The organism is Micromonospora sp. DT233, assembly GCF_049841815.1.
Classification (GTDB): domain Bacteria; phylum Actinomycetota; class Actinomycetes; order Mycobacteriales; family Micromonosporaceae; genus Micromonospora.
In genome coordinates this window covers 1-56,819 of the sequence record NZ_JBNCLB010000006.1, presented here as the reverse complement: position 1 = coordinate 56,819, position 56,819 = coordinate 1, and the positions used below count along the sequence as shown (strand labels likewise).

General features: G+C 74.1%; 49 protein-coding genes. 24 read left to right on the top strand and 25 right to left on the bottom strand.

Annotated features, from left to right (window positions below; all coding sequences use genetic code 11):
- The first annotated feature begins 15 nt into the window (after positions 1 to 15).
- From ACLQ2V_RS15975 to ACLQ2V_RS15965, 3 genes are all read left to right on the top strand, one after another.
- Positions 16 to 873, top strand: a complete 858-nt coding sequence (locus tag ACLQ2V_RS15975; RefSeq protein WP_425719265.1) for a hypothetical protein — start codon at positions 16 to 18, stop codon at positions 871 to 873.
- Between the two features lie 260 nt (positions 874 to 1,133).
- A complete protein-coding gene (locus ACLQ2V_RS15970) occupies positions 1,134 to 1,955 on the top strand; it encodes an HAD family hydrolase (protein WP_425719264.1) in 822 nt (273 codons plus the stop codon).
- Complete coding sequence (locus ACLQ2V_RS15965) at positions 1,955 to 2,767, top strand: HAD family hydrolase (RefSeq protein WP_425719263.1); 813 nt, start codon at positions 1,955 to 1,957, stop codon at positions 2,765 to 2,767. Before ACLQ2V_RS15970 ends, ACLQ2V_RS15965 begins: the two co-directional genes overlap by 1 nt.
- Before the next feature lie 121 nt (positions 2,768 to 2,888).
- Here the strand turns inward: ACLQ2V_RS15965 and ACLQ2V_RS15960 are convergent, their stop codons facing one another.
- Positions 2,889 to 3,491, bottom strand: a complete 603-nt coding sequence (locus ACLQ2V_RS15960) for a bacterial proteasome activator family protein (protein ID WP_425719262.1) — start codon at positions 3,489 to 3,491, stop codon at positions 2,889 to 2,891.
- Positions 3,492 to 3,619: 128 nt separating this feature from the next.
- On the opposite strand from ACLQ2V_RS15960, the gene ACLQ2V_RS15955 reads away from it, so the two are divergent.
- Both ACLQ2V_RS15955 and ACLQ2V_RS15950 read left to right on the top strand, forming a co-directional pair.
- Positions 3,620 to 4,417 (top strand): alpha/beta hydrolase family protein, encoded by a 798-nt coding sequence (locus ACLQ2V_RS15955; RefSeq protein WP_425719261.1) that lies wholly within the window; start codon positions 3,620 to 3,622, stop codon positions 4,415 to 4,417.
- 79 nt (positions 4,418 to 4,496) lie between these two features.
- Complete coding sequence (locus ACLQ2V_RS15950) at positions 4,497 to 5,699, top strand: ABC transporter substrate-binding protein (protein WP_425719260.1); 1,203 nt, start codon at positions 4,497 to 4,499, stop codon at positions 5,697 to 5,699.
- 145 nt (positions 5,700 to 5,844) lie between these two features.
- On the opposite strand, the gene ddaH is transcribed toward ACLQ2V_RS15950, so the two are convergent.
- A complete protein-coding gene (ddaH, locus tag ACLQ2V_RS15945) occupies positions 5,845 to 6,717 on the bottom strand; it encodes a dimethylargininase (protein WP_425719259.1) in 873 nt (290 codons plus the stop codon).
- A gap of 20 nt (positions 6,718 to 6,737) precedes the next feature.
- Here ddaH and ACLQ2V_RS15940 point away from each other — a divergent pair, with 20 nt between their 5' ends.
- Positions 6,738 to 7,193 carry an Lrp/AsnC family transcriptional regulator gene (locus ACLQ2V_RS15940; protein ID WP_425719258.1) on the top strand — a complete coding sequence of 152 codons (456 nt, stop codon included), beginning with the start codon at positions 6,738 to 6,740 and terminating at the stop codon, positions 7,191 to 7,193.
- A gap of 101 nt (positions 7,194 to 7,294) precedes the next feature.
- The gene (locus ACLQ2V_RS15935; protein ID WP_425719257.1) at positions 7,295 to 9,178 is read left to right on the top strand and encodes a beta-propeller domain-containing protein; all 1,884 of its coding nucleotides are present in this window, start codon (positions 7,295 to 7,297) and stop codon (positions 9,176 to 9,178) included.
- Positions 9,179 to 9,212: 34 nt separating this feature from the next.
- On the opposite strand, the gene ACLQ2V_RS15930 is transcribed toward ACLQ2V_RS15935, so the two are convergent.
- The 5 genes from ACLQ2V_RS15930 to mobA form a co-directional block, all read right to left on the bottom strand.
- Entirely contained in the window at positions 9,213 to 12,029 is a 2,817-nt protein-coding gene (locus ACLQ2V_RS15930) for a hypothetical protein (RefSeq protein ID WP_425719256.1), read from the bottom strand.
- Entirely contained in the window at positions 12,026 to 12,511 is a 486-nt protein-coding gene (locus ACLQ2V_RS15925) for a hypothetical protein (protein ID WP_425719255.1), read from the bottom strand. Before ACLQ2V_RS15925 ends, ACLQ2V_RS15930 begins: the two co-directional genes overlap by 4 nt.
- Positions 12,512 to 12,585: 74 nt before the next feature.
- Positions 12,586 to 13,713 carry a T3SS (YopN, CesT) and YbjN peptide-binding chaperone 1 gene (locus ACLQ2V_RS15920; RefSeq protein WP_425719254.1) on the bottom strand — a complete coding sequence of 376 codons (1,128 nt, stop codon included), beginning with the start codon at positions 13,711 to 13,713 and terminating at the stop codon, positions 12,586 to 12,588.
- A gap of 72 nt (positions 13,714 to 13,785) precedes the next feature.
- Entirely contained in the window at positions 13,786 to 14,064 is a 279-nt protein-coding gene (locus ACLQ2V_RS15915) for a DUF6457 domain-containing protein (RefSeq protein ID WP_425719253.1), read from the bottom strand.
- Positions 14,061 to 14,660 (bottom strand): molybdenum cofactor guanylyltransferase, encoded by a 600-nt coding sequence (mobA, locus tag ACLQ2V_RS15910; RefSeq protein WP_425719252.1) that lies wholly within the window; start codon positions 14,658 to 14,660, stop codon positions 14,061 to 14,063. Before mobA ends, ACLQ2V_RS15915 begins: the two co-directional genes overlap by 4 nt.
- Before the next feature lie 392 nt (positions 14,661 to 15,052).
- Between mobA and ACLQ2V_RS15905 the strand changes: the two genes are divergently transcribed.
- On the top strand, positions 15,053 to 17,977 hold the full coding sequence (locus ACLQ2V_RS15905) for an AAA family ATPase (RefSeq protein ID WP_425719251.1): 2,925 nt from the start codon (positions 15,053 to 15,055) through the stop codon (positions 17,975 to 17,977).
- A gap of 40 nt (positions 17,978 to 18,017) precedes the next feature.
- On the opposite strand, the gene ACLQ2V_RS15900 is transcribed toward ACLQ2V_RS15905, so the two are convergent.
- From ACLQ2V_RS15900 to ACLQ2V_RS15890, 3 genes are all read right to left on the bottom strand, one after another.
- Entirely contained in the window at positions 18,018 to 18,524 is a 507-nt protein-coding gene (locus ACLQ2V_RS15900; RefSeq protein WP_425719250.1) for a flavin reductase family protein, read from the bottom strand.
- A gap of 176 nt (positions 18,525 to 18,700) precedes the next feature.
- Complete coding sequence (locus tag ACLQ2V_RS15895) at positions 18,701 to 20,839, bottom strand: tetratricopeptide repeat protein (protein ID WP_425719249.1); 2,139 nt, start codon at positions 20,837 to 20,839, stop codon at positions 18,701 to 18,703.
- Positions 20,840 to 20,897: 58 nt separating this feature from the next.
- Entirely contained in the window at positions 20,898 to 22,100 is a 1,203-nt protein-coding gene (locus ACLQ2V_RS15890; protein ID WP_425719248.1) for a hypothetical protein, read from the bottom strand.
- Between the two features lie 355 nt (positions 22,101 to 22,455).
- Here ACLQ2V_RS15890 and ACLQ2V_RS15885 point away from each other — a divergent pair, with 355 nt between their 5' ends.
- The 3 genes from ACLQ2V_RS15885 (at position 22,456) to ACLQ2V_RS15875 (ending at position 24,885) form a co-directional block, all read left to right on the top strand.
- A complete protein-coding gene (locus ACLQ2V_RS15885; RefSeq protein ID WP_425719247.1) occupies positions 22,456 to 23,031 on the top strand; it encodes a flavoprotein in 576 nt (191 codons plus the stop codon).
- Between the two features lie 170 nt (positions 23,032 to 23,201).
- Positions 23,202 to 24,056 carry a formate dehydrogenase accessory sulfurtransferase FdhD gene (gene fdhD, locus ACLQ2V_RS15880; RefSeq protein ID WP_425719246.1) on the top strand — a complete coding sequence of 285 codons (855 nt, stop codon included), beginning with the start codon at positions 23,202 to 23,204 and terminating at the stop codon, positions 24,054 to 24,056.
- A gap of 277 nt (positions 24,057 to 24,333) precedes the next feature.
- Positions 24,334 to 24,885: a hypothetical protein gene (locus ACLQ2V_RS15875; protein ID WP_425719245.1), complete on the top strand. Its 552-nt coding sequence runs from the start codon at positions 24,334 to 24,336 to the stop codon at positions 24,883 to 24,885.
- On the opposite strand, the gene ACLQ2V_RS15870 is transcribed toward ACLQ2V_RS15875, so the two are convergent.
- The 3 genes from ACLQ2V_RS15870 to ACLQ2V_RS15860 all read right to left on the bottom strand — a co-directional run bounded on the left by ACLQ2V_RS15870 (position 24,857) and on the right by ACLQ2V_RS15860 (position 27,729).
- Entirely contained in the window at positions 24,857 to 25,570 is a 714-nt protein-coding gene (locus tag ACLQ2V_RS15870; protein WP_425719244.1) for an HNH endonuclease, read from the bottom strand. The genes ACLQ2V_RS15875 and ACLQ2V_RS15870 overlap by 29 nt on opposite strands.
- A gap of 54 nt (positions 25,571 to 25,624) precedes the next feature.
- Positions 25,625 to 26,509: a DNA adenine methylase gene (locus ACLQ2V_RS15865; protein ID WP_425719243.1), complete on the bottom strand. Its 885-nt coding sequence runs from the start codon at positions 26,507 to 26,509 to the stop codon at positions 25,625 to 25,627.
- 185 nt (positions 26,510 to 26,694) lie between these two features.
- Positions 26,695 to 27,729: a DUF4192 domain-containing protein gene (locus ACLQ2V_RS15860; protein WP_425719242.1), complete on the bottom strand. Its 1,035-nt coding sequence runs from the start codon at positions 27,727 to 27,729 to the stop codon at positions 26,695 to 26,697.
- 320 nt (positions 27,730 to 28,049) lie between these two features.
- On the opposite strand from ACLQ2V_RS15860, the gene ACLQ2V_RS15855 reads away from it, so the two are divergent.
- The 5 genes from ACLQ2V_RS15855 (at position 28,050) to ACLQ2V_RS15835 (ending at position 34,947) form a co-directional block, all read left to right on the top strand.
- Entirely contained in the window at positions 28,050 to 28,967 is a 918-nt protein-coding gene (locus ACLQ2V_RS15855) for a fructosamine kinase family protein (RefSeq protein ID WP_425719241.1), read from the top strand.
- Positions 28,968 to 29,052: 85 nt separating this feature from the next.
- Positions 29,053 to 30,066, top strand: a complete 1,014-nt coding sequence (gene moaA, locus ACLQ2V_RS15850; protein ID WP_425719240.1) for a GTP 3',8-cyclase MoaA — start codon at positions 29,053 to 29,055, stop codon at positions 30,064 to 30,066.
- Positions 30,063 to 30,335 carry a MoaD/ThiS family protein gene (locus ACLQ2V_RS15845; protein ID WP_425719239.1) on the top strand — a complete coding sequence of 91 codons (273 nt, stop codon included), beginning with the start codon at positions 30,063 to 30,065 and terminating at the stop codon, positions 30,333 to 30,335. The genes moaA and ACLQ2V_RS15845 overlap by 4 nt, the downstream gene beginning before the upstream one ends.
- A gap of 9 nt (positions 30,336 to 30,344) precedes the next feature.
- Positions 30,345 to 31,634: a metallophosphoesterase gene (locus tag ACLQ2V_RS15840; RefSeq protein WP_425719238.1), complete on the top strand. Its 1,290-nt coding sequence runs from the start codon at positions 30,345 to 30,347 to the stop codon at positions 31,632 to 31,634.
- Between the two features lie 118 nt (positions 31,635 to 31,752).
- Complete coding sequence (locus ACLQ2V_RS15835) at positions 31,753 to 34,947, top strand: UvrD-helicase domain-containing protein (RefSeq protein WP_425719237.1); 3,195 nt, start codon at positions 31,753 to 31,755, stop codon at positions 34,945 to 34,947.
- A 92-nt stretch (positions 34,948 to 35,039) separates the two neighbouring features.
- On the opposite strand, the gene ACLQ2V_RS15830 is transcribed toward ACLQ2V_RS15835, so the two are convergent.
- Both ACLQ2V_RS15830 and ACLQ2V_RS15825 read right to left on the bottom strand, forming a co-directional pair.
- Positions 35,040 to 35,690, bottom strand: coding sequence for a prepilin peptidase (locus ACLQ2V_RS15830; RefSeq protein WP_425719236.1), 651 nt, complete (start codon positions 35,688 to 35,690; stop codon positions 35,040 to 35,042).
- Between the two features lie 10 nt (positions 35,691 to 35,700).
- A complete protein-coding gene (locus ACLQ2V_RS15825) occupies positions 35,701 to 36,738 on the bottom strand; it encodes an EamA family transporter (protein WP_425719235.1) in 1,038 nt (345 codons plus the stop codon).
- Positions 36,739 to 37,338: 600 nt separating this feature from the next.
- Here ACLQ2V_RS15825 and ACLQ2V_RS15820 point away from each other — a divergent pair.
- Together ACLQ2V_RS15820 and ACLQ2V_RS15815 are read left to right on the top strand one after the other, a co-directional pair.
- A complete protein-coding gene (locus ACLQ2V_RS15820; protein ID WP_425719464.1) occupies positions 37,339 to 37,785 on the top strand; it encodes an LppU/SCO3897 family protein in 447 nt (148 codons plus the stop codon).
- A 171-nt stretch (positions 37,786 to 37,956) separates the two neighbouring features.
- The gene (locus tag ACLQ2V_RS15815) at positions 37,957 to 39,192 is read left to right on the top strand and encodes an ATP-binding protein (RefSeq protein ID WP_425719234.1); all 1,236 of its coding nucleotides are present in this window, start codon (positions 37,957 to 37,959) and stop codon (positions 39,190 to 39,192) included.
- Between the two features lie 51 nt (positions 39,193 to 39,243).
- Here ACLQ2V_RS15815 and ACLQ2V_RS15810 read toward each other — a convergent pair whose 3' ends face one another.
- A complete protein-coding gene (locus ACLQ2V_RS15810; RefSeq protein ID WP_425719233.1) occupies positions 39,244 to 39,789 on the bottom strand; it encodes a GNAT family N-acetyltransferase in 546 nt (181 codons plus the stop codon).
- A 155-nt stretch (positions 39,790 to 39,944) separates the two neighbouring features.
- Between ACLQ2V_RS15810 and ACLQ2V_RS15805 the strand changes: the two genes are divergently transcribed.
- Together ACLQ2V_RS15805 and ACLQ2V_RS15800 are read left to right on the top strand one after the other, a co-directional pair.
- On the top strand, positions 39,945 to 40,487 hold the full coding sequence (locus ACLQ2V_RS15805) for a DoxX family protein (RefSeq protein ID WP_425719232.1): 543 nt from the start codon (positions 39,945 to 39,947) through the stop codon (positions 40,485 to 40,487).
- A gap of 216 nt (positions 40,488 to 40,703) precedes the next feature.
- On the top strand, positions 40,704 to 42,149 hold the full coding sequence (locus tag ACLQ2V_RS15800) for a glycosyltransferase 87 family protein (RefSeq protein ID WP_425719231.1): 1,446 nt from the start codon (positions 40,704 to 40,706) through the stop codon (positions 42,147 to 42,149).
- 61 nt (positions 42,150 to 42,210) lie between these two features.
- Here the strand turns inward: ACLQ2V_RS15800 and ACLQ2V_RS15795 are convergent, their stop codons facing one another.
- The 4 genes from ACLQ2V_RS15795 to moaC all read right to left on the bottom strand — a co-directional run bounded on the left by ACLQ2V_RS15795 (position 42,211) and on the right by moaC (position 44,952).
- Positions 42,211 to 42,636 carry a molybdenum cofactor biosynthesis protein MoaE gene (locus ACLQ2V_RS15795; RefSeq protein ID WP_425719463.1) on the bottom strand — a complete coding sequence of 142 codons (426 nt, stop codon included), beginning with the start codon at positions 42,634 to 42,636 and terminating at the stop codon, positions 42,211 to 42,213.
- A 2-nt stretch (positions 42,637 to 42,638) separates the two neighbouring features.
- Positions 42,639 to 43,898: a molybdopterin molybdotransferase MoeA gene (locus ACLQ2V_RS15790; protein WP_425719230.1), complete on the bottom strand. Its 1,260-nt coding sequence runs from the start codon at positions 43,896 to 43,898 to the stop codon at positions 42,639 to 42,641.
- 95 nt (positions 43,899 to 43,993) lie between these two features.
- Complete coding sequence (locus tag ACLQ2V_RS15785) at positions 43,994 to 44,464, bottom strand: MogA/MoaB family molybdenum cofactor biosynthesis protein (protein WP_425719229.1); 471 nt, start codon at positions 44,462 to 44,464, stop codon at positions 43,994 to 43,996.
- Entirely contained in the window at positions 44,461 to 44,952 is a 492-nt protein-coding gene (gene moaC, locus ACLQ2V_RS15780; RefSeq protein ID WP_425719228.1) for a cyclic pyranopterin monophosphate synthase MoaC, read from the bottom strand. Before moaC ends, ACLQ2V_RS15785 begins: the two co-directional genes overlap by 4 nt.
- 939 nt (positions 44,953 to 45,891) lie before the next feature.
- Here moaC and ACLQ2V_RS15775 point away from each other — a divergent pair.
- The 4 genes from ACLQ2V_RS15775 to ACLQ2V_RS15760 are packed head-to-tail and all read left to right on the top strand — an operon-like array spanning position 45,892 to position 50,695.
- A complete protein-coding gene (locus ACLQ2V_RS15775) occupies positions 45,892 to 48,300 on the top strand; it encodes a putative bifunctional diguanylate cyclase/phosphodiesterase (RefSeq protein ID WP_425719462.1) in 2,409 nt (802 codons plus the stop codon).
- Positions 48,297 to 49,649 (top strand): glycosyltransferase 87 family protein, encoded by a 1,353-nt coding sequence (locus ACLQ2V_RS15770; protein WP_425719227.1) that lies wholly within the window; start codon positions 48,297 to 48,299, stop codon positions 49,647 to 49,649. Before ACLQ2V_RS15775 ends, ACLQ2V_RS15770 begins: the two co-directional genes overlap by 4 nt.
- Positions 49,646 to 50,281: a phosphoribosyltransferase gene (locus tag ACLQ2V_RS15765; protein ID WP_425719226.1), complete on the top strand. Its 636-nt coding sequence runs from the start codon at positions 49,646 to 49,648 to the stop codon at positions 50,279 to 50,281. The genes ACLQ2V_RS15770 and ACLQ2V_RS15765 overlap by 4 nt, the downstream gene beginning before the upstream one ends.
- A 21-nt stretch (positions 50,282 to 50,302) precedes the next feature.
- Complete coding sequence (locus ACLQ2V_RS15760) at positions 50,303 to 50,695, top strand: zf-TFIIB domain-containing protein (RefSeq protein WP_425719225.1); 393 nt, start codon at positions 50,303 to 50,305, stop codon at positions 50,693 to 50,695.
- A gap of 84 nt (positions 50,696 to 50,779) precedes the next feature.
- Here ACLQ2V_RS15760 and ACLQ2V_RS15755 read toward each other — a convergent pair whose 3' ends face one another.
- The 5 genes from ACLQ2V_RS15755 to rpsF form a co-directional block, all read right to left on the bottom strand.
- Positions 50,780 to 54,430 carry a replicative DNA helicase gene (locus ACLQ2V_RS15755; protein WP_425719461.1) on the bottom strand — a complete coding sequence of 1,217 codons (3,651 nt, stop codon included), beginning with the start codon at positions 54,428 to 54,430 and terminating at the stop codon, positions 50,780 to 50,782.
- A gap of 415 nt (positions 54,431 to 54,845) precedes the next feature.
- On the bottom strand, positions 54,846 to 55,292 hold the full coding sequence (gene rplI, locus ACLQ2V_RS15750; protein WP_425719224.1) for a 50S ribosomal protein L9: 447 nt from the start codon (positions 55,290 to 55,292) through the stop codon (positions 54,846 to 54,848).
- 14 nt (positions 55,293 to 55,306) lie between these two features.
- Complete coding sequence (rpsR, locus tag ACLQ2V_RS15745; protein ID WP_007073789.1) at positions 55,307 to 55,546, bottom strand: 30S ribosomal protein S18; 240 nt, start codon at positions 55,544 to 55,546, stop codon at positions 55,307 to 55,309.
- 41 nt (positions 55,547 to 55,587) lie between these two features.
- A complete protein-coding gene (locus tag ACLQ2V_RS15740) occupies positions 55,588 to 56,130 on the bottom strand; it encodes a single-stranded DNA-binding protein (RefSeq protein ID WP_425719223.1) in 543 nt (180 codons plus the stop codon).
- An 82-nt stretch (positions 56,131 to 56,212) separates the two neighbouring features.
- Positions 56,213 to 56,503, bottom strand: a complete 291-nt coding sequence (gene rpsF, locus ACLQ2V_RS15735; protein ID WP_120683045.1) for a 30S ribosomal protein S6 — start codon at positions 56,501 to 56,503, stop codon at positions 56,213 to 56,215.
- Between the last annotated feature and the right edge of the window lie 316 nt (positions 56,504 to 56,819).

The following is a 56,819-nucleotide window of genomic DNA, read 5'->3' as shown; positions in this document are numbered from 1 at the left end:
CGGAGAGGTTGGCCGATGTCCCAGGATCTCCCCATCCCCCGGCAGGACAACCGGCCCGACGGCCCCGCCGTCGTGGAGTGGGGCGGGCCCGACCCGGCGCCCACCGAGCGGGTCGGCCGGTCGCTGAGCGGGCTGGCGCGGGACCGGCGGCTGCCGCTGGTGCCGGCCGGGCTCGGCGCGGCGGCGGCGTTCGCGTCGCTGGTCGGCGAGTGGATGGTGATGACCGTCCCCAACGGCGGCCCCGAGGGGAGCAGCACGTTGCGGGTGCCGGCCGGGGTGACCGACATCGGCGGTCTCGGGGTGGGCTACCTGGTGGGGCTGCTGGCGTTGGCCGCGACCCTGGCCCTGGCGCTGCGCGGGACGCCGGCCGTGCGGCGCGACGCGCGAACCGCCGGCCTCGCCGTGGCGGTGGGCCTGCTCGGCTTCCTCGTCGCCACCGCGTTCTCGCTCGACGACTCCGGCCAGCGCACCTTCTTCTACTCCCCCGAGGAGGGGTTCACGGTCGAGTACGGCCGAGGGCTGGTGATGGCGTTCGCGGCCGGCGCGCTGCTGGCGACGGCGCTGCACCTGGCCGGCCGGGTGCCGGCCGGGCAAGGCGCGGACGGGCAAGGCGCGGACGGACAAGGCGCGGACGGGCAAGGCGCGGACGGACAAGGCGCGGACGGGCAAGGCGCGGACGGGCAAGGCGCGGACGGGCCGCAGGGCGCGGCGGCCGACGAGACCGCGCCGCAGGGCGCGGCTCCCGAGGCGGGCCGCTGGGGGCGGCGCCGGGCCGCCGCCCGGTCGGACCACGACCGGGACCAGCTGCCCGCGCCCGCCGACCTCACCGTGCAGCCCACCGTGCCCTTCGCCCGCCCCGAGCCACCCGTCTGACGCCCGGCACCGGCGCGGGCGGTACACCCGCCCCGGGGTCCCGGACGCCTCCGGCGGCCGGCGGGCGCAGTGGCCCTGCGCCGCCCGTCGTTGCCCGGAAAGCCCCGGCGGCGGCCCGGTGGGCGAGGTACGGTTGCTGCCCCGTTGTGCCGGCCGGCCGTCGCACCGCCGACGCGAAAGCCGACGACGCGAAAGCCGACGACGCGAAAGCCGACGACGCGAAAGCCGACGACGCCACGGCGACGGGCGAAGGAGGACCCATGGCCCGCCCAGGGCTGCCCAAACTGATCGCCACCGACCTCGACGGGACGTTGGTCCGCAGCGACGAGACCGTCTCCGCGTACACGCACGAGGTGCTCGACCGGGTGCGGGCCGCCGGCATCCCGGTGGTCGGCGCGACCGGTCGCGGGCCGCGACTGACCGAGCTCACCCGCAACGACATCCGCGCCGCCGACTTCCTGGTGATGGCCGGCGGCGGCTGGGTGGTCGACCAGAGCGACCCGGCCGGCCCGCTGGTGCTGCGGGACGAACGGCTCCCCGGCCCGGTGCTGGCCCGGCTGCTGGCCGATCTGGAGGCCGTGGTCGGCCCGCTCACCGTGATGGTCGAAGGCTCCGACGAGCACGAGTCCCCGCTCTGGGGCGACTACCACCCGAGTTGGCCCTACCCGGAGATGTTCGAGGCGCGCACCCGCGCCGAGTGCGTCGCGGGCGACGTCGTCAAGGCCTTCGTCCGGACCGCCGACCACCACGTGGACGAGTTGTTGGCCACCGCCCGCCGGGTGCTGCCGCCGCAGGTCGCCACGCTGACCCAGGCCGGGCTCGGCTTCGTCGAGATCACCGCGCCCGGGGTGGACAAGGCGTCCGGGCTCGCCGTGGTGGCCCACCGCCTCGGGGTGGACCCGGCCGACGTGCTGGTCTTCGGTGACATGCCCAACGACCTGACGATGTTCGGCTGGGCCGGCTGGTCGCGGGTGGCGGTGGCCAACGCCCATCCGACGCTGCGGGCCGCCGCCGACGAGGTGACCCTGCGCAACGACGACGACGGGGTGGCGGTCTACCTGGACCGACTACTCTCCCGATGATGGGAGAGACACCTCGGCTCGTCGCCACCGACATCGACGGCACGCTGCTCGGCGACGACCGCACGATCAGCCCCCGCACCCGCGACGCCCTCGACCGGCTCTCCGCGCGGGGCACGCCGGTCGTGCTCGTCACCGGCCGTCCGATCCGCTGGCTCGCCCTGGTGTACGAGCAGCTCGCCGAGCCGCTGCCGGCGATCTGCGCCAACGGCGCGGTGGTGTACGACCCGGCGGCCGACGAGGTCCTGCGGGCCGACCCGCTCGCGCCGGAACTGCTCGCCGAGGTGGCTCGCCGGCTGCGCGCGGAGGTGCCCGAGGTCAGCTTCGCGGTGGAGATCGTCGACAGCCGGGAGATGCGGCACGAGGCGCACTACCCGCTGCGGTGGGACGCCGACGCCGAGGCGATCCGGGCGATCACCTCGCCGGAGGAGTTGCACTCCGCGCCGGCGGTGAAGCTGCTGGCGCGGGCCGTCGAGCAGGACCCCGACGTCTTCGTCGAGGTGGTCGCCGGTGCGCTGCGGGGGCTGGCCGAGGCGACCCACTCGTCGTACTCGGGGCTGGTGGAGATCTCGGCGACCGGGGTGACCAAGGCGGCCGGCCTGGCCTGGTACTGCGCGCGACTGGGCATCGACCAGGGCGACGTGCTGGCCTTCGGCGACATGCCCAACGACGTGCCCATGCTGACCTGGGCGGGCCGGGGGGTGGCGGTCGCCAACGCCCACCCCGCCGTCCTGGCGATCGCCGACGAGGTCACCGCGGCGAACTCGGCGGACGGCGTGGCCGCGTACCTGGAGCAGGTCTTCGGGGTGGGGTGAGTCGCGGGGGGGGGGGGGGGGGGGGGGGGCGGCGGGGGGGGGGGGGGGGGCGGTCGCCGTGGTGCTGGTGGGGGGGGGGGGGGGTGCGGCGCGGGGCGGGGGCCGGCCCGGCGCGCGACGGTCAGAGGTACTGGCCGGTGCTGTGGCCCTCGGCAGCGGGGGGCTGGCCGATGCCCGGCATGCCCGGCACCATCCCGCCGGGGCCGCTGGGCAGCGCCTGACGGCCGGAGCGCATCTGCTCCAACTGCACCCGGGCGGCCATCTGCTGGGCGACCAGGGCCGCCTGGATGCCGTGGAACAGCCCCTCCAGCCAGCCGACGAGCTGGGCGTGGGCCACCCGCAGCTCGCTCTCGCTGGGGGCCTTCTCCTCGGTGAAGGGCAGCGAGATCCGCTCCAGTTCCTCGCGGAGCTCGGGGGCCAGGCCCTCCTTCAGTTCGACGATCGACCGCTCGTGGATCTCGCGCATCCGGTGCCGGCTCGCGTCGTCCAGCGGGGCGGACTTCACCTCCTCGAGCAACTGCTTGATCATGCTGCCGATCCGCATCACCTTGGCCGGCTGTTCGACCAGGCGGGTCGGGTCCTCCCCGGCCGAGTCGTCGGCTGGCACGGTGGCGACCGGTCGGCCGTCCGGGCCGACCACCACCACGGTGCCGGAGGGGCCGGTGCCCTCGCGGCCCGGCTCGTCGTTCTGTCCAGCGGAGTGCGCTTGGGTCATGTGCTCCATCTTTACCCAGCCGGGTGGGGAACAGTCACCGGCACCACCTCCGGGCGGCGGTGTTCCGCGCCACCCGTCGCCGGCCGGCTCCCGGCTGTGCCGCCGCCGACGGGGAGCTGCGCGCTACCGTCGCCGGCATGTCCGCCGACCCCCGCAGCGTGCTCGAGCGGCCCGCCCCGGCACCGGACGCCACGGTCGCCTACGGCCCGCACCCCGACCAGGTCGCCGACCTGCGCCGCCCGGCGGGGCACGGCCCGCCCCGCCCGCTGGTCGTGGTGGTGCACGGCGGCTTCTGGCGGGCCGAGTACGACCGCACCCACACCGGTCCGCTGGCGGCGGCGCTGGCCGCGCTCGGCCACCCGGTGGCCCAGTTGGAGTACCGGCGGACCGGGCAGCCGGGGGGCGGCTGGCCGGGCACCCTGACCGACGTGCTGGCCGGCGTCGCCGCGCTGCCCGCCCTGGCCGCCCCGGTGCTGGGCGACCGGCTGCGCCCCGGCCCGCCGCTGCTGGTCGGCCACTCGGCCGGCGGGCACCTCGCGCTGCACGTCGCCGCGTCCGCGCCGGCCACGGTGGCCGGGGTGCTGGCGCTGGCCCCGGTGGCGGACCTGGCCGAGGCGTACCGGCTGGACCTGGACTCGGGGGCGGTGGCGGCCCTGCTCGGCGGCGGCCCGACGCAGTGGCCCGAGCGGTACGCGGTCGCGGACCCGGCGGCCCGACTTCCGGTCCCGGTGCCGGTGGTGGTCGTGCACGGCACCCTGGACCGGCAGGTCCCCGTGGCACTCAGCCGCGCCTATGTCGCCGCCGCCCGGGCGACGGGGAGCGAAATCCGGTTGATTGAGCTTCCCGAATGCGAGCATTTCGGGCTCATCGATCCGGCGGGACCCGCCTGGCCGAAAGTGGTCCGTGTGCTGCGTTCATTCCGGATTGATCACTGACCATTGACGCAGCGTCGCCCGACCGGTAAAACGCCGAGGGGGGTGGTATCTGCCCTGCTCAGCTCCCGAAAGGAACTCTGTGTCCCAGATGAACCGTAGGCGGGCGCTCCACCTGATGACCGCTCTTGGCACCATCGGCCTGACCGCCGCCTGTGCCTCCGAGGACGAGAACGCGTCGCCCCCCACCGGAAAGCCCGTCAAGATCGGTCTCATCGCGCCGCGCGACGGTGGCTACAAGGCCATCGGCAACGAGATCGTCAACGGCTTCCAGCTCTATCTCAACCTGCACGACCAGCAACTCGGCAACCACCCCGTGACGCTGCTGACCGCCGACGAGGGCACCAACGCCAAGACCGGCAAGGCGGCGGTGGAGAGCCTGCTCAAGCAGGGTGCGGTGGCGCTGACCGGGGTGGTCAACTCGACCGTCATGGCCGGCATCCGGGACACCGTGGAGAAGGCCCGGGTGCCGCTGATCGGCTCCAACGCCTCCCCCAAGAGCCTGCAGAGCGTCGTCTACATCTGGCGCACGTCGTACGTGCTGGACGAGCCGGGCCGGGCGCTCGGCCCGTACCTGGCGCAGCAGGTCCCCGCCGGTGGGCGGGTCGCCATCGTCGCGCCGGACACCCCGGGCTCCCGCGACGTGATCCAGGGTCTGCAGGAACGGTTCAGCAAGGCCGGTGCGGCGGACCCCCGGATCGCCGACCCGGTGATCTGGGCCGATCCGACCGACACCCCGGGCAGCAGCACCTACATGGCGGACATCCGCGCGGCGCTGCACCGCCGGCCGGACGCGATCTTCTGCCACTTCGGCGGGGTGGCGGCCGTGCAGTTCATCAAGCAGCTCTACCGGGCGGGGTGGACCGGCCCGACCTACGCCCCCGGCTTCCTCACCGAGGGCACGGTGCTCAGCGAGGTGCAGGAGGTGGAGGCGCGCAACATCGTGACGGCGCTGAACTACTCCGCCTACCTGAACAACACCGCGAACCGCACCTTCGCCACCGCGTACCGCAAGGCGCACGGGTCGTCACCCACCACCTACGCCATGGCGTCGTACGACGCGGCGCAGGTGCTCGACAAGGCCATCCGGCTGGCCGGGACCAACCCGGACTCGCAGCAGATCAACCTGGCGCTGGGCAAGATCGGTCAGATCGACAGCCCGCGCGGGGCGTGGCAGTTCAACCAGCCGCGCACCCCGCAGCAGAAGTGGTACCTGCGCAAGGTCCAGCGCGACGGGCGGGCACTGTCCAACGTGCTGGTCAACGAGCTGGCCACGCTCGGCTGACCGGCCGGTCGGCGCGACGGGCCGGTCTTCCCCCTCGGCAGACCGGCCCGCGCCCGCCGGTGCGCCGACCGGCCACTGCCGGTCGTCGGGCGCGGCGCGTCCAGTGGCCCCGCACGCGTCAGGGGCGCGTCAGGGGCGCGGCGGGTCAGTGGCGCAGCTCGGCCACGCAGCACTTCACGCAGCCGCCGCCCTTGCGCAGCTCGGTCAGCTCGACCGGCACCGGGGTGTAACCGGCGGCCCTGAGCTTGCCGGCGAGCCGGGTCGCCTCGGCGTGGAGCACCACGTTGGCACCGTCGCTGACCAGGTTCAGCCCGAAGGCCAGGGCGTCGGCGTCGTCGGCGAGCATCGCGTCGGGGAAGAGCTGCGCCAGGACCTGCTGGCTGGCCGCCGAGAAGGCCCCCGGGTAGTAGGCGACGTTGCCGTCGTCGATCGCGGCCAGCGCCACGTCCAGGTGGTAGAAGCGCGGGTCGACCAGGTGCAGCGACACCACCGGCCGGCCCAGCGCCTCCTGCGCCTCGGCGTGCGCGGGCAGCTCGGTGCGGAAGCCGTGGCCGGCCAGGATCAACCCGCCGTACGCGTCCGGCAGGTACGCGAAGTCGCCCTCCCCCTCGTTGGTCTCGCCGGGGGCGATGAACCGCCAGCCCCGCGACTCGTAGAAGGCGCGGTGCAGGGCTGCCTCGGCGGCCCGCTGCTCGTGCTTGAACCGGGCGCCGTACGCCGTCCCGTCGACCGTGAACGCGCCGTTGGCGGCGAAGACCATGTCGGGCAGGCCCGGCTCGGGGGTGAGCAGGTGCACCTCGTGGCCGAGCGCCACCAGCGTCTCCCGCAGGCGGTCCCACTGCTTGACCGCCAGTTCCCTGTCGACGGGTGTGCTGACGTCCATCCAAGGGTTGATCGCGTACTCGACGTCGAAGCGCTCGGGCGAGCACAGGAGATATGTCCGCTTACGCGAGACCCGCTGCTGGTTCACGGTAACTAACAGTAGGTACCGTATGACCTTGGTAACAGCCGTGATCATTGCTTGAAAAAGGCGGAACGTTGCAGATAGATGCCGTGGACCAGCGAATCATTGCGTTGCTCGTGGCGGATGCGCGCGCCTCCTACGCCGACATCGGCGCCCGGGTGTCACTCTCCGCCCCAGCCGTCAAGCGCCGCGTCGACCGGCTGCGCGCCACCGGGGTGATCCGCAGCTTCACGGCCGTCGTCGACCCGGCGGCGGTGGGCTGGACGACCGAGGCGTTCGTCGAACTGTTCTGCGCCGGCCGGACCACCCCGGCCCAGATCGGCGTCGCCGCCCGCCGCCACCCCGAGGTCGTCGGGGCGTACACCGTCTCCGGCGAGGCCGACGCGCTGGTGCACCTGCGCGCGGCCGACATCGGGCACCTGGAGGAGGCCCTGGAGCGGCTGCGGGCCGAACCCTTCGTCACCTCCACCCGGAGCACCATCGTGCTCTCCCGCCTCGTCGAGTCCCCCGGCGTCGGGCCGTCCGCCTGACGGCCGAGGCGTCGGGCGTCCACCTGGCCGCCCGGGTCGGTCCCTTCCCGTAGCCGTCGCCGCGGCGGGAACCGGGGCCGGGTGGTCGACGTCGAAGCGGCATGACCCGGGGAAAGCTCACCGTCGCGGCCGGCACGCTCATCGGCCTGACCCTGCTGGCCGGAAGCGTCGCCGCCCGGCCCGACCGCGAGCCGGACCAGCCGGTGGACCCGCTCCGGCTGGTCTCCTTCGACACCTGCGCCGACGCGCTGACCCGGCTGCGCGCGGCCGCCTCCGCCACGGTCGGCCCGTGGGGCCTGCGGCCCAACTGGCGTACCGGCGTCGGCGGCGTACCCCAGCCGGGGTGGGCCCCCAAGGCGGGGGAGCGGGCGGCGACGGCGCAGGACGCGCCGGCCGAGCACACCGGCACCAACACCCACGAGCCCGACGCGGACGAGCCGGACCTGGTCAAGACCGACGGCCGGCGGATCGTCACGGTCGTCGCGGGCGTGCTGCGGGTGGTGGACCCGGCGACCCGGCGGGCCACCGGCCGACTGGACCTCACCGGTGACCGGGAAGTCGGCCACGGCGGCAACCTGCTGCTGCACGGCGACCGGGCGTTGGTGCTGCTCCCGGGTGCGGCGCGGGCCGTCCCCTCCGGAGGCCGCCCGGCCGTCGGGACGTCGGCCGGGCCCCGGCTGTTCCTGGTGGACCTGACCGGGCCGCCGACGCTGACCGCGACGTACGGGATCGGCGGGAGCCTGCTCGACGCGCGGCTCACCGGCCCGACGGCCCGGGTGGTGGTCCGCTCGCAACCCCGGCTGGTCCTCCCCGAGCTCGGCGAGGACGCCACCGACGAGCAGCGGTCGGCCGCCAACCGGGCGGCGATCGGCCGCGCCGGCCTGGACGCCTGGCTACCGGCGTACGACTGGACCGAGGGCCGCCGCAGCGGCGCCGGCCGGGTCGACTGCGACCGGCTGAGCGTGGCCGCCGACAGCACCGGCACGGCCGTGCTCACCGTGCTCAGCTTCGACCTGACCGGCGGCCGCCTCGGCGACGGCGACCCGGTGAGCGTGGTCGGCGACGCCGACACCGTCTACGGCACCGCCGGCAGCCTCTACCTCGCCGGGCAGGCACAGCGGCCGGCGCAGCAGCTTCGGCGGGGCGGCCGACCCGTTTCGGAAGTGTGGCCAATGGTGAGCACCGTGCTCCACCAGTTCGACACCGGCGCGGCGGGCCGGCCCCGCTACCTGGCCAGCGGCAGCGTGCCCGGCGTGTTGCTCAACCAGTACGCCCTGTCGGACTGGCGGGGGCACCTGCGGGTGGCCACCACCAGCAGCCCGCCACCGGGGTCGAGCTCCGTCACCGAGTCCGCCGTGTACGTGCTGGCCCGCCGGGGCGAGACGCTGGCCCAGGTCGGTGCCGCCACCGGGCTGGGTCGGGGCGAGCGGATCCACTCGGTGCGCTACCTCGGCCCCACCGGGTACGTGGTGACGTTCCGGCGCACCGACCCGCTCTACGCGCTGGACCTGACCGACCCGGCCGCGCCCCGGGTCACCGGCGAGCTGAAGATCACCGGGTACTCGGCGTACCTGCACCCGGCGGGCGAGGGGCGGCTGCTCGGCGTCGGCCAGGAGGCGGACGCCCGGGGCCGGACGCAGGGCCTGCAGGTCTCGCTCTTCGACGTGGCCGACCCCGCCCGGCCCACCCGGCTGGCCCGCCACCACGTCCCCCGCACCGCCTCGGCGGCCGAGTTCGACCCGCACGCGTTCCTCTACGACGCCCGCACCGGCCTGCTGGCGCTGCCGGTGCTCGGCGGAGACGTACGCCTGCTGCGGGTCGGCGGCACGACCCTCACGCCCCTCGGCGCGGTCGCCCACCCGGGCGGCGCGCCGGTCACCCGGTCGCTGCTGGTCGGCGGCGTGCTCTGGACCGTCTCCGCCGGCGGCCTGCGGGCCGACGACCCGGCCGACCTGACCGCCCCGACCTGGCTGCCCGCGACCTGATCGGCGCCGGCCCGGCGGTCGGAGCTGCGGGGCATCAACCTCCGAGGGCCCGCACCACCGTCACGAGCGCCTGGCGCGCTGTCTCGTCCAGTGGGGTCAGCTTCCCTTCGGGAGGGTCGTTGACGTGGGCGTAGACCACCACCACGGTGACCACGTGGTGGCCGACGACCACGATGCTCAGGTGGGCGGTGGTGACAGCGGCCAGCTCGGGCGACACCCGGTCCGTCCGGACCAGGCCGATGGAGAGCGCCGGGTGCCCGATGGACACGGGCTGCCGGATGAAGAGTCGCATCCGGGACAGGTGGTCGTACGAATTCGGGTTCGAGTTCGGCTGGGTGTAGGAAGCGCATGCCTGGGCCTCCCGCCGAAGCGGGGCGAACAGGGTCTCGGGGTCGGGTGCCGCGCGGTATGACTCCACCGTCACCGTGATGCCCGCCCCGTACGGCGGATGGCTCTCAGCCGATGAGGAGTAGTTCGTGGTGGCTTCGACGTCGGGCTCGACGGCGGCCTGCGCCACAGACTGGGCGGCGCAGGGTGATGGCTGCGTGTCGTCGTCCTCGCTCGACGCGGGGTCCACCCGCCACGTGAGGAGCACGGCACCGGCCCCGTCGACCGCCTGCCGCGCCTGCGCCAAAGTCAGGACGCCGTTCACCGGGGGCAACACGGGCGTGATGACGACCGGCGTCGCCGAGGGCCCCACCTTGACCGCCAGCTCCCGCGCGTCCGCCGCCCCGCCGACGACCATCTCCCCCGAGCCGAGCATGACGGCCAGGGAGACGATCGCGGTGCCGGCGGCGGCGAACGGGGTGCGCAGCCGCCCCGGCCGCGCCCACGCTGGCCGCGACCGCCGGGCGAGGGCGAGACCCACCGGGACCGCCACGACGCTGAGGAGCAGCAGCAGGCGCAGCGGCACTATCACGTAGTGACGCAGCAGCCACGGCTGGAGGTCGGCATCCCAGCCGGTGGCGACGGTGCGGACGGCGAACTGACCGAGGGCCCCCACGACGGTGACCCCGGCGGCAGCGGTCAACGCCCCGGCCACCCGCCCGGTGGCGGTCCGGCCGGCAGTCGGCCGGGTCAGCAGCACCACCAGCACGACGACGCCGGCCAGGGCGGACACCCACCAGCGTTGCCAGAGCAACGGCAGGTCCGTACCCGATTCGCCGTCCCCGGACAGGCGTAGCGCGGTGACCACCGAGCCAATCGCGCCGACCGTCACCGCCACTGCGGCGAGTAGTGGCAGGGCCGGCTGCGGTGCCGGCCGGGGACGCGGAGCGGATCGGGCAGCGACCACCGCGAGGACGGCGACGACCACGAACACCACAATGGGCTCGACGTCCCAGAGCGCTTCGCCGTAGAGCACCATCATGCGCAGTGACGTCGGGGTGAACGTCCCGGACGCGCCGGCGAGCAGCTTGCCGGTCCAGACGATGGCCGCCAACATGGCCGTCCCCACGGTCACCGCAGCCACCCCCGCACCGGCCACCGTCGCCGCCAGCAGCCAGCGACGCCGATACGGGTCCACGCCGTGCGCGAGCGCGACCAGCAGGACGGCGATGCCGGCGAGCGCGAGGGTCAGCAGCGGCCCGATGGCCCAGTGGGCGGCCAGCGCCATGGTTCCCGGGCTGGCCGGCAGGCCCGGCCCCGGAAGGAAGAACCCAGCCGCCCCGCCGACGGTGACGCCGAGCACCGGCGGCCACCGGGACGCCCGTGGGTGGGCGGCGTACCGACGCGCCCAGGCGGGCATCAACATGGCCGCGACGAGCCCGGCGGCGATCGCGTACAACACTTGGAATGGCGGCCCGGCCCAGCCGCCCCAATTCATGAACGCCTGATTCACGGGCTGCACGGCGATGAAGAACACGAACACGGTCACGGCGGACGGCAGGAAACCCCCGTCGATGCCGGCCGATCCTGTGGTCATCGCCCGGACCCGGTCCGCGGGCTCGAGCCGCACGGACAACAGCGCGCTCAGCCGCCCGGGCGGGCGGCGGCCCGCACCCCGCGCCGCGTACAGCACCTCGGCGAGGGCGGTGGGCCGCGCCGAGTACAGGGCGGTTACCTGATCCGCGGCGAGTTCACGCAGCCGCAGGACGTGCGCCCGCAGCAGCACCAGGAGCCCGCCGAGCGCCACGGCGACGAGCAGCCCGGCCCAGTATTCCACTGCGCTGCCCCGGCCCGAAGCAAGGAACGGCGCCGCAGCGACCACAGTCAGCAAGACCCCGGCCCACCCGGACCACCATGCCCCGGCCGCCAGCAACCCATCACGGGCCCGGACGTGCGCCAGCTCGTGCCGAACGATCGGATCGAACACGTCGAGGCCGGCCGACACCGCCGCAGCCGGCACCACCACCATCGGCCGCCCCGCCGGAACGCCCGTGGTGAACGGCTCGGTGAACCGGGCACCGGCCCGCAACACGAACAGCTCCGGCCGCCGCTCGGCGACACCGTGCTCCCCACACAACTCGGCGAAGCGAACGGTGGCGACGTCCACCCCCGGCCCGGCGGCCCGGCCCGCCCCACGCACCAGCCGACGCACCCGCACCGCACCCGCGACCGCCAGCAACACGGTCACCGCGTACGCGATCGCCGCACCGGCAAGCATGGCCAGCAGCCACGGCCCGGTCACCGAGCGCATGCAGGCGGCGACGTCCCGGCGCGCAGCATCGGCGGCGGCAAGGTCGCTGGCCCGCCACCAGTCGCCCCCGTTGGCCGTGCAGACGTTGAAGCCGAGGCCCTCGCCGATGCCGTACGACAGCGCGGCGATCCAGCCGGCGTTCAGCCCGATCGCACCGAGGAGCACGAAGAGCAACACGTACGTCCGGCCGAGGTGCGCTCCGGGTCGGCTCACCCGCGGGCCCCCTCCACCGCCCCGTACACGGCGTCGGCGAGCAGGTCGGCCTGCTCCGCGGAGAGCCCGAGGGCGCGACCGTGCCGGCGGCAGGCATCCCGGAGCCGGTCGGCCTGACCGTCGCTCAGCGCGAACTGCTCCTGCGCCGAGGGCAGCACGCGCCCCGCCCGCCCCCGACGCCACCAGCGCGGGCGCTGCTGCCACGCGCCGCCGACGGCCGTACCGAGCACGTCGCTGGCCGCCGCCGTGAGCACCGCGAGGACGGTCTCCGCCACCAGCGTGAGATCCACACCGAACCCGACGGTGCCGGCGCCGGCCTGCCGGCGACCCCGCTGGTACGCCAGGTCACCCCGCTCCCACGAGGCCAGCACGTCGTCGAGGAAGCCCAATTCCTCCGGGGCCATCCGCTCCACGGCGGCACGGGCGGCAAGGGCGAAGGAGAACGTCGACGTGGGAGGGACGTCACTGTCTGGAATCGTCATCTGCCGAAGTGTGACAGCCGAGAACCACCCTCGGAGGGCCCGCGCCGCGCAGTGACGGAAAGCCGACCCGCCGCTCAGAGATACATGCCGGTGCGGTGCTCCCCCTCGCCAGCGTCCCGGCGGCCGGGCTTGTCGCCCTCGCCGAAGAAGCGCTTCCCGCCGAACTCGCCGTGCAGCCGGTCGTCCAGCTCGTCGGCGAGGCCCGTCATCACCTGCACGGCCAGCATCAGGTGGGTGGCCTGGAAGTTGCGGCCGAAGACCGGGATCGACGCCCACACGGTGTCGTCGGTGCAGTAGAGCCGCCCGATGGGCATCCGGTTGGTCAGCTCGGAGAGCTTCACGTAGAGCCGCTCGGTCGGCTCGACCTCGGTGAGCACCGGGGAGAGGACGTCGACCAGGGGCGGGTTGTCGCGGACCCGGACGAAGACCATCGCCGACCCGGCCCGGATGTTGATGTCCCCGTCCGAGTCCACCTGCAACTGGTCCGAGCTGGACTTGAGCATGGTGGAGACGACCGTGCGGACCCGGTCGGCCAGCTCCAGCACGTCGCCGGTGGTCTCGGCGGCGGCGGCCAACGCCTCGTCCAGGTCGGCCTCGACGTCCTGGTCCGGGCCGAACTCGCTGCGCGCGGTGCCCAGCGGCCCCACCGGCACCGGCTCGCCCTCCGCGTCGTGCACGAGGTAGACCAGGAACGCCGGGTGCGGTGCGCCGTAGACGTCGCGCAGCGTGCGGGCGAGCAGCGCGGCCAGCCGGGACGCCCCGGCGGTGTCGCCCTCCAGTCCGAAGTGCTCGCCGGAGCCCCGGAGCACGCCGGGCGGCGACCAGCCGAGCGCCACCATGTCGGCGACGGCGGCCCGGTCCAGCCGGTAGCCCTGCGGGAGGGCCGCGTTGCCGACCGCCCGCGCGGAGAGCCGCCCGTCGGCCGAGAGGTCGACGCTGATCGAGTAGACGGCGTCGCCGGTGCCGGAGGCGGTGGGGTCGAGGGTCAGCTCGACGTGCGTCCCGGCGGGCAGCTCGGCCAGCCGTTCGGCCAGCGCGCGGGCGAACTCGCGCCATGCCTCGGTCACCTTCCCCCGCAGGTCGGCCGTCGTCGGCTCGTCGAGCAGGATCGACTCGTGCTGCTCGGGCGTGTCGCCGGGCGGGGTCCCGGCCGGCTCTCCGGTGGGGGGCCCGGCCGGTGTCGAGGGGTGGCGCACCGTCATGATCGTCTCCGTCCGTCACGGTCACCCTACCCAGATCGCCCGGCCGGTGAATCTCCGCCGACGGGGGTCGGCTCAGGCGGACGGCCGGTCGCCGGGCTCAGCCACCTGGCCGGTCCCCAGCTCGACGGGCCAGGTGCCGGCCAGCGCGCCGAGCCGCCCGGCGGCGACGGCCGGGTCGGCCCCGCGCCCCACCGCCAACCCGAGCAGGTACGCGGTGAGCGGGGCACCGGGGCGCACCACCTGGTGCGCGACGTCGCGTGCCAGGTCGAGCACGACCGGCACCGGCACCTGCTCCGGGTCGAGGCCCAGCTCCGCGCAGGCCGCCGTGAGCCAGTCGTCCAGCACCGTCATCGCGCCCACTCCTCCGCCCGGCGTACGTCCTCGTCAGTGTCGCAGTCGAACCACGGTGGCGGGCCGTCGCCCGACCAGGACACCTCGCATACGGCCAGGCCGGCGAGGAGCGCCCGCACGGCCGCGCCGTCGAGCGTGCCGCCCCGGGCGACGGCGAGCCGGTCGAGGGCCGCCCGCAGCGGCGCGACGCGCCACACCCCGCACAGCGGCTGCCGCCGGCCGTCGGGGTCGACCAGGCACGCGCCGTCCATCGTCGGGTCGTCGAGCCGGTCGCGCAGCGCCCGCACCGCGTCCCCGGTGAGCAGGGGCAGGTCGGCGGCGAGCAGGGCGACGGTCGGGGTGCCGGCGGGCAGCAGGGCCAGGCCGGCGGCCGTGGCGGCGACCGGGCCGCCGCCCGGCGGGTCCTCCCGGGTGAGCCGGACGCCCGGCGGCACCGGGCCGGCCGGGCCGACCAGGATCCGCACGTCGGCGTCGGCCACGGCGGCCAGCACCCGGTCCCGCATCGGCCGGCCACCGACCGGGCGGGCCGGCTTGTCCACGCCGCCCATCCGGCGGGCCGCCCCGCCCGCCAGCACGATCGCCGCCCAGCCCGTCACGCGGTCACCGTACCGCCCGCCGACGCCCCGCCGAGCGCGTCGCCCGAGCCCGGGGAGCCGGTCGTCGCCGCCCCGGCGGCCGACCGAACGCACGCAGCCGGTCGGACGCACCCGGCCGGCCGGGCGCACGCAGCCGGTCGGACGCACCCGGCCGACCGAACGCACGCAGCCGGTCGGACGCACCCGGCCGGCCGGGCGCACGCAGCCGGTCGTCGGTGCTCGGGACGACTGTCGGGCAGTCGACATCCGGGGCGTGAGCGCGGACCCCGGAGGGGGTCTGTAAATCTTGTTAATTCCTCCCTAGGGTGATCACGCGGAAACACTCCGTACGACCCTGAGTGAGCCGCTTCGGGCGGTACGCGCTTCGACGGTGGACGGGGGGACAGGTGCAGATGGCAGCAGAGGACCGCGCGCAGCCACCCGCCCTGGTGAGCCGGGACGAGGAAGCCGAGTTCCTGCAGGGGGCGCTGGAGCAGGCCCGGCGGGGCCGGGGCGGCACGGTCTTCCTGGTCGGCGGCGACGGCATGGGCAAGTCCCGGCTGACCCTGGAGGCGACCCACCGGGGACGGCGGGCCGGGATGGAGGTGCTGCTCGGGCGGGCGGGCTCCACCGTCCGCGCGGTGACCCTGCGCCCCCTGGCCGAGGCGTTGGCCCTGCTGTTCCGCACCGAGCCGCTGCTGGAGCACGCCAGCCTGCGGCCCTACCTGCCCGTCCTCGGCGATCTCATCCCGGAGTACCGGTCGGCGCAGACGGCGCCGAGCGAGCCGTCCCCGGTGCTGCTCGGCGAGGCCGTGCTGCGGCTGCTCGCGGTCACCGGGGCCGGCCGGGGCTGCCTGCTCGCGCTGGAGGACCTGCACGACACCGACGCGGTGACGCTGGCCGTGGTCGAATACCTGGCCGACAACCTCGCCGGCCAGGGCACCCTGCTGCTGGCCACCCTCCGCCCCGTGCCGGGGCCGGCGTGGGACCTGGCGCAGGCGCTCGACCGGCGCTCCAGCGGCACCGTGCTGCGGCTGGAGCCGCTGAGCCGCCGGGGCGTGCACCTGCTGGCGGCGGCCCGGCTGGGCCTGGCCCCGGAGCGGATACCCACGCCGGTCGTGGACCGGCTGCACCGCGACAGCGCCGGCAACCCGTTCCTGGCCACGGAGCTGCTGCGCGCCATGCGCGACAGCGGTGCCCTGCTGGTGGGCGGCGGCGAGTGCCTGTTCGTCGAGGAGGTGCGCACGGAGCTGCCGCCGGTCGTGCGGCACAGCATCACCGACCAGGCCGACCGGCTCGGCCCCGCCGGCCGCCAACTGCTCACCGCCGCCGCCGTGATCGGCGAGCGGTTCCCGGTCTCGGTGCTCGGCCGGGCCCTGCGGATGACGCGCGAGGACCTGCTCGGGCACCTGCGCGCCGCCGTCGCCACCGGCCTGCTCAGCGCCGAACGCGACGACGACCACGACTGGTACGCCTTCCGCACCATGACCACCGCCGTCGCGCTGCTCGGCCAGCTCACCCCCACCGACCAGGGCGCGCTCGCCGCCCGGCTGGTCGACGCGGTCAACGAGCTGCATCCGGGCCTGCCCGACCAGTGGTGCCGGTTCAACGCCCACCTCACCCAGCTCGCGGGCGACGCCCGGGGCGCCGTACGGCTCCTCGCCCTGGCCGGCCGCCGGGACCTCAACGCCGGGCGGCTCCGGTCGGCGGCCGACACCCTCGACCGGGCGTGGCGGCTGTCGCAGGCGACCGCCGACAGTCCGCTGCGCGCCGACGTGCTGCACGAGCTGCTCTGCGCGCTGGTGGAGACCGGCGAGGCCGGGCGCGGGCTGCGGCTGCTCGACCACCTCGACGACCTCTGTCACCCGGCCGTCCCACCCGAGCGGCTGGCCTCGGTGCACGTGCTCTTCGCCCGGCTCGCCCTGCTGGCCGGCCGGCGGGCCGACGCCGGCACCCAGCTCGACGCCGCCCGTACGGTGCTCGGCCCCGGCGCCCACGACCGGCAGACGGCGGCGGTCGACGCGGTCGCCGCCGCCCACCTCGGCCCGGACGCGCCGGAACGCGCGGCCCGGCTCGCCGCGCACGCCGTACGCAAGGCCGAGGCCGCCGGGCTGCCGGGGGTGGCCTGCCTCGGCTGGCAGACGCGCGGCACGGTGGCCCGGCGGCAGGGCGCCGACGAGGCCCAGTGCTGCTTCGGCAAGATGCACCGGCTCGCCGAACGGCACCACCTGCCGCTGTGGCGCGACCGGGCGACGGCGCTCCTCGCCGAGCAGCGTTGGCTGCTGGCCGGCACCACCGACGCGCTGGTACGCGTCACCGAACGCACCCGGCGCACGGGGGCCACGGGCGTGCGGCACACCGTCGACGTCCTGCTCGCCTGGGACCACGCGCTGCGCGGCCGGTACGCCGAGGCCGAGCGGCTCGCCGAGGAGTGCGCGGCCGAGGCGCACCGGCTCGGGTTGGGCGACGGCGTGCCGCTGCTGGCGCTGGTCCGCGCGGTCTGCGCCGGCCACCGGGGGCGGCGGCAGCAGCTCGACGCGGCGCTGGCCGACCTCCCCGACGATTCCGCCGGCCCGCCGGTCGTCGCGCTCGCGCACGGCCTGGCCGGTGCGGTCTGCGCCCTGCTGGAGGAGGACCCGGCACGGGCCCGCCGCGACCTGGACCGGGCGGCCGCGTACGACGCGGAGCGGCCCGCGCCGTACCCGCTCACCGGCCGCGAAGGTCTGGGCCTGCTACTGGCGGTGCTCGACGGCCAGGCCGACTGGCGGCGGTGCTGCGAGGTCGGTGCGACGCCGGCCGGGCGGCTGCGCTGGAACCGGCAGTTCGTGCAGCTGGCGAGGGCGGTGCTGCTCGGCCGGCAGGGCGAGCGGGAGGCGGCCGGGGCCACGGTGGCGGCGGTGCGGCGGGCGCAGCCCTACCCGGTCGGGCTCCACCTCGGCCTGCGGCTCGTCGCCCCGGCCGCCCACGCCGACCGGTGGGGGGAGCCGGTCGAGTGGCTGCGCGGCGCCGAGGAGCACTTCCGCGAGCTGGGCGTGGCGGCGTCGGCCCGCGCCTGCCGGGCCCTGCTGCGCGACTTCGGCGTGGTGGTGCCGCAGCGGCGCACCGCGAGCCGGGTGCCACAGCCGCTGCGGCTGGTCGGCGTCACCGAGCGGGAGTACGAGGTGTTCCAGCTCATGGCGGACTGGCCCGACAATCGCATGATCGCCGGAGAGCTGTTCATCTCGCCGCGCACCGTGGAGAAGCACGTGGCGAGCCTGCTCGGCAAGACCGGGCAGGCCAACCGGGCGGCGCTGAGCCGCTACGCCGCCCGGGTCCGGGACGAGCTCCCCCCGCCCTGACGACCGTCCGCTGCCGGCTGGCCGGCCGCCCGATGCCGGCTCACGTCGGGTCGACCGCGCGGTACCGGCCGCCGAAGAAGATGGCCGGGTCCGCGTCGTCGCCGGCCTGGCACCAGTACGGGGAGCCGAGCACCAGCACGTGGTCGGCGGCGGCGACGAGCTGGGTCACCGCGCAGACCGCCACCGCCATCGCCCCGTCGATCAGGGGCAGCCCGTCGACCGTGTGGTGCGCCACCCCGGCGAAGCGGTCCTCGGCGGCACCGGACGCGAACCGGTCGGCCAGGCCCCGCTGCCGCCTTTGCAGCAGGTTGACCGCGAAGCCGTCCTCCGCGGTGATCGCGGCCAGCGTGTGGCTCGTGCGGGCCAGCGAGACCAGCAGCAGCGGCGGGCGCAGCGAGACCGAGGTGAAGGCGTTCACCGTGCAGCCCACCGGCCGCCCCGCCAGCCGGCTGGTCACCACCGCCACCCCGGTGGCCCAGTTGCGCATGAACTCCCGCAGCTCGGCACCGCCGACGGGGGCCGACCGCAGCGGTTCGCCCGTCGGCACGGGTGCCGACCGCGCCGGTTCGCCCGTCGGCACGGGAACCGACCGCGCCGGTTCGCCCGTCGACGCGGGGACCGACCGCGCCGGTTCGGTTGCGGGGGCCGGCGGCGCGGCCGGGGCGGGGTCCGCCGTCGACACCCGGACGGCCCGCGCCCCGCTGGGCCGGGAGGCCGTGGTGGTCACCGCGCGCCGGCCAGGTCGGGCTGACCGGCACCGCCCGGCTGACCGGCGACGCTGGCGGCCCGGTCGGCCTCGGCGGCGGCGGTGTCGCCGAGTTCGGCGTGGCAGCGGGCGCGGCGACCGAGCAGCTCCGCCCGGTCCGCGCCGGGGGCCTCCAGCGCCCGGCTGTAGTCCGCGACCGCCTCGGCCCACCGGCCCGCCGCCTCGTTGACGAAGCCCCGGTTGTAGAGCAGGTCCGGGTTGGCCGCGTCCACGGCGAGGGCGACCGTCAGGTCGGCCAGGGCGCGTTCGTGGTCACCGCCGTCGAAGGCCAGGGCGGCCCGGCTGGCCAGGGCCGCCACCAGCGCCGGGTCGGCGGCCAACGCCTCGTCGAGGTAACGCCGGGCGTCCACCTCCGCCCCGTCGGCCACCGCCAGCACGCCGCGCAGGTGCAGCAGCCGGGCGTCGCCGGGGTGGCGGAACAGCCCCTCCTCGACGGGTTGCCGGGCGGCGTCGAGCGCCCCCTCGTCGAGCAGCAGGCTGACCAGGTTCACCCGGGCGTCGAGCTGGTCGGGTTCCAGCTCCACCACGTACGCGAAGTCGGCGATCGCCCCCACCAGGTCGCCCAGCTCGGCCTTGAGGTCGGCCCGGTTGTAGTACAGCTCGAAGAAGGGCGGCGACAGGCTGATCGCCGTGTCGCAGTCGGTCACCGCGCCGGCCAGGTCGCCCAGCCGCCGCCGCACGTCGGCCCGGTCGAAGTAGTAGTCGGCGTAGTTCGGGTCCAGCTCGATGACCTTGCTCAGGTCGGTCAGCGCCTCGTCCAGCCGGCCCAGCGCGAGGTACGCCTTGCCCCGGTTGTGCACCAGCACGGACCGGTGCAGCCGGTGCTTGTCGCCGGGCAGCTCCCGGTCGAGCCGTTCCAGCCCCTCGTCGACCAGGCGCAGCGCCGCCGCCACCCGGCCCAGCCGCATCTCGATCAACGCCAGCCCGTTGTTCTGGAACACCGAGTGGAAGGCGCGCTTCTCCACGTCGGGCAGGAGCGAGGCGATCGCGATGGAGTTGTTGATGTAGCCCCGGGCCAGGTGGTGGTCCTTCAGCTCGTCCGGGTGGAAGCGGGTGTAGAGCATGGCCAGCGCGTACCCGGTGGACATCTGCAGCTCCGGCTCGGCGTACCGGCTGCGCAGGTCGAGGTACGTCGGTTCGGCCTCGACGGTGCGGCCGAGGACCACCATCGCCGAGCTGGCCCGGGTGCTGAGCAGCCAGAACCGCTCCATCTGGGTGTCCGGGTCGACGATGGCCCGGCCACGGGTGCCGTAGTCGATCACCGCGTGGTAGTAGCCCATCGCGCCGCAGTGCCGCGCCGCCTCGTACAGCGCCTCCGCGCCGGCCCCGGCGGGGTCGCTGCCCCGCTCCAGGTGCCAGGGGATCGCGCCGAGTTCCAGGCTCCACTCGTCGCGCTCGCGCAGCAGCGCCGCGCGGGCGTCGTGCAGCGCCGCCCGGATCTTCGGGTCGGCCTGCCGGTACGCGGCCGCCTCGGCCGGGTCGGTGGAGGTGCCGTCGGCGTCGACGTACGCCCGCAGCAGCTCCTTCGGGTCGCGCTCCGCGCCGCCGACGGGGCGGGTCAGCTCCGGCAGCCGGTCGGCGTACCGGTCAAGGGCGGCGGTCAGCTCGGGCTCCAGCGTGCCGCCGGCGGTGCCGATCAGCACCCGCACCGCGTCGGGCCGCGCCCGGCGCAGGAAGATGGCGAGGAACTCCTGGTCGGTGGGATCCGCCTCGTCGACCCGGTCGAACGCCAGCCGCAGCGGGCGGTGGCCGGCGCGGGCGGCGTACCCGGTCAGGAACTCGGTGGCGCCGTGCGCGAGCCGGCGGGTGCGGTTGGCGGGGTAGATCCGGGTCCGCTCCTCGGGCACGGCCAGCGAGGTGAGGGTCTCGGGGGCCGCGTCGATGGTGCCGCGCAGCTCGGGGGCGGCGGAGAGGATCTCGGTCAGGTGCCGCTGCACGAGGTCCGGCCAGCGGCCGTACGCCTCGGGCACGACCCGCCGCAGGGCGCCGCCCAGGCCGGTGTAGGGGCCGCGCAGCCCTCGGTGACAGTCGACCGCGACGTCGACCTGCTCGCCGTCGACCGGCGCCGGCCCGATCCGCCATTGGTGTGCAGTCATGCCGTTGCTCCTCGCTTGGGATGGGGTCTTGCGTCGCGGTGCGGGTGGGTGTGGGCCGTCAGCTCGCCGCCGCGGGGTCCGCCGCGGGGTCCGCCGCCGGGGCGGCCCGTTGCCGGGTCCGGCCGGCCAGCAGCGGCAGCAGCACGATCTCGAAGGCGACCAGCAGCAGCGACCCGATCGAGTCCCAGAAGCCGGGGCCGGTGGGCGAGCCGTTCGCCAGGGCGGAGAAGACGCGGGAGCCGAACTCGATCACCAGCGGCGCGGTCCAGAGCGCGACGGTGATCAGCAGCGCCGCCACCCCGCCGCAGGTGATCAGCGCGAACCAGGGCGCGAGCTGCCGGTCGCGCGGGGACCAGTCCTCGTCTGCGGTGTCGGACGGGCGCACCCCGGGCAGCCAGGAGAACTTGTCGCGCAGCCAGGCCCGGCTGACCTCGTGCAGGTTGGTGCAGCCCAGCGCCGTGGTCGCCACGTAGTACAGGTCGGTGCGCAGGAAGACGTAGCACTGCCAGGACATCCGCAGCAGAATCGTGTACGCCACCGCCAGCGCCAGCCGTCCCGGCCAGGACAGGCCGTCGGCGAGGCCGGCCCAGGCGGCGAGCACCAGCGCGCCGAAGAGCACCGCGTCGGCCAGCAGCCCGGCCAGCATGGGCAGGTAGCGCTGCCGGGCGGGCACGGTGAGCAGGGCGTCCAGCTCGGTCTCCACCACCGCGTAGTAGAGCCGGCGCCCGACCCGCATCTTGGTGGGCAGGCCGAGCCGGCGGGCGGCGAGCAGGTGGTACCACTCGTGCCACAGGATCGCCGGCGACTGGCACAGGGCCAGGCCGAGCTGCACGGCCAGCAGCGACGGGACGAAGAAGACGTTCGAGGCGTGCGGCCGCAGCTCCGGCCGGGTCGCCATGGCCACGGCGGCGGCGACCACGATCAGCGCGTACGCCGCCCAGGCCAGCGGGGAGAAGGCCGCCCGGCCGAGCCGTCGGAAGCGGACCACGGGCGGCCGGGCCGGTGGTTCCCCGTCGGCCCGGATGAAACCGAGTTCGCGCAGCCCGTCGACGAAGTCGGCGATGTCGACGGTCTCCCCGAAGGTGCTCCGGTACCACTGCTCCGCCTCGCCGACCGGCATCCCGTCCGCGAGGCGGCGCAGCAGCGCGACCCCGTCCTCGGGGAGTACGGCGAAGGATGCGGCGTCGATCCGGCCGACGGTGACGCCCTCCCGCTCGGGCACGTAGGTGAGCGGGTGGAACTCCAGGCGGGTGCTTGACATGGTTCCCTCCAGGGCAGGGCAGGGCAGGGCCGGCGGGGCGGGGCCGGCGACGGCGACGGCCGTCCCGGCGCGGGGGAGCGCCGGGACGGCCGAACCGGTCAGCAGCAGTCGGTGCAGTACAGCGGCGCCGACGTGGTGAGCTTGATGGAGCCCGTCTTGCGGATCGTGATCTTCTTCATGACCGTTCACCTCCTCGGCCGGCGGGTCGTTGGGGCGGCCGGCTGAGAACGAACCTGCCAGCCGGACCCCCTCGGGCGGCATGGGGAGCCGCCCCCAAACTCGCCCGCCGACCCGCCGCCGAAGATGGGGCCGTTCCCCCATGGCCGCGCCGGCCCCACGCCGGAACGCTGTCGGCATGCGAGACGACGCGCTTTCGGTGATCATCTGTGGCTCCAGCGCCGCGATGGCCGCCTCCGGGTACCTGTCCTGGCTGCGCCAGGAGATCGACCTGCCGCTGCGGGTACTGCTCACCGCCAGCGCCGAACGCTTCGTGCAACCCCAGGTCGCCGCCTGGTACGCGGACGAGGTCTTCACCAGCGGCGACCCCGCGCTGAACCCCACCGAGTTCGCCAAGCGCTCGCTCGGCATCGTGGTGCTGCCGGCGACCGCCGGCACGATCGCCGCGACGGCGCTCGGCCTGGCGGGCACCCCCGCCCAGACCGCCCTGCTGGCCAGCGACCGACCGGCGATCTTCTTCCCGAGCATGAACAAGTCGATGTGGACGAAGAAGGTCACCCAACGCCACGTGGAGACGCTGCGCGACGACGGCCACACCGTCGTCGAGCCGCAGGAGCGGGTGATCTTCGAGCTGTGGCAGCGCGAGAACGTCGTCGGCATCGCCATGCCCCCACCCGACGCGGTCACCGAACTCGTGGCGAGTTGGCTGGAGAGCACCCTCTCCACCGAGGCCGACGAACCCGCCACGTCCTGAGCCGGCGTCCCCGCGCCCGGCTCTCGGGCCGTCGGGCACTCGGGGCGTCGGGCTCTCGGGTCGTCCGGCTCTCGGGCGGCACCCGGCTCTCCGGGCGTCCGGTTCTCCGGTTCTCCGGGCGTCCGGCCGGACGCGTGGCCGTGGCCGCTGCGGTCGGGCAGGATGACGGGATGGGACGGGCCACTGACCGGCGGAGCGTGCTCCGGATCGACCTCGACGCCACCGAACCGACCCGGGTCGCGGTGCGCCGGCCGGACAGCGTCTCCGTGGAGGAGCCGCTGGAGATCCGGGTCGGTCCGGCCGGGCCGGGACGGCGGCGACCGCTGGCGGTGACCATGCGCACCCCCGGCGACGACCTCGACCTGGCGATCGGGTTCCTGCTGACCGAGGGCCTGATCCGCTGCGCCGCCGACGTGCACACCGCCCAGCTCTGCGCGGGCGCGGAGACGCCCAACACGTACAACGTGGTGGATGTGGTGCTCGCCCCCGGCGTGCCGGAACCGGCCACCGACCCGGCGCGGAACTTCTACACCACCAGCTCCTGCGGGGTCTGCGGGAAGGCCAGCATCGACGCGGTCCGGACCCGCTCCCGGTTCGCCGTCGCGGACGACCCGCTCACCGTGCCGGCCGGGCTGCTGGCCGAGCTACCGGCCCGGCTGCGGGCCGCGCAGCGCAACTTCGACCGCACCGGCGGCCTGCACGCGGCCGGGCTCTTCACCGGCGACGGCGAGCTGGTGGCGCTGCGCGAGGACGTGGGCCGGCACAACGCCGTCGACAAGGTCGTCGGCTGGGCGGTACGGCAGGAGCGGCTGCCGCTGGCCGGGCACCTGTTGCTGGTCTCCGGCCGGGCGAGCTTCGAGCTGACCCAGAAGGCGTGGATGGCCGGGCTGCCGCTGCTGGCGGCGGTCTCCGCCCCCAGCACCCTGGCCGCCGACCTGGCCGAGGAGGCGGGCATGACCCTGGTCGGCTTCCTGCGCGGCCGCACCATGAACGTGTACGCGGGCCCGCAGCGCATCACGCACTGACGGTGGGAGCACTCGGTCGCGGCGATCCTGATCCGTCCCGCTGGCGGCCAGCGGGCCGATCCGCGTATCGGGGCGGCGTCGCCGTTATCGAATTCGGCAGGCCGCACGGTCGGCCGAATGTGAAAATGATTGACAATGCGACCCGGCCGCCCGGGTCGAGACGCGAACGGCCGCCGGCGCCGATGTGATGATCACGATGGGCCGCGCTGCCGCCGGGAGCTCATTCGACCGCCGAGCCGCAGCGGGGAATGGGGACCGCGCACCGTAGACTATTGACGTGCCGACCCCGCCTGCCGCACATATTGTCGTCCTCAGCGACGCCCGAGCCCTCGCCTGGGTGTTGGGCGAGGGTCGCATGGCGTTCTCCAACCGGCGGAGGAGGGCGCTGGCTGATCTGAGCCCCGGGTCCCCCATGTTCCTCTACGTGACCAGCCGCTGTTTTCGCGGTTTGCCGTACGGCGAAGAATCCGGCCTGATCGGCAAGGTCATCGTGACGAGCCTCGTGGCTCAGCTCGACAAGCCCATCGCTTTCGGCGGCAACAGCTTCGGCATGGGGTGCAGCATAGCGGTGGACCGCTTGCTACGGCCCTCGCAAATGGTGAACCTGGGGCCGCTCGTTCCGGACCTGCATGCCTTCCACGGAGCCTGGCATCTCCGGCTACGGGCCGGATTCATTCCCCTCGACCAGCACGACAACGAGGTCATCCACGAAAGGCTCGCGCGCGAGTCCACATCCCTGGAGGAGGCCTGCGACGCCTACATGGCCCTTGCGAGGCGAAGGGAGGACAAGTCGCTTCGCCCTACTCGGTCGTCGGCATCCTCGAGATGACCTGCTTCGCAAGTTCAGCCGGCGTGACGTCCGCCTTCCGGGCGCGGGCCGACAAGCGGTCGAATTCCTCGATCTCGGCATCGCCCGACCAACTCAGCTGCAACCGTCTCTCCGGAATGGTCGCCACATGGGAGTATTCCTCGGGCGATCCCCAGAGACACGTCTCGCACTCGGCAGCAATTCGGCGCTCCCAGTTCGGGCAGGTCTCACAGGACCACGACTTGGCCCTGTTGCAGGACGGGCAGAGGGGCATGAAGTCCTCGGGCACCTGCTCCACGGCTTCACCCGACACCCGATAGGGAATTCGATGGTCCGCCTGAAGTTCCCTTGACGTGAACTGGCCGTCACAGACGGCACAGCGGTAGCGCCACAGCGTGTACAGGCTCTCCCTGAATGCCTTGGGAAGGGTGCGCCGGCCAGTCAGGGCTGCATCACCGGCTGCGGGAACCAGCTTGTAGCTGGCCATCCTGCGGCCGGCTACGACCACCATCTTCATCGCTACCTGGACACCGGCATCCTTGATGTCGGCGATTGCACGTGGGGGATGGTCGTAGCCCATGTCGTTGAGATCCGCCGTCGTCACATGCCCCTGGTCGAGCATTCGCTCGACGGCTCTTCTCGCTCTCAAGCTGAGCGGCCGACTCAGAACCCAAGCCGTGAAGTCTTCCGGGTAGGGGCTGGACATGGGCGCAGATCCTAGCGGTTGCCTGAGCCGCGGTCACGTTCGATCAGCCCGGGATCATGCCCCGATCGGAGCGAGACGGGCCGTCACCTGCCCGACACCGCCGAGCCTGGCAACGAGCGCCGGCGACAAATACAGCGATTCCACCGTAAGTGCGGTGTTCCCGTTCAGGGTGGCTTGCGAGGACCTTCCCGCGTACAGGTGCAGATGCGTCAGGTCCAGCGCCTCGGTCAACGGCGTTCCGTAGGACTTCGTGCCGGTCGAGCCATCGTACGAAATGATGAAGGAGATGTCGCGGTCTATCGCGTCGCCAAGGGCGGTGACGAAATCGGCGCGGGAGAGGCCGGCCATGTAGCGGTGGTCCCGGGTGTTCGACACCCCCTCGTAGGGCGGGTCCATGTAGACGACGTCCCTGACCTCCGCCGCTTCCAGGGCCGCCGTGTAGTCCCTCGTGAGCGCGGTGGAGCCGGCGAGAGCCTTCGCCGTCGCGTGCAGCCGCGTCCTCATGGCGTCCGGCTTCGCACCGAGCCGCCGGTTGTCGGCGCCCTGGTTGAATTCTCCCTGACGGTTGTAACGAACCGCCGCCTTGACGCATCGCGCGAGAAGGTAGAGGAGGAAGTGCGGCTCCCGTGTCGCGTTGAACTTCGAACGGATTTCCTCGAAGTAGGCTCTAGGGTCGGAGAGTTGCGCCTTCCACAGGCCCTCGTAGTCGTCGGCCAAGCTTGTCGGATCCGCCAGGATGCGCCCCCACAACGCCATGAGCGGCTCGTTGATGTCACTGATGACAGCCGCCTTCGGTATCTTCAGGTAAGCGGCCGCGATCGAAACGGCTGCCGAGCCGGCGAATGGCTCCATCAATCGCTCGGTGTCCAGCGGAACAAGGGGGACGATCGCATGTGCCAGCTGCCGCTTGCTGCCCTGATAGGGAATTGCATGGGGCACAGCATGGAGAGACGGTAGCCTTCGGGGAGTGATCGGGGCCGGCATCATGGCCACCAGTGTGCCGCACCGCGTCGGTCACGACGGACATGCCGTGCCTCGGGCGGATCAAGATGGCACCCCCGACCGGGAGCCGGGCCCGGAGGGGAGATCCGGCGGACCGGGCCGGCCTCCCCTCCACCCGGCCGTCAGCCGCGTCGGCGGACCCTGCGGGGCCGCAGCACCCCCGGCGGGCCGGTCGTCGGCCAGCCGTCGAGCTGCGACGGGGGCACCCCGCGTCGCAGCAGGTCGTCGAGGAGCAGGGCGAGCGAGTACGTCGGGTGGGCCGCCAGCACCCGCTCCAGCGCCACCGACGCGAGCGCCCCCTGCCCGGCCCGCCAGGCGGCGAAGGCCAGCAGGGAACCCGGCGCGGCGATCAGGTCCCGCTCGGTGCGGCGCAGCACGTCGGTCCAGAGGGCGATGTCCCGGTCCCGCCCGTCGGTGCGTTCCCAGGCGTGGTCGCGGATCGGCAGGTGGGTGAGGAGCAGTGTCAGCCAGGCCACCTGGTCGTCGGTGAGCCGCTCGCCCCGGCGGCGCATGGCCTCGCGTACGGCGCGGGTGCCGGCGCGGCGCAGCGCGCGGTCGTCGAGCGGGTCGGCCGGCGCGGCCTCCCCCAGCAGGGTGGCGAGCCGCTGTTCGGCGCGGACGACCGCCTTGCGCATCGCCACCTGGGCCGGGCCGCCGAACGGGGCCACCTGCGCGGTCAGGGCCGCCCGGTCGGGCAGGGCCACCTGGCCGGCAAAAACCGCAGCCGCGCTGACCTCGCTGGCCCCGGTGTCGTACGGCGTGCCCTCGGGCGGGCAGCAGGCGGGCTCGTCGCACAGGTACGACCAGTAGCGGCCGTCGGTCACCCGCAGGGCGTCGAGCACGGACAGCCCGGCGGTGGCCAGCGAGGCGCGTACCGCGTCGATGGCGGGGGTGACCCGGGACGCCTCGCCGTAGCCGAGCACGGTGACCGACTCGGCCCCCTGCTGGGCGATGACGCCGGCCAGGTGCGTCGCCGGGGCGAGCGGGTCGGTGCCCGCGACGGGGAGGTCGGCTCGGGCGGCGAAGACGATCCGCCGGCCCCGCATCGCGACCACCACCACGCTGTCGGTGGGGTGGAAGCCGAGCAGGTACGGCACGGCGGCGATCAGATCGGCGGGTGAGCGGACGGACAACCGGGGGATGTCGGTGGGGGTCATGAGGGCAGCCTGGGCCGCCACAACCCCGCTCGGCGGGCCCTGTGGACGACACGCGAGTTATCCACAGATACGGAGAGTAGTGCCGCAGGTCAGCCGAATTCAGGACCTCCAACCAGACTTCGCCTACGGCGGCTTCGCCGCGCGGAGCGCCTTCCACCTCGACGGCCGCTACGTCGAGCCGCTGCGCCGCTGACCGACCGCGAGGCGGTTGCCGGTTGCCGACCGTACGGGGTGACCGGCAACCGCCCTCCCGCGCCGCGAATCGCGCCGCACCCGCCGGCAACCCCACGGGGGCCGCCCGCAGCGGCTACCTTGCGCTCATGGACCTGGCGTACCTGCGGGCGCATCCGGAGCACCTGCCGACCTTCCTCACCCACCAGCGGATCCGGGAGACGCCCGTCTCCGGCGGTGACATCTGCGCGGCGTCCCGGCTGACCCTGGACGACGGGCACTCGGTCTTCACCAAGAGCTGGCCCACCGAGCGGGCCGGGCGGCCGGCGCCGGAGGGCTTCTTCGCCGCCGAGGCCGCCGGGCTGCGCTGGCTGCGGGAGGCCGGCGGGGCACCCGTACCGGAGGTGGTGGTGGCGCTGCCGGAGCTGCTGGCGCTCGACTGGGTGGAGCCCGGCGAGCCGACGCCGGAGGCCGCGGAGCGGTTCGGCCGCGAGTTGGCCGCGACCCACCGGGCCGGGGCCCTCTCGTTCGGGGCGGAGTGGGCCGGCTTCATCGGGGCGCTCCCGCAGGAGAACACGCCGGAGCCCGGGCCCTGGTCGGGGTGGTTCGCCCGCCGCCGGCTCGTGCCCTACCTGCGGATGTCGGTCGACGGCGGCGCACTCACCGGGGTCGAGGCGGCGCTCGTGGAGCAGGTCGTCGAGCGGATCGGCGACTTCGGCGGCGACGAGCCACCGGCCCGGGTGCACGGCGACCTCTGGCCGGGCAACGTGCTCTGGGGGGCCGACGGCCGCGCCTGGCTGATCGACCCGGCGGCGCACGGCGGGCACCGGGAGACCGACCTGGCCCAGTTGTCGCTCTTCGGCGGGGTGTCGCACGCCGACCGGCTGACGGCCGCCTACCGGGAGGCGTGGCCGCTGGCCGACGGGTGGCGCGAGCGGGTGCCGCTGCACCAGCTCCACCTGCTGCTGGTGCACACCGCGCTCTTCGGCGGGGCGTACCGCGAGGCGGTCGCCGACGCCGCCCGCGCCGCGCTGCGCGGGGCCGGGCGCACCACGGCCAGCCGATGACCGCCGGCCCGCGCGGGGCCGGGCGCCCCAGGGATCGAGCGACGACCGCCGCGCCGCGCGGGGCCGGGCGCGCTACGGTCGGACGATGACCGCCGACCCGCCGACCGACGGCCTCCTCGTCGACCGGTACGGCCGTGTCGTGCGGGACCTGCGCGTCTCGCTGACCGACAAGTGCAACCTGCGCTGCACGTACTGCATGCCGGCCGAGGGGCTGCCCTGGCTGGCCGACCCGCAGTTGCTGACCGACGACGAGATCGTCCGGCTGGTCGGGCTGGCGGTGCGCGAGCTCGGGGTGACCGAGGTGCGCTTCACCGGCGGGGAGCCGCTGATCCGGCCGGGCCTGGTCGGCATCGTCGCGGCGGTGGCCGCGTTGGCACCCCGCCCCCGGATCTCGCTGACCACCAACGGCCTCGGGCTCGCCCGGCTGGCCCCCGCCCTGCGGGCCGCCGGCCTGGACCGGGTGAACGTGTCGCTGGACACCCTCGACGCCGGGCGGTTTGCCCGGTTGACCCGCCGGGACCGGCTCGCCGACGTGCTGGCCGGGTTGGCCGGGGCGAGCGCCGCCGGGCTGACCCCGGTGAAGGTCAACAGCGTGTTGATGCGGGGCGTCAACGACGACGAGGCCCCCGCGCTGCTGCGCTTCGCCCTGGCCCACGGCTACGAGCTGCGCTTCATCGAGCAGATGCCGCTGGACGCCCAGCACGGCTGGGACCGGTCGACCATGGTCACCGCCGAGGAGATCCTGGCCCTGCTGCGTACCTCGTTCGACCTGGTCCCGGACCCGGCCCGGCGCGGCGCGGCACCGGCCGAGACCTGGCTGGTCGACGGCGGCCCGGCGCGGGTGGGCGTGATCGGCAGCGTGACCCGGCCCTTCTGCGGCGACTGCGACCGCACCCGGCTGACCGCCGACGGCCAGCTCCGCGCCTGCCTCTTCGCCACCGAGGAGTCCGACCTGCGCGCGGCGCTGCGGGCCGGCGCGGACGACGCGGAGCTGGGCCGGCGCTGGCGTACGGCGATGTGGGGCAAGCGGGCCGGGCACGGCATCGACGACCCGGCGTTCCTGCAGCCGGCCCGACCGATGTCCGCGATCGGGGGGTGACGGTGCCGGCTTCCGATCCCGCCGGGCAGGTCACCGTTCGGTTCTTCGCCGGTGCGCGGGCTGCCGCCGGTACCCCCGAGGAGAGTGCATCCGCCGGGCGCTGCCTGGACGAACTGGTCGACGAGTTGGCCGGCCGGCACGGCCAGCGACTCGCCGCCGTGCTGCGGGCAGCGAGTTTCCTGGTCGACGGCGTGGCCTGTCATGATCGTCGGGTGCCGCTGCCGGCCGGGGCGACGATCGACGTGCTGCCGCCGTTCGCGGGCGGCTGAGGAGGCTCAGTGTTGGCGAACCTGGCGTTCGTGGCTGTCGTGGCGCTCGTCGTCGGGCTGCTCCACTTCTACCTGTGGAAGCGGCTGGTCAAGGACACCACCGGCCCCGGGCGGTGGCGTCGGGTCGGTGCCGTGGTGGCGCTGGTGCTGGCGCTGCTCGTGCCGGCCACGATGATCGGCACCCGGGCCGGGCTGTTCTGGCTGGCCTGGCCGGGATACCTCTGGCTCGCGCTGATGTTCTACCTGGTCGTCCTGCTGCTGGCGCTGGAGGTGCCGATGCTGGTGGCCCGGCTGGCGCTGCGCCGCCGGGTGGCCGCCGCCGAGCCGACCGCCGCCGCGCCCGAGCCGGTGCCGGTGGGTGCCGCCGAGTCGACCGCCGCCGCGCCCGAGCCGGTGCTGGTGGGCGCGTCCGGGGCCGCGGACCCGCCGGCCGCCGCCGCGGTCGACCAGCCCGACCACGACCCGGCCCGCCGGCTGCTGCTGGCGCGCGGCGCGGCGATCTTCGCGGGCCTCACGGCCGCGGGCGTCACCGGCTACGGGGTACGCAACGCGATGGGCCCGCCGCACCTGGACCGGGTGCGGATCCCGCTGGCGAAGCTGCCGCGCGGGATGGACGGGCTGCGCATCGCCACCGTCTCCGACATCCACCTCGGGCCGTTGCGCGGCCGGGTGCACACCGAGCGGATCGTCGCGATGATCAACCGGCTGGACGCCGACCTGGTCGCCGTCGTCGGTGACCTGGTCGACGGGTCGGTGGCCGAGCTGGGCGAGGCGGCGGCCCCGCTGCGCGACCTGCGCTCCCGGTACGGCAGCTTCTTCGTCACCGGCAACCACGAGTACTACTCCGGGGTGGAGGAGTGGGTGCGCGAGGTCGACCGGCTCGGCCTGCGGGTGCTGCAGAACACCCGGCAGGAGATCGTGACCCCGGCGGGGGTGCTGGACCTGGCCGGCGTCAACGACGTCACGGCCGCCGGCACGGGGCTGGCCGCGCCGGCCGACTTCACCGCCGCGCTCGGCGACCGGGACCCGAGCCGTCCCGTGGTGCTCCTGGCCCACCAGCCCATCGCCGCCGTGGAGGCGGCGAAGTTCGGCGTCGACCTGCAACTCTCCGGGCACACCCACGGCGGCCAGATCGTGCCGTTCAACCTGGCCGTGAAGCTCCAGCAGCCGGTGGTCTCCGGGCTCGGCGAGGTCGACGGCACGAAGGTGTACGTCACCAACGGCGCCGGCTTCTGGGGCCCGCCGGTCCGCGTCGGCGCGAACCCCCAGGTCACCCTGGTGGAGCTGCGCACCCCCTGAGCCGCCGAGGGCGGGCGCCACCGCGCGTAGCCGGGTGGGCCGGCGGGGAAAGCATCGCTCAGGTCACGCTCACGCGTGGCGGGGAGCGGCCGTACCTGCGGGCGTGACAGGATGCGGCGTGCCCCCGTTCAGCGCCGTACCCCCCGGTGGTGGCCCCACGCCGTTCGTGGCGGACCTGCACATCCACTCGAAGTACTCCCGTGCGTGCAGCCGCGACCTGACCCTGCCGAACCTGGGCTGGTGGGCCCGGCGCAAGGGCATCGGCGTGCTGGGCACCGGCGACTTCACCCACCCCGCCTGGTACGACCACCTCCGCGAGACGCTGCGCCCGGCCGAGCCGGGGCTGTTCCGGCTCTCCCCGGAGGCGGAGCGGGACATCGCCCGCCGGCTGCCGCCCCGGCTGGCCGACGCGGCGGAGGCCGACCCGGTCCGGTTCATGCTCAGCGTGGAGATCTCCACGATCTACAAGCGCGACGACCGCACCCGCAAGGTGCACCACCTGATCTACCTGCCCGACCTGGACGCGGTGGGGCGGTTCAACGCCGCGCTCGCCCGGATCGGCAACATCGCCTCCGACGGCCGGCCGATCCTCGGGCTGGACTCCCGCGACCTGCTGGAGATCGTCCTTCAGGCCAGCCCGGACGGGTACCTGGTGCCCGCGCACATCTGGACGCCGTGGTTCTCGGCGCTGGGCTCGAAGTCCGGCTTCGACGCGATCGCCGACTGCTACGCCGACCTGGCCGAGCACGTCTTCGCGGTGGAGACCGGGCTGTCGTCGGACCCGGAGATGAACTGGCGGGTCGCCAGCCTGGACCGCTACCGCCTGGTCTCCAACTCCGACGCCCACTCCCCGGCGGCGCTGGGCCGGGAGGCGACGGTCTTCGCCACCGACCGGGACTACTTCGCGATCCGGGAGGCGCTGCGCACCGGCGCGGGGCTCGACGGAACGATCGAGTTCTTCCCCGAGGAGGGCAAGTACCACGCCGACGGGCACCGGGTCTGCGAGGTCAACTGGTCGCCCGAGCAGACCCGTGCCGCCGGGGGGCGCTGTCCCGAGTGCGGCAAGCCGGTCACCGTCGGGGTGCTCAGCCGGGTCGAGGAGCTGGCCGACCGGCCCGAGGGACACCGCCCCGCCCACGTTCCGCAGGTGACCCACCTGGTGCCGCTGGCCGAGATCCTCGGCGAGCTCAACGCCGTGGGCCCGAAGTCGAAGAAGGTCGCGGGGAAGCTCAACGACCTGGTCGCCGCGCTCGGCCCCGAGCTGGAGATCCTGACCGACGCCCCGCTGGACGAGATCGGCCGGGTCGGCGGGGAGTTGCTGGCCGAGGGGATCGGCCGGCTGCGTCGGGGCGAGGTGCGCCGGGTGCCCGGCTACGACGGCGACTACGGGGTGATCACCCTCTTCGACCCGGCCGAGCTGGGCGGGCAGGCGACGGGGGCGCAGGCGGAGACGCTCTTCGACGTACCGGTGCCGGCGCAGCGCATGCCCAGCGAGCCGGCGGCGAAGGTCAAGCGTCCGGCGACGGCGAAGGCCGAGCCGAAGCGCAAGGCCCCCGCGCCGGCACCACCGCCGCCGATCCCGGCGCAGCCCTCACCGCACGAGCCGTTCGAGCCGATGCTGGCCGGGATGGAGGAGGTCGGCACGGGGCTGCTGGACCGCCTCGACGCGATGCAGCGGGTGGCCGCCTCCGCGCCGGGCGGGCCGCTGCTGATCGTGGCCGGGCCGGGCACCGGCAAGACCCGGACGCTGACCCACCGCATCGCGTACCTCTGCGCGGAGCTGAACGTCTTCCCGGAGCGCTGCCTGGCGATCACCTTCACCCGGCGGGCCGCCGAGGAGCTGCGGCACCGCCTCGACGGGCTGCTCGGGCCGGTCGCCGAGGACGTCACCGTCGGCACGTTCCACTCGCTGGGCCTGACCATCCTGCGGGAGAACGCGGCCGCAGCCGGGCTACCCGCCGACTTCCGCATCGCCGACGACGCCGACCGCGCGGCGGCGAAGGCCGAAGCCGGGGAGGACCCGGCGAAGTACGCGGCGCTGCTGCGCAAGCGGGACCTGGTCGACCTGGACGAGCTGCTCACCCTGCCGGTGGCGCTGCTGCGCGCCGACAAGAAGCTGGTCCGCCGGTACCGGGAGCAGTGGCAGTGGATCTTCGTGGACGAGTACCAGGACGTCGACGCCGTGCAGTACGAGCTGCTGCGGCTGCTCAGCCCTCCCGACGGCAACCTCTGCGCGATCGGCGACCCGGACCAGGCGATCTACTCGTTCCGGGGTGCGGACGTCGGCTACTTCCTGCGCTTCTCGGCGGACTTCACCGACGCCCGGCTGGTGCGGCTCAACCGCAACTACCGCTCGTCCGCGCCGATCCTGGCCGCCGCCGTGCAGGCCATCGCGCCGTCGTCGCTGGTGCGGGGCCGCCGGCTCGACCCGGCCCGGCTCGACCCGGAGGCTCCGCTGGTCGGCCGGTACGCCGCCGCGTCCGTCTCCGACGAGGCCGACTTCGTGGTACGCACCGTCGACGAACTCGTCGGCGGCCTGTCCCACCGTTCCCTGGACTCGGGCCGCATCGACGGCCGGTCGACCACCCTGTCGTTCGGCGACATCGCCGTGCTGTACCGCACCGACGCGCAGGCCGCGCCCATCGTGGACGCCCTGGCCCGCGCCAACGTCCCGGTGCAGAAACGCTCCCACGACCGGCTGCGGGACCGCCCCGGGGTCAACGCCATCGCCCGCGAGCTGCGGCACGCCGACGGGCTCGGCGGCGGCCTGCCGGCGCGGGTCCGCCTGGCGGGGCAGGTCGTCGCCGACCGCTTCGCCGCCCCCACCCTCGACGGCTCCGGCGCGGTACGCCCCGAGGACGCCCGCGCGGCGGTGGAGCTGCTCACCCCGCTGGCCCGACGCTGCGGCGACGACCTGGAGCTGTTCCTCTCCCAGCTCGCCACCGGTGCCGAGGTCGACGCCCTCGACCCGCGCGCCGAGGCGGTCACCCTGCTCACCCTGCACGCCGCGAAGGGGCTGGAGTTCCCGGTGGTCTTCCTCGTCGGCTGCGAGGACGGGCTGCTCCCGCTGCGCTGGCCCGGCAGCACCCCGGACGAGGACGCGGTCGCCGAGGAGCGTCGGCTCTTCTTCGTCGGCCTCACCCGCGCCCAGGACCGGCTCTACGTCAGCCACGCCGCCCGCCGCGCCCGGCACGGCTCGGAGCGGGACCGCCGCCCGTCGCCGTTCCTCGACGTGATCGACCCCGGCCTCTTCGAACGCCTCGGCGAGACCGAGCCCCGCCGCCCCAAGGACCGCCAACTCCGCCTGCTCTGACCCGCTCGCGGCACCGCTCGAATGGGTAGATCTTGGAAGATTTCCGCCCCTGGAGGGGCCGTTTCTTTCCAAGATCTACCGCTGTTCGGGGATCAGTGGAGGAGGGGAGTTAGGCAGGTGGCTGCCAGGAGTGCCGGGCCCAGGGGGAGCAGGGTGTCGCGGCGGGCGCGGCGGGTCGCCAGCAGGGCGAGCACGGCCAGCCCGTGCAGCACGTGCGGCAGGAGCAGCCCGGTCAGCAGCGCCGACCCGCCCAGCCAGCCGAGCAGCAGGCCCAGCACGGCGGCGAGCTTGACGTCGCCGAAGCCGAGCCGGGAAGCGGGCAGCAGCGCCAGCAGCACGTACGCCGCGAACGACAGCGCCGCCCCGGCCAGCGCGCCGAGGAGCCGCTCCGGCCGACCGGTAATGGCCGCCGCCGCGCCCAGGCCGGCCAGTGCGGCGAGCGCGGCCAACCCGACCAGCGGGTCGGGCAGCCGCAGGCAGGCCAGGTCGACGGCGGCGAGCACCAGCCCGATCGCGGCCACCGCGAGGAACGCCGGCAACGCCGCCCCCACGCCCGGCGCGACGCCGAGCCCGCCGAAGACCGCCGCACCGACCGCCGCCCAGGGCACCCACCGGCGGGGCACAGTGGTCGACACCAAGGGCGTGCCGGCGAACCGGGCGGTGCAGCGGGTGGCCAGCCACGGGGTGCCGGCGCCGGCCAGCGCGCCGAGCGCCGCGAGGGAGAGCGGCAGGCCGGCGGACACCGGCCGGACGTTACCGCCGGGGTGCCCGGCCCGCCGCCCCGCTGGGCCGTCGTGGGCGTTCCGTGCTGACCACCACCGCCACCCCGGCGACGATCACCGCGCCGCCGAGCAGCACCGAGGCCGTCACCGGCTCGGCGGCCAGCAGCGCGCCGAGCGCGACCGCGACGACCGGATTCACGTACGCGTAGGTGGAGACCAGCGAGATCGGCGCGTGGTGCAGCAGCCAGACGTACGCGGTGAAGGCGACCAACGAGCCGGCGACCATGAGGTACGCCAGGGCCAGCCAGGACCGGCCGGTCACCTGGCCGGGGTCGAAGTCGCGCAGCTCGCCCCGGACGGCGGCGAGCACGGCGAGCGCCATAGCGCCCGCGAGCATCTCGTAGACCGTGGCGACGAACGGGTCGGCCGGCATGGGCAGGCGGTTGGAGAGGAACGAGCCCACCGACCAGCTGGCCGCCGCCGCGACCACGGTCAGCGCACCGGCCACCGGCACGGCCGCCGACCCGCCGGTGGGCAGCACCAGCAGAACCAGCCCGAGGAAGCCGAGGCTCACCCCGGCGAAGGTCCAGAACCTCGGCCGGTCCCCCGTTGCCGCGCGGAGCAGGACGACCAGCAGTGGGACGGTGGCGACCAGCAGCGCGGCCACGCCCGAGGGCACGGCCGACCCGGGCGGGCCGGCCTCGGCGAGCACCACCAGCCCGTTGCCGCCGGCCAGCAGCAGCACCCCGACCAGCGCCGCCGAGCCGAGCTGCCGCCGGTCGACGCGCAGCGCGCCCGCTTTGCGGCGTATCCGCAGGATGAGCGCGAGCACGACGGCGGCCGCGGCGAAGCGGAGGGCGGCCGAGGTGAGCGCCGGCAGCGACTCCACCGCGACCCGGATGCCCAGGTAGGTGGAGCCCCACAACACGTAGACGACGACCAGCGCGGCCCAGATCAGCCCAGGTCGGACCGGCGGGCGGGTGGTCGCGCCGGGTTCGGCGGGCGGGCTCGGGCCATCGGCGACGGGCGGACCGGTCGATGCCGTCGCACCCTGAGGGGGTGATGTCATCGGTTGACCACGTTACGGTGACCACGGCGTCGGCGCGCCGGAATTAATTGGCGGCCTCGCCGCTCGGGCAGGAGGGGTTGCATGTCGAACTACGGACCACCGGGTGAGCGTCCCGCCGGGCCGTGGCCCGGACGGGGGCCGGACGACGGGTACGACGCGCCCGCCGAGCCGTGGGCCCGTGACCCGCAGCCCGACCCGTGGGGCCGACCGGACCCCCGGCCCCACGACTCCGACCCGTGGGGTCGGCCCGACCCCCGGCCGCACGAATCTGATCCGTGGGACCGACGCGACCCCCGGCCGCACGAACCCGAGGTGTACCGGCCGGGCCCTCCGGCACCGCACGGGGGCGGCGCGCCAGCCGGCCCCTACCCGGGCTGGCCCGACGAGCCCACCGGCGCATTCCCGTCTCGGACCGCCGGACCGTATCCGGGCGAGCCCGCCGGCCCGTATCAGCCGGGGCAGTACCCGGACCGGTCCGGCGGCGCGTACCCGGCGGGGCCGCAGCCGAGCGAGCCGGGCGCGTATGGCGCCGGGCCCTTCTCGGGCGGCCGGCAGGTCGCGCCGGCGTCGCCGCCGGGCCGGGGCGGTCGCCGGGGGCCGCTGCTCGCCGTGCTGGTCACCCTGCTGGTGCTGCTGCTCGGCGGCGGTTCGCTGGCGTGGTACCTGCTCGGCCGGGACGAGCCGGCCGGCACCCCCGGCACCGGGCAGGCCGGGCCGACCGGCCAGCCGACGCCGCAGGAGGACGAATCGGCGTCTCCGACGTCGCCCGCCCCGACCGCCGCAGCGCCCGAGTCGTCGGCCGACCCCCGCTTCGTCAAGGCCGGGCAGTGCGTCCGCAACGCGGGGACGGCGGACGGGAAGCCCAAGCTGCTGATCGCGCCGTGCGCGGCGAAGACGTACGAGGTGCTGCGCCGCTTCGATGGGCAGACCGGGGGCGAGAAGGACGCCGAGGCGAAGTGCGCGAAGGTGAAGGGGTACACCAACTGGTACTTCTTCGACAGTCAGCTCGACACCCTCGACTTCGTGCTCTGCCTGAAGGCCCGCTGAGATCGCCGGGCGGCGAACCAGCTGTAGCCGAAACTAGGGCCGTCTAGCGTGGACGCTAGAGAGCCCTAGTTTCGACTCGACGGCCGGACGGGCGGGCGCGGGGCGACACGCCGGTAGCGTCCTCTACGGATGTCTAGCCTGCCCGCTAGACGGGCGGATACTCTGCGATTCGTGGATCCGGTCCGCAACCCGTACGCGCCGGGCGCCGGCCAGCGCCCGCCCGAGCTCGCCGGGCGGGGGCGGGAGCTGGGCGTCTTCGACGTGGTGCTGGAGCGCATCGCGCGGGGCCGCCCCGAGCGCAGCCTGATGCTCACCGGGCTGCGCGGGGTCGGCAAGACCGTGCTGCTCAACACGCTGCGCTCGCAGGCCATCAACCACCTCTGGGGCAGCGGCAAGATCGAGGCGCGGCCCGACCAGTCGCTGCGCCGCCCGATCGCCGCCGCCCTGCACATGGCGGTGCGGGAGCTCGCGCCCCGGCACCGCGCCCCGGACCGCATCGACGCGTTCCTCGGGGTGTTGAAGGCGTTCGCCCAGCGCCCCGCCCCCACCGGCCGGGGCGGCGCCGCTCCGAAGCTGCGCGACCGCTGGCAGCCCGGCATCGACGTGCCGGCCGCCACCGGGCGGGCCGACTCCGGGGACATCGAGATCGACCTGGTGGAGCTGCTCACCGACGCCGCCGCCGTGGCCGCCGACGTCGGCACCGGCATCGCGATCTTCATCGACGAGATGCAGGACGTCGGGGCCGAGGACGTCTCGGCGCTCTGCGCCGCCTGCCACGAGCTCTCCCAGCTCGGCGCGCCGCTGATCGTCGTCGGCGCGGGGCTGCCGCACCTGCCGGCCGTGCTCAGCGCCGCCAAGTCGTACTCGGAGCGGCTCTTCCGCTACCAGCGCATCGACCGGCTCGACCGGATCGCCGCCGACCGGGCGCTCTGCGCCCCGGCCGAGCGGGAAGACGTCGAGTACGAGGCGAAGGCGCTGGACCTGCTCTACGAGTCCTCCGGGGGGTACCCGTACTTCGTGCAGGCGTACGGCAAGGCGACCTGGGACCACGCGCCGCGCTCGCCGATCACGGCGGCGGACGTGCGGGTCGCCGCCCCCGAGGCGGAGGCCGAGCTGGCCGTGGGCTTCTTCGGTTCCCGGTTCGAGCGGGCCACCCCCGCCGAGCGCGAGTACATGCGGGCGATGGCGACGCTGTCGCTGGTCGAGGGGGACGCGGGCGGCCGGGACGACATGGACGCGGCGGTGCCGACCGCCGAGATCGCCCGCGCCCTGGAGCGCAAGCCGGCCAGCCTCTCCCCGGCCCGCGACGCGCTGATCAAGAAGGGGCTGATCTACTCCGGTGAGCGCGGCACGGTGGCCTTCACGGTGCCGCACTTCGGCCGCTACCTGCGCACCCAGCCCCTCTGACCAGCGCCTACGGGCCGCCGCAGCGGCGTCGCCACGCCCACCGCGCAGCGGTCAGATCTTGGACCAGGGTGGCGGGAAGCGCACCTCGCCGCGGGGCACCGGGCCCTCCCCGCTGGCGCTGGGCGGCAGGACCAGCGCCTGCCACGGCTCACCGAGGCCGGACCATGGGCTGCTCAGCCCCATCCGGTCAGCGCGGGTGAAGCCGAACCGCCGGTAGTAGGCCGGGTCACCGAGCACCACCACCAGGCGCTCGCCCAGCTCGGTGGCGGCGTCCAGGGCGGCCTGCACCACCGCCGTGCCGTGCCCGAGCCGCTGCCGGTGCGGCGCGACCGCGACGGGGCCGAGGGCCAGCGCCGGGGCCGTGCCGGTCGGGTGGACCAGCCGGACGCGGGTGAGCAGGGCGTACCCGACCACCTCGCCGCCGTACTCGGCGACCATGGCCAGCTCGGGAATCCAGGCGTCGGTGCCGCGCAGCTCCTCGACGAAGCCCACCTCGGGCGGGGAGCGCACGTCGGGGCGGGCGAACGCCGCCGCCAGCAGCCGGCGGATCGGGCCGGTGTCGGCCGGGTCCTCGGGGCGCAGCCGCAGCGTGGTCACCGGGCGAGACTACCGGCCCCGCCCGATCCACCAGCGACGGTCGGTCCGATCGGCGTGGCGTTGGGTGATCATGGCTGCGTGTGGGGTCCACGTCGGCCGATCGGATCGGGCCGTTGCAGGGGTGGCCGGCCGCGTGGCGGGGTATGACTGTGTGCATGAAGCCCGTACGCTCCCTCGCCCGCGTCATGTTGAGCGGCATCTTCGTGGTCGGCGGCGTCCGCAGTCTCCGGAACCCGACGCCGCTGGTCCCGAACGCGAAGCCGATCACCGACCGCGTCGCCCCGCTGCTCCAGCAGGCCTCCCCCAACCTCCCCACCGACACCGAGTCGCTGATCCGGGCCAACGCGGCCGCCCAGCTCGTCGGCGGGCTGATGCTGGCCACCGGGCGGTTCACCCGGCCGGCCGCGCTGCTGCTCGCCGGCACGTTGGTCCCCACCACCCTCGCCGGTCACGCCTTCTGGCAGAAGGAGCCGGCCGAACGGGCCCAGCACCAGCTGCACTTCATGAAGAACGTCGGGATCCTCGGCGGGCTGCTGCTGGCCGCCGCGGACACCGAGGGCAAGCCGGGTCTGCGTTGGCGGACCGGCCACCGGATCGGCCACTCGCGACGGTCGGTGCAGCGCGCCGTCCGGACCGCCCGCCGAGAGGCCCGCATCGCCGTACGATCGGCGGCCACCGCCCGGCGGCTGCCCGGCTGACCTGCGGTACGACGCCTCCCCTCCCAAGGCCCACCCCCCGTAAGGCCGCGAATTACCTGAACCACCCGGTAGCCGTTAACGCGGTGGAAATGTAAAAAACCAGTGTGGGATCGGACACGGTCGCATAACGCGGGAGGCAACAACGTGAGGCGCCGTTCTAGGCTCCGTGCGGGACCTGGACGGGTAGGACGAGCTTGGTATGGGGGTGGCCACGCCATGCCGGCGACCGTCGGACGACGGATGGACCGCCTTGCCCCGATCCGCCGGGTGACGCGTCGCATCGACCGCAGGACCGCGCTGCGGGCCGGCGTGGTCGCCACCGTGGCGTACGCCGCCTGGCTCGCGGCCGGCGCCTTCGGCCGACCGTACAACTTCTTCGACATGAAGATCTACCACGGCGCGGTGGTCTGGTGGGCCAACGGCAACGAGTTGTACGAATTCATCGCCCCCGCCACCACGCTCGGCTTCACCTATCCACCCTTCGGCGGGCTGGTCATGCTGCCGATGGCGCTGCTGCCGGTGGACGCCGCCGGCTGGCTCAACGCGCTGGCCAGCATCGGCGCGCTCGCCCTCGTCCTGGCCGGCCTGCTGCGACCGGTCGTCGACCGGCTCGGCTGGCCGCTCTGGCTCACCGTTGCCATCGCCACGCCGCTGGCGCTGGCCATCGAGCCGGGCCGCGAGACCCTCGGCTACGGGCAGGTCAACCTGCTGCTCTTCGCACTGATCATGGCCGACCTGATCGGGTTGCGCTGGCGGGCCCGGCGGGGCACCCGCTTCGACCCCACCGACGGGCCGCTGCGCCGCTTCGTGTTCAGCGGGGCCTGGGCCGGGGCGGGCATCGGCCTGGCCACGGCGGTCAAGCTGACCCCCGCCCTGTTCATCGCGTACCTGCTGATCACCCGGCAGTGGCGGGCGGCGGCCACGGCGGTCGGCACCGCGATCGGGGTGACCCTGGCCAGCTTCGCGTTCGTCGGCACCGAGTCGCGGGCGTACTTCGGCAGTGTGCTGTGGCAGACCGAGCGGGTGGGCGCTGCCGACATGACGCCGAACCAGTCGCTGGCCGGCCTGCTGGCCCGGCTCTACGACTCGATCGAGACCCCCGGGCTGCTCTGGCTGGCGTTCGCGGTGCTGCTGCTGGCCCTCGGGCTGTCCCGGGCGGCCAGCGCCCGCGCCGACGGCGACGAGCTGACCGCGTTCACCCTGGTCGGGCTCACCGCCAACGTGATCAGCCCGATCTCCTGGTCACACCACCTGGTCTGGGTCATCCCGGCGATCATCGTGCTGGCCGACGCCGCGGTGCGCCGCCGGGAAGCCAGCCGGGGGCCGGTGCAGCGCGCCAGCCAGGCCTCGTCGTACGGCGGCCCACCCGGCGTCAACGGGCTGCGCCCGCCGATCTGGTACCCGACGCTCACCGGCCTGCGGCACGGGGTGGCCGCGCTCGGGCTCTACCTGCTGTTCCTCATCTCGCCCATCTGGCCCTACGAGCACCAGCTTCCCGAGGTGTCGCACTACCAGGACGGGCTCTTCGGCGCGTTGATGGAGAACTCCCTGGCGGTGGCCCTGATCGTGCTGGTCGCCGCACTGCCGTGGCGGCCGGGCGCGGAGCCGGCCTTCTACACCGACCGGTTCGGCCGCGCCCTGCTGGCCCACGGCCGCCGCTGACCCACGGCCGGGACCGGTGGCTCCCGGCCGCCGCTAATCCCGCGTCAATCGCGGCGGCGTGTCAGGGGCAGTTGACCCACTCCTCGGTGCCGTCGGCGAAGACCTGACGCTTCCAGATCGGCAGCCGCGCCTTCACCTCGTCGACCAGCCGGGCGCAGGCCGCGAACGCGGCGGCCCGGTGCGCCGTGCTCACCGCCGCGACCAGCGCCACGTCGCCGACGTCGAGCGGGCCGACCCGGTGCGACACCGCCACCGCGTACACGTCCGGGTCGGCGGCCACCTCGGCGGCGACCTCCCGGAGCACCGCCGCGGCGCTCGGGTGCCCCTCGTACTCCAGGCTGGTCACGTCGCGGCCGTGATCGTGGTCGCGGACCACGCCCTGGAACGACACCACCGCGCCGGCCCGCCGGTCGGCGACGGCCGCCTCGTGCGCGGCCAGGTCCAGCGGCGCGTCGGTGACCGTGCCGAAGATCGTCGCCTCCTCGATCGTCACCAGGCCCGCTCCCCCGGAAGCAGGGGCAGCGGCACGATCGGCACCCGCGCGCCGGGCTCGCCCGTGCCGCCCGGCCGGATGACGGCGAACCCGTCCGCGCCGGCCAGCCCGCGCAGCATCGCCGAGCCGACGTGCCGGAGGGGGTGGGCGGTGCCGGCGGCCCGGTCCAGCCGTACCAGGGCCAGATGGGTGTGATCACCCCGGCCCGGCACCGGCTCGGCGAGGGTGGCGTGCGGCAGCGCCGGCATCGACCGGCCCTGCAACCCGGCCAGCAGCGGGGCGACCAGCGAGACGAGCGCGACGATCGCCGACTGCGGGTTGCCGGGCAGGCCGGCGACGAACCGGGGCCGCCCGTCCGGGTGCGACAGCCGGGCCAGCAGCATCGGGAAGCCGGGGCGGACCGCGACCGTGTTGACCACGTAGTCCGCGCCGAGCGCCGCCAGGGCGGGGTGCAGGTGGTCGACGGGGCCGTGCATCGTCCCGCCGGTGGTGCAGACCAGGTCGGCGGCGTCGAGCGCCTGCCGCAGGGCCGCCACGTGCGCCGGCAGCGTGTCGGCCACCGGGCCGGTCACGTCGGCCGGGCGCACCTGGCAGCCGTACCGGCGCAGCCACGCCGGCACGGCCGGGCCGAGGGCGTCGCGGACCCGGCCGTCGGCCGGCGGCCCGTAGGTCAGCAGCTCGTCGCCGAAGACCAGCAGCGCGGCCCGGGGCGAGCGGCGGACCCGCAGGGTGTCGTGCCCGCAGGAGGCGGCCAGCCCGATCAGCGCCGGGTCCACCGGGGTGCCGGCGGGGAGCAGTTCCTCCCCCGCGTACGCCTCCTCGCCCGGCCGCCGCCACTCCGGGTTGGCCCGGGGGGTGCCGGCGACCCGGCCGTCGGCCGTCCGGGTGGACTCCTCGACCCGCAGGATCGCGGTGACGCCCTCGGGCACCATCGCGCCGGTGGCGATCTCGACGGTGCTGCCCTCCTCGGCCAACGGGGGCGGACTGCCGCCGGCCAGCACCCGGCCGACGATCCGCCACGGCCCGGCCCCGCGCACCGCCCAGCCGTCCACGCTGGAGGTGGGGAAGGCCGGCAGGTCGGTGCGGGTGGTCAGCGGTTCGGCGAGGGTGTGCCCGTCGGCGTCGGGCAGCGGCCGGCTCACGGCGGGCAGCGCGGCGGCCAGCCCGACGGCGTACACCCGGCAGCGGGCCTCCTCCCAGCCGGCCGGCGGGGGTGCGGCTGCCTGTTCCGCGGCGGACGCGGTTTCCGTGCTCACCGGCCGAGCCTATCGCCGCACGGCCCGGGACGGGCCCGTCAGTGCCCGTCGCCTTGTCAGTGCCCGCCGCTGCGCCGTCAGTGCCCGCCGCTGCGTCAGTGGTCGCCGCCGCGGAGCTGATCGACGGCGTGGGTGAGGATCGGGCCGAGCACGGCGAGGCCGTCGCGGGCGCCGCCGGTGGAGCCGGGCAGGTTGACCACCAACATCCGGCCGACCACCCCGGCGAGGCCCCGGGAGAGCGCCGCCGTCGGCACCCGGTCCCGGCTGTACGCGCGGATCGCCTCGGCGATGCCGGGGATCTCGTAGTCGAGCAGCGCCCGGGTCACCTCCGGGGTCCGGTCGGTGGGGGTGATCCCGGTCCCGCCGCTGGTCAGCACCACGTCGACCCCGTCGGCGAGGGCGGCCCGCAGCGCCACGCCGACCGGCTCGCCGTCGGGCACCACCACCGGGTCGTCGACCTGGCAGCCCAGCTCCCGCAGCCCGGCCACGAGCAGCGGGCCACTGGTGTCGGCATAGACGCCGGCCGAGGCGCGGCCGGAGGCGACGAGCACCCGGGCGCGGATCACGGCCGGTCCTGCGGGCGGGTCCAGAGGCCGGTCTTGCCGCCCTCCTTGCGCAGCACCCGCACCGAGTCGACCGACGCGGCCGGGTCGACCGCCTTGACCATGTCGACCAGGGCGAGGCCGGCCACCGCCACGGCGGTCAGCGCCTCCATCTCCACCCCGGTGCGGTCGGCGGTCCGTGCCGTCGCGGTGATCTCGACGGTGTCGTCGGTCAGCGCCAGGTCCACCGTCACCCCGTGCAGCGCGATCGGATGGCAGAGCGGGATCAGGTCCGGGGTCCGCTTCGCGCCCATGATGCCGGCGATCCGGCCGACGGCGAGCGCGTCGCCCTTGGGCAACCCGTCGCGGCGCAGCAGGTCGACCACCTCGGCGGTGGTCCGCAGTCGACCGGCGGCCACCGCTCGCCGGCCGGACACCGTCTTGTCGGCGACGTCGACCATGCGGGCCGCACCCGCCGCGTCGACGTGGGTGAGCTGCCCGGGATCGGTCACGGGTGGAGCCTATCGTCCGAGCGGGCGTTCCTCGCCGGCCGGTCGCCGCGCCCCACCGATCGGTCGAGGGCCTCCAGCGGAATGGCCACATCCCATTACGCGATGACACCCCGTCCCATTTCGCGGCGATACCATTCGGACCGCGAAGAGGCGCGGAGTCGACACTTCGCGACGTCGGCCGGCGGGGGCCCGACACCATTCGAGCGACCGATGGAACGACCGGCCGTGCGGCGAGAACCGAGAGAGCCGGGCGAAGCCGCAAGGGGGCCCGGACTGGGAGGGCTCCCAGCTCCGGATATCCCTGCATTTTTCGCAAGAGTTGATAAAACCCGTAAAGAAGGCTTTTTGCTCAACCGTTTGCGGCAAGTATCGGTCCGCTGCGGCGCATTGCGGGGAGCGCTCGCCGACTTGGCGAGGAGAGCCGCCGAAGGCGACAGCGGCAGCAGCCGAACCCGGGTTACTTTCCGCGCCGACCGGGGAGGGACAGTCGGGAACCGCACCCGGATAATCGGGGGCGGGAAGCCCCGCACCATTGGCATTGCGTCTCCACGCGGGAACGGTGAGTGACAATGCGTCGGCGCATTCGCTCATACTGCGCATATGGACATGAAAAGCTATCAACTCCGCCAAAGCCCCCTTAGGCTCCTTCCTGTCGGGCGGCCCCACGGGCTCCCGGCACCCCATCGGATCCCCGGACGAAAGGCGAAATCATGCGCAGCCACGACTGGCTCTGAACGGCCTTCCACTGAAGGCTGACCGGCCGTAGAGTTCCGAAATACGGACCGCGACGAAGCAGGGCACGCCAGAAGGAAAAACGTGACTCGGACCGTCACACGCGACAGTGGGACCGATCGGCGGCTCATGCTGCTTGTCGGTCTCGTCGTGTTCGTGGCCACGGCAGCCGCCCTGCTGAGCGTGCGCACCATCGCCCTCGACGGCATGCCCGACACCCGGGACCTCGTCCGGGCCGCCAGCCTCACCTTCCTGGTGGCGGTCGGTGCCACGGTCAACGTGCGGGTCCGCATCCGGGCCACCACCCACGGCGTCTCCTGGACCGAGGTGGCCATCGTGGTGGGCGTCGCGGTCGCCCCGCTGCCGTGGATGATCCTCGCCACCGGGCTGGGCATGATCATCGCCCGGGTGCTGCGCGGGCTCAAGCCACTCAAGATCGTTTTCGGCATCGCCAAGGAGATGTCGCTCGCCGCCGTCGCCGGCAGCGTGCTCACGCTGGCCGGGTGGGCCTGGCCCCTGACCGGCTCACTCAACCGCGCGGTCTGGACGCTCGTCCTGGCGTACCTGATCGTCGTGGTGCTCGACGAGGCGCTCACCCTGCCGGTGATCGCGCTCGCCACCCGGACCCCGGCCCGGCACCTCTTCTGGGAAAACCTCGACCTGCGCACGGCCAGCGCCGCCGCCCGGCTCCTGGTCACCGTCTCCACCCTGCTGATCCTGCACAGCAATCCCAGCTTCCTCATCGTCGTGCCACCGCTGGTGCTGAGCCTGCACCTGACCTACTCCAGCCGCATACACAGCAGGTTCGAACGCGACGCCTGGCAACGCCTGGCCCGGACCACCGACGCACTCAACGTCGTCGACCTCGACAAGGTCCTCACCACCGCCGTCACCCAGGCGGCCGCGCTCTTCTCCGCCGACGAGGTGGAGATCGCGCTGCGCGAGGGCGAGCGCACCGTGCGCGGGGCCGCCGGCACCCGCACCTACGACGGGCCCGCCGAGCCGAACAGCGCCGTGGGCGGCTCGACGATCGAAGTACGCCTCGAAGGCCACGACCGCGCCGTGGACGTCGGCACGCTCCGGCTCCGATTCCGTGGCCCGGTCCGGTTCTCCGAACGCGAGCAGTACATCCTGCGCACCTTCGCCTCCGCGCTCTGCACCTCCATGCGCAACGCGCAGGCGTACGCCGAGCTGGCCCGCGTCGCCGACGAACACGCCTACGCGGCGACCCACGACCCGCTGACCGGCCTGGCCAACCGGCGACGCCTGCTGGAACAGGGCCGCGCGCAGCTCGACACCCGGCACGCCGACGGGGTGACCGCCCTCATGCTGATCGACCTCAACCACTTCAAGGAGGTCAACGACACCCTCGGCCACTCCGCCGGCGACCAGGTGCTCATCCAGGTCGCCGAACGGCTGCGCGGCGCCGCCCAGGACGGCGACCTGGTGGCCCGACTCGGCGGCGACGAGTTCGCCGTGCTCCTGCGCGGCCTGCCCGCCCCGGCGGTCGCGGCGCACCGCGCGGAGGCGCTGCTGGCCGCGCTGCGCGAACCGCTCGACCTGGAGGGCATGCGGATCAGCGTCGAGGCCAGCGGCGGCATCGCCGTCGCGCCGACCGACGGCGGGGTCGCCGAGCTGCTGCGCCGCGCCGACGTGGCGATGTACCAGGCCAAGCGGGCCGGCCAACGCATCAGCACGTACGCCGCGACCCGGGACACCGCCGACCTCGGCCGACTCGCCCTCGGCGGTGAGCTGCCCCGCGCGGTCGCCGACCACGAGTTCACCGTCAACTTCCAGCCGATCGTCGACCTCGCCACCGGCGAGGTGACCAGCGCCGAGGCCCTGGCCCGGTGGCACCACCCGGTGCACGGCATGATCGACCCGCTGCGTTTCCTGGAGGCCGTCGAACGCTCCGGCCTGCTTCCGGCCTTCGCCGAGGCGATCCTCGACCAGGCACTCATCGCCGCCGACAGCTGGCGGGCCGCCGGCTTCGACCTGGCCGTGGCCGTCAACGTCTCCCCCCGCAGCCTGCTCGACCCCCGCTTCCCCGGCGCGGTGCTGGCCCGGCTACGCGCCCACGACCTGCCACCCGACCGGCTGGTTTTGGAACTGACCGAGACGCTGACCCTCAGCCAGCTCGACGTCGTCGACCGGGTGCTCACCCGACTACGCGACGAGGGCATCCGGCTGGCCCTGGACGACTTCGGCACCGGCTACTCGTCGCTCTCCCTGCTCTCCCGCATCCCGGTCCACGAGCTGAAGATCGACCGCAGCTTCGTGTCGGTTATGGACACCTCGGCCGAGGCCGCCGCCGTCATCCGCTCCACCCTCGACCTCGGTCGCAGCCTCGGGCTCACCGTCGTCGCCGAGGGGGTGGAGAGCGAGCCGCAACGCCGCGCACTCTGGGAGGCCGGCTGCGTCTCCGGCCAGGGCCACCTCTTCGGCCGACCGGTCCCGGCCGGAACGCTGCTGTCGGCGCTGCACCGCGGCTTCGACGGACGCCCCGGCACCCTCGCCCCACCGCTGCACGACGCGGGCGCCGTGCTCCGGCTCCCGCCCGGCCGCCGCCAGGGCGGCCGGGGCCGCACCGAACGTCTGCCACACTTGCCCGCGTGACCGCCACCGTCGACCGGCCCGCCCGCCTCCGCGCCGGATGGCGCAAAGTCGACCGGGCCGCCGGCGGTCTCCCCCTCGACCTCGGCCTCTACGCCGCCTCCGCCGCGTTCGCGGCGATCACCGCCGCCACCTCCACCCTCACACCGCACCGGGCCTGGGGCTCGGTCGCCGCCCTCGGCTACCTGGCCGGAGCCCTCGCCGTCGCCGGCCAACTGGCCCTACGTCGCCGCCACCCCGCCTCGCCCCTGGCCGGCCGGCCCGGCCGCTGGGCGCTCACCGGCCTCGCCTGGGCCACCACCGCCGGGCTGCCCCTGGTCCTGCAGAGCGTCCAGCGCGCGGCCGGGCGGGCCGACCGGGCACAGGAGGAGGTGATCGTCGTCGAGCAGGCCGGCCACCGCCTCGTCGAGACCGGCACCCCCTACCTCGGGCACGACGCCATCGCCGCCCTCCCCGCCGCCGAACGGCTGCTCGGCTACACCCCGTACCAGCCCGGAATGGCCCTCTTCGGGCTGCCCCGCGCCGTCGCCGACGGCTGGTGGACCGACGCCCGCGTCTGGTTCGCGGTGGCCACCGCGCTGGCCCTCGCCCTGGCGGTGCGCGCCCTGCACCCCGGCGACCCCGCCACCCGCACCGACCGGTCCGTGGCGCTGCGCGGCGTGCAGGCCGCCACCGTCCTGCCGATCTGCGCCCTCACCCTGGCCACCGGCGGCGATGACCTGCCGGTGCTCGCCCTCTGCCTGCTGGCCCTCGCCCTCGCCGCCGCCGACCGGCCCGGGCGCGCCGGCCTGGCCGTCGGGGTGGCCGGCGCGCTGAAGCTCCTCGCCTGGCCGGTCGCCCTCGTGCTCATCGCCTGGGCGGCGACCCGACGCCGCAGCGGGCGACTCGCCGCCGGGGCGCTCGGGGTGCCGGCGCTCGCCCTGCTCCCGGCCCTCCTCGTCGACCGCGACGCCCTGGTCGAGAACGTGCTGCGCTTCCCGCTCGGCCACGGCCTGGTGACCAGCCCGGCGCAGTCCCCGCTGCCCGGCCACCTGATCGCGACCGCCCTGCCCGCCGGCCGGGCCGTCGCCGCCGCGCTGCTGGTCGCCGTCGGCGTCGGCATCGCCGTCCGGCTGCTGCGCCGCCCGCCCCGCACGGCCGCCGCCACCGCAGCCATCTGCGGGTACGGGCTGCTGGCCGCGATCGTCCTCATGCCGTCGACCCGCTTCGGGTACCTGCTCTACCCGATCGCCCTGCTGGCCTGGGTGCCCGCGCTGACCTGCCGCGAACCGGCCGCCGCGCCCCCACCCACCGGGGGTCTTCTGCCGACTTCCGGCGCGCCCGCCCCGGCAGGGCGTACACCTGAGTCATGACGACCACCTACCGCGACCGGGCGGACGCCGGGCGGCTCCTCGCCGAACAGCTCGCCGGGCTGGCCGGCGAGCCCGGCGTCATCGTGCTCGGCCTGGTCCGGGGCGGGGTGCCCGTGGCCCAGGTGGTCGCCGAGCGGCTCCGCGCCCCGCTCGACGTGCTGGTGGTACGCAAGCTCGGGCTCCCCACCGCGCCCGAGGTCGCCTTCGGCGCGCTCGGCCCCAACGGCGTGCGGGTGCTCAACGACCCCCTGGCCGCCCGCCTCGGCCCCGAGGAGATCGACGGGGTGCAGCGCCACGAACAGGCCGAACTGGAGCGTCGGGAACGTCGCTACCGGGCCGGCCGCCCGCCACTGGACCTGACCGGGCGACTCGCCGTCGTCGTGGACGACGGGCTGGCCACCGGCGCCACCGCCCGCGCCGCCGTGCAGGTGGCCCGGCAGCTCGGCGCCCGCCGGGTCGTCGTCGGGGTCCCGGTCGGGGCCGAGGACGCATACCGGCTGCTGGCCGCGGAGGCCGACCAGGTCGTCTGCGTACGGCGACCGGCGGACTTCGGCTCGGTCAGCAGCTACTACGACGACTTCCATGAGGTCTCCGACGACGAGGTGACCCGGACGCTCACCACGATCGGGTGACTGACCAGGTACCTTCGAACGATGCAGCTCACCTGTCCGAAGTGTCACGGAGACATGCGTCAGTACGAACGCAGCGGGGTCGTCATCGACCAGTGCGGCGAATGCCGGGGGATCTTCCTGGATCGCGGCGAGTTGGAGAAGCTCTTCGAGGCCGAGGCGAACTGGAACCGCCAGCAGCCACCGGGTGCCCCGAACCCGGGTCAGCGGCCTCCGGCGCCCGGTGGCTACCCGCCGCCTCCGCCGCCCGCCCACCAGCCGGGGTACGGCGCGGTTCCGCCCCCGCCGCCGCCCGCGCACGGCTACCCGCCGGCCGCCCCCGCCTACGGCGGGCACGGCCAGCAGCAGTACGGCTACCACGGCCACTACCGCCGCAAGAAGAAGCACGGCGGCTTCCTCGGCGAGCTCTTCGACTAGGACCGGGCTGCCGCTTCCTCCCGTAGCCGGGCCGGTCACCGCACCGGCCCGGTCAGCGGGTGCCCCTGCCGACGGCCCTGCGGGTCAGACGATCGCCATGTCGACGAAGCGAGAGAGGTGCAGCTGCGCGGCCACGGTGATGGAGTCGGTTGGCCCATTCCTGTGCTTGGCGACAATAAAATCCGCCTCGCCCGCCCGAGGCGACTCCTTGTCGTAGTAGTCGTCCCGGTGCAAGAGGATTACAACGTCAGCATCCTGTTCGATGGAATTGTGGGTGGCGATACCGTTGGCGATGAAGTTGTGCGTTCCAAGGACGGTCGCGTCGTAGACGTCACGCTCACCGATGGACTCGATCGAAACGATTTCATCCCAGAAGATGTCGTTGGTGGCGTGCAGCTCAAGGTCCACGGAGTCGAGGACCGCAGCAATCTTGGCCAGCCTGGACCTGCTGGGTGCGCACTTCCATAAGGCGCTGCCGCAGAACTGTGTGTCGATCGCCTTGGCGAACTCTCGATGGCTCATGCCTCGGTCGACGAGGATGCTACGCACCTCCGACCACACCTCCGTGGGCACGGTGTCGACGTTGGTATTGCTTTCCTGCGACTCCAACGCGGCCAGCAGGGCCGTGCAGTTGGTTGCGCGCTCGCCGTGTACCCCGATCTCCCGGAGAAAGCGAAGCTGGTCGTCCCGCCCTGAGACGTCGAGCGTGTACTGAGCCCGGTATCGGGCGACCGGAACAACCTTGAGGCGGGCGGTGATTCCGTACCGGAGGAGAAGACGGGAGATGTCCTCCAACATTCGTCGGCTGGTTGACGAGAAATAGACCCTGCCACCGCGGCCGGACTTATTGACGCAGACGGAACCGTCAGTCGCCCAGAGGTGGCGTAGAAAGGTGGTGATCTGCTCCTTGGGCAGGCCAAAGACCGCCTGCGGCACGAACTTCTCGTGGGACCTGAGGCCGAACAGCCCTAGCCCGTCCAGCCATTCGGCCACCGGATTCCGGCGGCCTCGGGCCAGCCGATAAGGGGCAGGAAGACGCAGGGTCGTCACCCTGGCGGCGGCGTAGTCGTCCCGGACAGCAGAGATGCCGAAGTGCTTGGCCGCGTCCGCAACGGCTTGCAGATTCTGTTCGTCGCAGCTTGCGTACCTAATCGGCTGGCGCCGGACGAACGAGCCGTCACCGAGCAAATGCGCCAGCAAGGTCACCTCTGCCTCGGGCCACGGCCTAGTGGCAAGCGGGGGCGGGACGTGCCTCGGCGTCGCAATACGCACACCGGCGGCCAACTCTCCGAGCGGCACCCAACCGGCGAAGGTCAGGAACGGGTGGTTGGCCGTGGCATCGATCTGCTTTCCCGACGCCAGTGTCATCCGGAACACCTCGCGGAAGCCGCTCGGGAAGACGTGGGTCATGGTGCGGGGGGCGTAACGAAGGTTCTCGTCGAGCGCCCAGACGGGGATGTCCTTGGCCTCGTCAGCGAGGAGATCGCCCAGGGTCACCTCTGCATTGTTGTCCGCGCGGAGAAGCCTGGTTTCCGCTGTCAGGCACCCAGATTCGCGCAAATCGGACAGCTGGGGTCGCTTGTCGGTTCGCTGCTCCGGGCCACGGTTCAGCTGACTGACCGCGATCACCGGGCACTCGACCTCCTTGGCCAGCAGCTTGAGGCCACGGGACAGGTCGGCGACCTCCTGCTGGCGGCTCTCGGTGCGCTTCGGCGACGTCATCAGCTGGAGATAGTCGACCACGATCAGCTTCAGGTCGTGCTTCTGCTTGAGCCGGCGGGCCTTCGCCCGGATCTCCATCAGGTTCATGCTGGGCGTGTCGTCGACGAAGAGCGGCGCCTCGCTGATCTCACCCATGCAGCGGGCCAGCTTGGTCCAGTCGTCGTCGGAGAGTTGGCCGCTGCGCAGCACGTGCAGCGGGACTCGGGCCTCGGCCGAGAGCAGTCGCATGACGATCTCGACCTTGCTCATCTCCAGCGAGAAGATCGCCGCCGCCTGGTTGGCCCGGATGGCCGCGTTGCGGGCGAAGTCCATGCTGGCGGTGCTGTTGTGCGTCGGAATCATGGACCGACCGGCCAGGTAGAGGTGGTCCGGGTTGTCCACGGTCACGCAGCGGACCGGGACGCTCGGCACCGGCCGGACGTCGACGATGAAGCGCGAGGTGGTGCCGGCCTCCGGGAACGGCGCACGCCGCGCGGCGTGCGCCGCATGCTTCTCCGGCCGCCGGAAGACGGTGTCGGGGGTCGAGAAACTCACGGTGTACGCGACCGAGGAGGCCTCTCGCACGGGCGTCTCGTCGATCGTGCACCGGTAGCCGAGGCTGACGACGAGTTCCCGTACGCACTCGATCAACCGTCGGGATGTCGAGGTGTAGCGGAGGACGCCGGCGGCGACCACCGTGCCGGCGCTGTCCATCAGCCCCGCGAGCAGCGCCCGGCGCTGGTCCGCCGAGGCCCGCAGGTATTCCGGCGGGATGTCACCGGCCCGCCCGTCGCCGAGCCGCACCCCGAGGGTGTACGGCGGCACCACGAGATCTCGCGGGGGAAGCTGCAGCGGCGCGCAGTTCTCGACGGCGTGGTTGAGTTTCCGCGCCGTCCCGGCGTGCAGCGTGGCGGCGATCCGGGCGGTCGTCACCACGCCGTCGTCGGACGCTCCCGCGCCCGGTTCGACCTGCCGTACCCGTTCGAGGGTCTGCAACGGGGCGCCCAGCCGTCGCGCAGTCGCGCGGATCGTCGCCTGGGCGGCCGGGACGTTCGCCACCGAGGTTTCGGGCCGCTGGTGGTGCAAACGGCTTTCGGGCTGCCGACGGCTGGCGCGGGTGGTGGTCTTCCACAGGTGCTCGGCGTCGGCCACGATGATCGAGCCGTCGGAGAACTCGACCTCGTAGCAGGGGCGGTCGTGCCGCACCTCGAATGCCGCCGTGACGGTAGTCGGGGTGCCGTCCGCCGCAAGAAGTTGATCGCCGACCGCGACCTCACCCATGGTGGTCCAGCCGTCGGGGGTGGGCAGCGGGGTGTCCAGCGCGAGCGCCTTCCCCAGACCGGGCCGGCCGGCCACGATGATGAGCTGCCCCGCGTGCAGGCCGTTGAGCAGCCGGTCGAGGTCGGTGAAGCCGGTCGGCACCCCGGTCATCATGCCGCCCTGAGCCCCGACGGCCTCGATCTCGTCCAGGGTGGGCTGGAGCATGTCGGCCAGGACGGCGAAGTCCTCGTTGACCCGGCGTTCGGTGATGTCGTAGACGGCTTGTTGGGCCAGGTCGACGATGTCGTCGACGTCCCGGCCGCCGCCGTTGGCGGTGCCGTAGCCGAGCTGCACGATCTTGGTGCCGGCCTCCACCAGGCGGCGCAGCACCGCCCGCTCCCCGACGATCCGCGCGTAGTAGGCGGCGTTCGCGGCGGTCGGCACGCTCGCGATCAGGGTGTGCAGGTACGGTGCGCCGCCGATGCGGGCCAGGTCGCCGGAGTTGGCCAGGGCGGCGGCCACGGTGATCGGGTCGGCGGGCTCGCCCCGGCCGTAGATGTCGAGGATGGCGTCGAAGACGGTGGCGTGCACCGGTCGGTAGAAGTCGTTGGACTTCAGGATCTCCACGACGTCGGCGATGGCGTCCTTGGAGAGCAGCATGCCGCCGAGGACGCACTGCTCTGCGGCGACGTCCTGGGGTGGGGTCTTCTCGAACTGGCCTTCCCGCTGTGGCGGGGCGGGTTGTTGGCCGCCGCCCCGTGGCTCCGTCCGCATGTCGTCGGTGACCGACACGGGTCCCCCCTCCGCTGCGTCGGTTCGAACTACCGGCTCGCCGCAGGACGCGACGACTTCCGATCGGACCGGTCGGGTCGATCGGGGGTCATCGCACCGGCGGTCGAGAGGTCACCATACGGAACCCGAGGTCAGCGACTCAACCGTGCCGGTGGACGAGCCTTGGGACAACCTGTGGATGCCGGTGGACAACGTGGGTGCAGGTTGTGCACAGCCTGTGGACAACCGTGGGAGTTTTTCTCACAGGAGCGCACTGAGCTGGGGAAACGCTACCCACACCCTGTGGACAGAAAATTGTTTGGCGATGATCTACGCGATGCGCGGGTCGGACGGGTCGGACGGCGCAGGGCCCGCACCGGCGTACCGGTGCGGGCCCTGCGGGTGGTGCTGTCGGGTGTCAGCCCTGAACGACGTTGAGGTCGAACTTGGCGGTCACCTCGGGGTGGAGCTTGATGCCGACCGGGTACGAGCCCAACGACTTGATGTGGTTGGGCAGGTCCAGCCGCCGACGGTCGAGGATCGGACCGCCGGCCGCCTTGACGGCGTCGACGATCTCGGTCGGGGTGACCGAGCCGAAGAGCCGCCCGCCGTCGCCGGCGCGGGCCTTCAGGCTGACCTTCAGCCCCTCGAGCTGGGCCTTGACCTCGTTGGCGTGGTCGAGGTCACGGATCTCGCGGGCCGAGCGGGCCCGCTTGATGACCGCGACCTGCTTCTCCGCACCCTTGGTCCAGGCGATCGCGAAGCCCTGCGGCAGCAGGTAGTTACGGCCGAAGCCGTTCTTCACCTCGACGATGTCGCCCGGGGCACCGAGGCCGGACACCTCCTGAGTCAGGATGATCTTCATGTCGGTGCCTCCTCTCAGCGGGCCGTGGCCGTGTACGGCAGGAGCGCCATCTCGCGGGCGTTCTTGACCGCGCGGGCGATCTGCCGCTGCTGCTGCGAGGTCACGCCGGTCACCCGTCGCGCGCGGATCTTGCCGCGGTCGGAGATGAACTTGCGCAGCAGCGCGGTGTCCTTGTAATCGATATAAGTGATCCCGTCCTTGTCGAGCGGGTTCACCTTCTTCTTTGGCTTGCGAAGGGCCGCAGCCTTAGCCATCGAACGTGCTCCTGGTTTGCGATCGCGGGCGCTCGGCGCCATTAGAACGGAGGCTCCTCGTCGAAGTTGCCGCCACCCGAACCACCGCGCGAGGGAGCTGGTGCAGCCGAAGCCGATGCCCAGGGGTCGTCGAAGTTGCCTCCGCCGCCGCCCTGGCCACCACCGCCACCGCCACCGAAGCCGCCACCGCTCCCGCCGGAGCGGGACATCTTCTGCACCTTCGCCGTGGCGTAGCGCAGCGACGGGCCGATCTCGTCGACCTCGAGCTCGATGACGGTGCGCTTCTCACCCTCGCGGGTCTCGTAGGACCGCTGACGAAGCCGGCCCGACACGATCACGCGGGCACCGCGCTGCAGCGACTCGGCGACGTGCTCGGCGGCCTGACGCCAGACCGTGCACGCGAGGAACAACGGCTCGCCGTCCTTCCACTCGCCGGACGCCTTGTCCATGAACCGGGGCGTCGAAGCGACCCGGAACTTGGCGACCGCAGCCCCGGAGGGGGTGAATCGCAACTCAGGGTCATCGGTCAGATTGCCGATGACCGTGATGGTGGTGTCTCCTGCCATTACCATCTCCTCGCGCACTCATCGTTCGGCGTACAGACTCGCAGAGCCGTACGACAGTGATGAGGCTGATCCGGGTGTGGACCGGGTGGAACCGGGATGCTTAGCGCATCTCCGGACGGATGACCTTGGTGCGCAGCACGGACTCGTTGAGCCGCAGCTGACGGTCCAGCTCTGCCACCGCCGCAGGCGTGGCCTGCAGGTCGATGACGGCGTAGATGCCCTCGGCCTTCTTGTTGATCTCGTACGCGAGGCGCCGGCGGCCCCACACGTCGGTCTTCTCGACCGAGCCACCCGCGGTCCGGATCACGTTCAGGTACGTGTCGAGCGACGGGGCAACGGTGCGTTCCTCGAGGCTGGAGTCGAGGATCACCATGATCTCGTAATGACGCAAGACGTCATCACCTCCTGTGGGCTAGGCGGCCACGGTACTTCCGTGGCAGGAGGTCGTGCGTCGTGCCGCCGAAGACCGGGGGAACCCGGCCGGAGGCGGACAACCAGACCAGGATACCCGGTCCGGACGATCATGCCCGCGCCGGTCGGCCGGCGCGGCGCAAAGGGCGAGGCGGGGCGGCGCGAAGGGCGGGGCGGGGCGGCGCGAAGGGCGGGGCGGGGCGGCGCGAAGGGCGGGGCGGGGCGGCGCGAAGGCGGGGGCCCGGTCCGACGAATGGCGTCGGACCGGGCCCCCGTCACGAGGCCGCGAGGCGTCC

What these genes read in the sequence shown, in the direction of transcription:
- ACLQ2V_RS15975 (WP_425719265.1), top strand. Translation starts at nt 16, where the DNA reads ATGTCCCAGGATCTCCCCATCCCCCGGCAGGACAACCGGCCCGACGGC.
- ACLQ2V_RS15860 (WP_425719242.1), bottom strand. Translation starts at nt 27,729, where the DNA reads ATGACCCCCACCGACATCCCCCGGTTGTCCGTCCGCTCACCCGCCGAT.
- ACLQ2V_RS15765 (WP_425719226.1), top strand. Translation starts at nt 49,646, where the DNA reads ATGACGACCACCTACCGCGACCGGGCGGACGCCGGGCGGCTCCTCGCC.
- ACLQ2V_RS15885 (WP_425719247.1), top strand. Translation starts at nt 22,456, where the DNA reads ATGCGAGACGACGCGCTTTCGGTGATCATCTGTGGCTCCAGCGCCGCG.
- rplI (WP_425719224.1), bottom strand. Translation starts at nt 55,292, where the DNA reads ATGAAGATCATCCTGACTCAGGAGGTGTCCGGCCTCGGTGCCCCGGGC.
- ACLQ2V_RS15870 (WP_425719244.1), bottom strand. Translation starts at nt 25,570, where the DNA reads ATGTCCAGCCCCTACCCGGAAGACTTCACGGCTTGGGTTCTGAGTCGG.
- ACLQ2V_RS15755 (WP_425719461.1), bottom strand. Translation starts at nt 54,430, where the DNA reads ATGCGGACGGAGCCACGGGGCGGCGGCCAACAACCCGCCCCGCCACAG.
- fdhD (WP_425719246.1), top strand. Translation starts at nt 23,202, where the DNA reads ATGGGACGGGCCACTGACCGGCGGAGCGTGCTCCGGATCGACCTCGAC.
- ACLQ2V_RS15760 (WP_425719225.1), top strand. Translation starts at nt 50,303, where the DNA reads ATGCAGCTCACCTGTCCGAAGTGTCACGGAGACATGCGTCAGTACGAA.
- ACLQ2V_RS15800 (WP_425719231.1), top strand. Translation starts at nt 40,704, where the DNA reads ATGCCGGCGACCGTCGGACGACGGATGGACCGCCTTGCCCCGATCCGC.
- ACLQ2V_RS15955 (WP_425719261.1), top strand. Translation starts at nt 3,620, where the DNA reads ATGTCCGCCGACCCCCGCAGCGTGCTCGAGCGGCCCGCCCCGGCACCG.
- ACLQ2V_RS15925 (WP_425719255.1), bottom strand. Translation starts at nt 12,511, where the DNA reads ATGACGATTCCAGACAGTGACGTCCCTCCCACGTCGACGTTCTCCTTC.
- ddaH (WP_425719259.1), bottom strand. Translation starts at nt 6,717, where the DNA reads ATGATCACGGCTGTTACCAAGGTCATACGGTACCTACTGTTAGTTACC.
- ACLQ2V_RS15970 (WP_425719264.1), top strand. Translation starts at nt 1,134, where the DNA reads ATGGCCCGCCCAGGGCTGCCCAAACTGATCGCCACCGACCTCGACGGG.
- ACLQ2V_RS15825 (WP_425719235.1), bottom strand. Translation starts at nt 36,738, where the DNA reads ATGACATCACCCCCTCAGGGTGCGACGGCATCGACCGGTCCGCCCGTC.
- ACLQ2V_RS15890 (WP_425719248.1), bottom strand. Translation starts at nt 22,100, where the DNA reads ATGTCAAGCACCCGCCTGGAGTTCCACCCGCTCACCTACGTGCCCGAG.
- ACLQ2V_RS15960 (WP_425719262.1), bottom strand. Translation starts at nt 3,491, where the DNA reads ATGGAGCACATGACCCAAGCGCACTCCGCTGGACAGAACGACGAGCCG.
- ACLQ2V_RS15775 (WP_425719462.1), top strand. Translation starts at nt 45,892, where the DNA reads ATGCCCGACACCCGGGACCTCGTCCGGGCCGCCAGCCTCACCTTCCTG.
- ACLQ2V_RS15855 (WP_425719241.1), top strand. Translation starts at nt 28,050, where the DNA reads ATGGACCTGGCGTACCTGCGGGCGCATCCGGAGCACCTGCCGACCTTC.
- ACLQ2V_RS15805 (WP_425719232.1), top strand. Translation starts at nt 39,945, where the DNA reads ATGAAGCCCGTACGCTCCCTCGCCCGCGTCATGTTGAGCGGCATCTTC.
- ACLQ2V_RS15935 (WP_425719257.1), top strand. Translation starts at nt 7,295, where the DNA reads ATGACCCGGGGAAAGCTCACCGTCGCGGCCGGCACGCTCATCGGCCTG.
- moaA (WP_425719240.1), top strand. Translation starts at nt 29,053, where the DNA reads ATGACCGCCGACCCGCCGACCGACGGCCTCCTCGTCGACCGGTACGGC.
- ACLQ2V_RS15915 (WP_425719253.1), bottom strand. Translation starts at nt 14,064, where the DNA reads ATGACGGTGCTGGACGACTGGCTCACGGCGGCCTGCGCGGAGCTGGGC.
- ACLQ2V_RS15895 (WP_425719249.1), bottom strand. Translation starts at nt 20,839, where the DNA reads ATGACTGCACACCAATGGCGGATCGGGCCGGCGCCGGTCGACGGCGAG.
- ACLQ2V_RS15965 (WP_425719263.1), top strand. Translation starts at nt 1,955, where the DNA reads ATGGGAGAGACACCTCGGCTCGTCGCCACCGACATCGACGGCACGCTG.
- ACLQ2V_RS15905 (WP_425719251.1), top strand. Translation starts at nt 15,053, where the DNA reads ATGGCAGCAGAGGACCGCGCGCAGCCACCCGCCCTGGTGAGCCGGGAC.
- rpsR (WP_007073789.1), bottom strand. Translation starts at nt 55,546, where the DNA reads ATGGCTAAGGCTGCGGCCCTTCGCAAGCCAAAGAAGAAGGTGAACCCG.
- ACLQ2V_RS15920 (WP_425719254.1), bottom strand. Translation starts at nt 13,713, where the DNA reads ATGACGGTGCGCCACCCCTCGACACCGGCCGGGCCCCCCACCGGAGAG.